Origin of the sequence: Vibrio sp. 16 (genome assembly GCF_963681195.1) — a bacterium.
Classification (GTDB): Bacteria; Pseudomonadota; Gammaproteobacteria; order Enterobacterales; family Vibrionaceae; genus Vibrio; species Vibrio sinaloensis_D.
This window is the reverse complement of the sequence record NZ_OY808997.1, coordinates 1,211,101-1,268,771: the sequence shown is the minus strand read 5'-3', so window position 1 is coordinate 1,268,771 and position 57,671 is coordinate 1,211,101. Positions and strand designations below refer to the sequence as shown.

Sequence of the window (57,671 nt, the reverse complement as noted above, 5' to 3'; positions counted from 1 at the left end):
AACTCTTTGAGTTCATCAGCTGCGGTTTGCTGGTGGCGTGCGTACCAGTCGTAACATACGGCTTGTGGTTCTTCGAGCAGGACGATTTTCTTTAAACCCGCCAGCTCAGCGGCTTCAAGCGTGAGTTTACGAGCGGTTTCATCGAACGACGCTGGAACGGTCACAACCACTTCTTGGTCTTCTAGCTTATTGCTAGGGTGACGGTAGTTCCATGCTTGACGAATGTGGTTGAGGTAGCTTGCGCTGGCAATAACGGGTGAGACTTTGTCCACGTCTTGCGCGCCAGCCCAAGGAAGAATGTCTGAGCTACGATCTACTGCTTGGTGCGATAGCCAGCTTTTAGCACTGGATACCTGACGTCCTTCCACCTTAGCGCCTAATTCACGAGCCCATTCACCCACGATCACATTACTAATGTCGCCGGAAACAGGTTCGTTTTCCCAAGGGAGTGTCAGGTCAGAAGGGGAGATTTGACCAACCGCTGGGTGATAGCGGAAAGAGGGCAGTAATGGTTTACGAACCACTTCACCCGGACCAATCAATTGGTCGATGTCGAATAGGGATACTTCGGATTGTTCAAGGTTGTCGGTGATTTCACAGTACGCCACCACAGTGTTTGTGGTGCCAAGGTCAATACCAACAAGAAAACGAGGAGATGCCATACAAACCTTCGTGTATTTAAAAACGGCACCCGATTGGATGCCGTTTGATTTCTATTTATTCTTCTTCGTTTGAGTCGCTTTTCGCGTCTTCGCGCACATCGAACTCAACATGCCATTTTTGACCGTTATCAGCGGCAATGGCTTCTAAGTAAAGCGTACCAAGTTCTGTCACGCGAGAGGCTAGGGTTACTGGAACCACTTCACCTTCACGACGACCTTCAGATACTGGCAGCGTTACTTGGATTTCTGGTAGCTCTTCAAGCTCTTCTGGTGCCCAGTAGTCTAGGTGAGTACCTGCTAGGTCATCACGACGAACGGTTGAGCCGAAGAATTGGAAGTTAACTGGCTGACCGATGATCAAACCAAACTCTTGGCTTGGTACGTCAACGCTTGAGCCTTCTTCCATACCAAATGGTGCCACACACAGTGCTTCCATTGGCGGCGCCATGCCCGGAATCGCTGGCATCGCACTTTCGATACCCACGTAGTAAGCCGAAGCAATACCACCACGGATACGAACGCCTTGACCACGACGTACAGAGCCGTAATAAGCCGCACCGCTAGCAACCGCAAGGTCGAGATCCACACCTGTTAGGCGTTTTGCCATTTCAGCATCTGCTTCAATTAGCCATTCGTTGATCGTGTCTTCTAGACGAGTTGCGAGAAGTTTCGATTTCAGAACACCACCGTTGAATAGGATTGCGGTTGGCTTGATGAAGCCAGCCGATTGCGCTGCATCCGCACCCGGCATGCCAGGCATGTTAGCGAATGGGTTGAAATCTTGGGCTGCTGCTTCTGCGCCATTTCCTGAAGCAGAAAGTGCATTGGCTTGTTTAGACAAGAACGCAGCAATGTGACGAGTAATACCCGCATCTTGCGCGTAAGGCAGACCCATTTGCGTTAGTGCACCACGGTTACGTTGAACAGGGTGGTCCGTAATCGCAACTTGAGGGAAGAAGCCGTCAACCAGTGTTTGTTGTACTTCTTCTTGAGTCAGTTCTGTTTTCAGCGTTGCGCCAAGCAGTTTAGAACCGCGGCTTGGCACCACGATTGGCACTGACTGAAGTTCGCTGTCGTTCAATAGCGCTTCTTTCGCGTCACGACATGCGTGCGTCATCGCCTGAACCTGCCATGGCTGTAGCTCTTTGCCTTCTTGCGCTAGCTTCATCTTCAAGCGGTACGCAAGTGCAAGATCCATGTTGTCACCGCCAAGTAGGATGTGTTCACCTACCGCGATACGGTTCAGAGTCAGGTTACCGTCGTCTTCAGTGACTTCAACCAAAGAAAGGTCGGTTGTACCACCACCGATATCGACCACAAGCACGATGTCACCAACTTCAACTTCGTCGCGCCATTTGTCGTCGCTGTTATCAATCCAGTTGTAAAGCGCAGCTTGTGGCTCTTCTAGAAGCGTTAGGTGCACAAAACCAACGTTGCGTGCTGCTTCCGCTGTTAGATCGCGAGCAGCAGGATCAAAAGAAGCAGGAACCGTAATAGTCACGTCTTGATCGGCAAGGTTGTGATTTGGATTGGTGTGATTCCAAACGTCTTTTAGATGCTCTAGGTAAAGCTCTGTCGCACGCAGAGGGGAGACTTTTTCTACTTCTTCTGGGCTACCTGCTGGCAGGAAAGCATCACGACGGTTCACACCAGCGTGGCAAAGCCAAGACTTCGCACTTGCAACAAGGCGAATTGGTGTTTTTGAACCTAGGTTACGTGCAATTGCACCAACCAGTGCTTTTGGCTCGCCAGACCACGGAAGAACGCGTGATTGCGGGTTCATTTCGTGCTCGTGCGGTTGGTAAAGGAAAGAGCCTAATTGGCTGCGAGTCTCTACCGTGCCTGGCGCAGTAAGTTGCGGGATAGGCATAACTTCAACGCGAGCATCTTCGTCGTGTGTATCAACAAAAGACATCACACAGTGTGTTGTACCTAAGTCGATACCAACACTGAATTTAGGCGTCTGTTGAGTTTCAACAGATGCTTCTTGAGAATGGTTTTCTTGGTTCATGTGTTCCATTACAGCTCAACCTCAGCTGGAGCGATCACAGATGCATCGTAGTTCTCAGCCAGTTTTGGCAACGTCATTGATGTTGCTTTCCAGCCTTTATGAACTAGCGTGCCGTTGAATGGCGCGCTGCCTGTTACGTTGCCAGTTAGGCGGATTTCTTGTGGGTTGAAGCCTTCTTCAACCGTAACGCGAGTTTCTTCGTCTTCGTTGCGAACGTGTGCTAGCGTCACGTAGTCGTTCAGTACTTTCTGACCGCCAGTGTGGATTACGCGAGCAGCTGCGCCTACTTCTTCATCAGAGAATGACGTTAGGTCTTCTTTTAGGAAGTCAATCAGACGAGCTTCTTGCTGCATGATAGAAAGCAGCTGCATTGCAGAGTCCGTTGATGCAGTTGCAAGTTTTGATTCAACTTCTACAACTCGTTCGACGACTTTCTCAACTTCCACTACTTTTTCTACTTCCACGATCTTCTCGACAGGTTTCTCAACCTCGACGATTTTCTCAACCGGTTTTTCTACTACTTTTTCGATCACCTTAGATTTGCGTGAAACCGCGATCAAAAGAAGCAAAACGCTCGAAGCAGCGAGGCCTGCGTGAAGCATATCGAACGTTTGAGGAATCATTTGTAAATCGAATGTCATGACATTTCTCTTTTGTTTAGTTTTAGGAGAGATTGGCTCAATCTCTGCTTTGGCTTATTGCCGAATTATTCTGATAAATTGGGGCGAATAGTAGCATATTCAATGCGGCGCGCTGCTAGAATTGAGCCTAAAACTGTGTTCATTGGATTTAATTGCGCTGTTTTTAATCACTTTCTTACCCATAAAACCTTGAATGGTGAAGCAGGCGCCATTTTTTCCGTCTAGGATTCAATAACACTTTATGTTGCTGATTGTATAAGGCTAAGATACCTAGGCACTCACGCCAGTTATGAACTCTCAGTTATTATGCTCTTAGGAACCCAAAAGAAGATTCTCTACCCGCTTATTGCGTTTTTAGCCACGACATTAATAACTTCGCTGGTCGTTTATTATTCCTATAAGTCGCAGCTTAAATACAGTAGTGCTTTGTTTAATAACCTCGCCCAGCAGCAAACGGAAAATTTGTCTCAAGTGCTGACGAGTGACCTTCATTTCATCGGAGCAGGCGCTAACTTTTTCCATGCCACCAAGCCTGAAAACTGGGGGCAATTTCACCTTTTTGCTGAGGAGTTGGTTTCTTCTTCGGATACATTAATTGGGTTGCAATGGATGCAGCGTGTCGAAAAACAAACACTGCCTGAATATCTCGATAAAGTCCGCCAGTCATACCCAGACTTTCAGCTGTATACCGTACCAAAAGATGGACCCAAAACGTCTGGCTACATCATGCCAAACGATGAAGACATTTACGTTGCGACAGATATTTATCCTCTTAGCGAGGCGAATTTAAAACTGCTTGGCTTTTATTCTTCGCGCCTGCGGTTCCAGCTTATCCTCGATGGTATTCGTGCAACGGGTGAGCCAAACGTTTCAGACAAAGTACGTTTGTTGCAAGATGGCCTAGATCGCACATTGGAGAAGACAGGTTTACTCGTCTACCATCCTGTTTTTGATGGAAACTCATCAGAGCGCTTGATTGGTGTGGTTGTTGGCGTGATTCGATCGACTCGGTACTTCGAAGGCTTAATCGAGCGGACGGCGTCAGGCCAGCAGATGTTGGTTAAAGTGACGGATTTGGGGTTTGACGCGGAAGATGATCCAATACTGTACGTCAGTGAAGGATGGGAAAGTGAAGCGGGGCTTCAAGTCAGCAAGAAAATTGCCTTGCCGAATCGAGAATGGATGATTGACTTTAAGTTGGCCAGTCGCGTAACCAACAACGATCGTATCGTTTTGCGCAGCATAGGCTTCGGTGGCTTGGTCATTGCTTGCTTGCTCGGCTACATCGTGTTTCTTCAGGTGAGAGAAAAGGAACACTTATCTATATTACTTGATGAGCGAACTGAAGAGCTGCAATTTTTGGTCAACCATGATTCGTTGACTGGGCTGCTCAATCGAAGAGCATTCAGTGAAAAGCTAGACGAGTTAACCAAGGGCGACGCCTGTTTTGCGTTGGCGGCATTTGATATCGATAAGTTCAAGACGCTCAATGATAGCTTTGGTCACGTGGCTGGGGACGAAATGCTGATTCATGTGGCAAACACCGTGGCGGAAAGTTTGCCTGAAGCCGATTTGCTTTATCGTATGGGCGGAGATGAATTCTGCATATTATCAAAGAACACAGATCCGACGGCTCTTTCTGAGCAGCTAAATGCGATAGGTCAACGGGTGGCTTCGTCATATCACCAATATGATGTTCATCAGATCCAGTGTTCGTTGAGTATTGGTGCTGCAGTAAGGACGACAGAGTCCGCAGAGGACATCCTCAAGAAAGCCGATACTCAACTTTATCGGAGTAAAAAAGCGGGGCGTAATCGTGTAACGGTTGCAGAATAACTAATCATTTAATCGGTCAAAGTTCGAATTGTGTGTGAATCTCATGTAGAATCGCGCCCTTTCAAATAGTTTCAAGTAAGGCAAGTGATGAACCATAACCGTATAGTTTGTTTCGATTTAGAGATGTGCTGTTGGAATGAAAACGGTGTCGGTACGACAGGTGAAATCATCGAGGTTGGGTTGGCGGAAATCGATCTTGTTAAAGGCGAGATTGTTAAACGCGCTCAATATTACGTGAAACCAGAGCAAGATGAAGTGTCTCTCTTCTGCGTAGAGCTGACGGGTATCACGCCAAGAAAAGTTGAAAAGCAGGGGCGTCCTTTAGAGGAAGTCCTTAAATCTGTCGTGAAAAATTTTGGTGGGTCGAACAAGATCTTTGCGTCTTGGGGGCGAGATGATGTTGTCTTAGCTAAAGAGTGTGAAGCCAAGGGCATTGAGATGCCGTTTAAAGAGTTTATCAACCTCGCTACGCTCTATCGCATTCAAAATCGCCTGAAAGACAAGCGGATTGGCCATAGAGCCGCCCAAGAATCAAAAGGCATAGAGTGGGAAGGGCGTCAGCATTCGGCCTACGTTGATGCCTACAACTTGGCGAAATTGGCGTTAACTATGCTTTAGAATGAACCATGCTTTAGAGAGCAAAAAGGGAGCGATATGCTCCCTTTTCTATTTAAGGCGGTTTGAGATATTTTACTGCTTGGCTTTTTTACACTTAGGGTAAATGTGGAGGTTGTACTGCGTCGCATACTGAGTCAGTAGTTGACGTTTTTCCAACTCCTCATCACTTTTTACCACATCGCTTATACCTTCAACGATTTTTACCCCACATAACTCAGCAGCTAACGCTCTTTCTTCGGTTTCGATACCAGGAAGAACGTTGCCGCGTCCAGGCATCTGATAAAGACGATAGTCATCAGCGTTTAGCGCACTTTGAGCATCAGCTTGTGCCTGATTTTCAGCGGCACAGCCACTTATGACAAAGAGTGCAAGGGGTAGAGCGATTTTGATCATTTGTTTCTCCTTACCCAAAATGCAGCCAGCATCAACAAGCCAAACCAGTTTAAGCTACCGCCGCCACCTCCACTTGAAGACGATGAAGTGCTGGTCGTGGTTTGTTCCGCTGCGACATTGATCGTCACCATAGCGGTAACGGTTTGAGACGCCTCGTCGGTGATCGTGTAGGTAAACGAATCCACACCGGAGAAGCCTTGCGCAGGTTGGTAGCTGATTGAGCTACCTGAGTTAAGAACTGTACCACTGCCAGAGTAGTTGATAGCACTGATGGTTAACTCTCCTTGGCCAGCATCGTTTGCCATTACATCGAGCACTGTCGCTGGGCTGTTATGGTTAAGATTATAGCTATCATTTTCCGCTGATATTGCAGCTGTGCTGGAGTTAACGGTAACGGTCAGCGTGCCTGTAGCCGTTTGGTTTGCGCTGTCCACAATGGTGTAAGTGATGGTTTCACTGCCAACAAAACTCGCATCAGGTTGGTAGTTGATCGCAGTATCTGTATGAGAAACCGTACCCGTACCATTGTAGGTTGTTGCTGTGATTTTAAGCGTGCCTTCACCTTTATCGTTTCCAAGGACATTGAACGATGTTTGCGCGCTACCTTGAGTGACTGCATAAGCATCATCGACCGCTTTCACTTCTTCAGGGATCGCTACCGAGAAACCACTTGATACAGCAAAGAAGATATTGTCACGACATTGGATCATCAAACGGGCATTACTGAACGTTTGAGCAGGGAAGTTGACTGACTGTGATCCATCATTCGGAGTGTTAGCAAGCAAGGTTTGATCGAAAGTCACCCCACCATCGGTTGACAAGAGAAGATCAACGGCGGAACAGTTTACAGGGGCTTGAGCTGTACCTGCAACGTCCCATTCCACATTTGAGCTGCCTACAATTGTCGCGCCTGATGACGGCGCTACTACGGCAAATGGGCCACTGTTGCCATCAACGGTTATCAAGGTATCATCATTTGCTACGCCGCCTTCACCATCTCGGACTGTCAGTCTGAAGTTTAAATCACGGCTGGTGGTTGCATACGTTTCACCTTTGGCCAGTGTGCCATCCACCACATCTTCCAACCTTGGTAAATAACGCTTCGGTTCCGTTGTTGGCATCCAAGAGCGAAATAGTGGACCACTACCAAAATCGGTAGTTAGGTTTGAGGTACCAGTACCCGAGTCCATCTGCTCCCATACATAAGTTAGGCTACCCGTGCCTGTCGCTGACCCAGTCAATACGATAGGGGTACGCGCCGGAACAATATAGTCATTACCTGCGTTGGCAGTGGGCACTTCCGTTGTCGAAGTGGTTGTGGTTCCACAGGTTTGAGTCGCGAGGTAGTCGTTGATTTCTTTGATACTCGCAGCATGGAAGTAGGCGTCTGAGTTAACTTGTATATTATCGTTACCACAGATACCTGCGTAAGCCATGATGGTGCTGCCACTTCCTGGCTCGAAGGCGGTTGGGTCGTTGCGGTTTGAGCCTTCACAATTCCACATATTGCCATTAAATGTGTGGTTTGCACCGAACTGGTGTCCCAGTTCATGGGCAACATAGTCGATGTAAAAGGCGTCGGTTGTTGGATCAGATCGACCTGTTACCCCTGCGCCTTTTGAAAAGTCATTACAGACTGCCCCTAACGCGGCCAAACCACCACCACCGGTGGTAAAAATATGACCAACATCGAACGCGGCACTGCCAAATTTGGTCGTCAGGTCGTCGTGGTTGCGATCGATGTCCTGGCCTGCATCTGAATCAGTAAATGGGTCCGTAGCAGCGTTGGTATAGATGTTGAAGTTCACTAGCTCAAGCTGCACTGCCAAGTCGGATTTGTAGACCTCATTGACTCGGTTGATGGCTGTTGTGATCGCAGCTCGAGTCAAAGTTTCTGTACCACCATGGTATTGCGAGTACTCGCCTGTCGCAGAGACAATCAGGCGGTAAGTGCGAGATTCAATGTTGGTGCGTTGTGCAACCCGACTTTGCACCGTTTCAGCTTGATTATTGTTTAGGTACTTTAAAACCTGATCCTGGAATGGGCTAGAAAGCTTATGGTTGTATGAGACATAGTGACCTGAACCGTCTGGCTTTGGCTCTACGTAAACATATTTGCCATCATGGCGAAACATGCCGTGGAACCCTTTCGGTGTGTAATCGAATCGACCTTGGATAGCAACATCACCAACAGCATGGCCAGTGTAGGTCTTTAGCTCTGGGAATTTCTCCTGCATATCAGGTGAAAGGATGGAGTCGTAGGTCAAAACGAAGTCAATCAACTCTTCATTAGGTAAAGGAACTTGCAGTGTTAAACCGCTCTTGGCTTGACCATGGACAAAGTGATTTTCTAACTTGGACGTATCAACAGCAAAGGTGGTTGATGATTTACTCTTTGTTGAACGCTCAGAATGGACAGGCTGCCAAAGATCGCTTGATAAGGCATCTGCACTGAATAGCAGCGATAGGGATAACGCGCCGACTAACTTGTTGTACTTCATTATTATTCTCTAATGCATCTATTACGTGAGTGAAATATTTGACGAAAGTAGTATAGATACAGTGAATATTCAACGGTTTACAAATCAACTCAGTGATTTATGGAGTCCAGTTCTAGTTTTCCCCAATTAATCTACCTATAGATTGGATGCTAACGTGCCACCTTTGCCTGCGTTTTGGTTGTTATTTACTCGTTTTCCCTATTTTAAGGTAATCAGTAGCTGCGATTAAGATTGGACTTTAGTGGCGGACAGTTTGGCGCGAATAAACTCACTATGGTCAACGTAAAGCAGTTCGGCCGTTTTGCGAATCACAGAGTCTTCAAGTGGATCAATGTCGCCATCGGCATTCGCGACCTGCCACATGGCTTTTATCAGCTCAAATCGAGTCTCTTGAGTTAGCTCTCTGAGTTGTGAGGTAAAGTCGTAAAGCGACGTTGATTGATTGCTTTGAGCTCGAGCGCGAGAAAGAAGCACTTGAGCGTTGGATTCCTCTAGACCTAACAGCCGAGACAAGAGCGTTAATTTTGCCGCTTCTTCCCGCTCGTCAAGCTCATGATCTGCACCAGCCACTTCACACAGTAAACATGCGATGGCGAGATTTGGATCGCTATGAGCATGGTTGCTAAGATCGTTTCCCTCTAGGAGCTGTTTAAACAGTTTGGTAATGGAGTTCAGCATATTGATGGCCTCAAATTATTCTCTATTGTTATAGATAGTGATAATCGGAGGCGATCACAAGTGGCTTGACAGAAACCTTACGTAGATTTGATATCTGGAAAGTCGACCTCTTCGCCATTACTCAGTAAAATAGAGATCCTTTTGGGCTTTCCGCTTGCGTCCAATTTCAGTTCACCAATCGCACTGGCATTGACTAACCTGCGTACGCCCGGCGTATTTGGATCGCGCTTGTAGATTTTGAGTCGCTTCCTTTTCGTTAGGAAGTTGAGCGGAGAGCGGGGTGAGTAAAGCAACCTATCGACATGGTCACAAATTGCCAACAGTGGCTCGGGGAAGAGATTCTTCAAGCCGCTGCACGTGATCTGGTAGATGTTTGGGCTACAACGGCGAAAACGTAGCTTGATGTCATAGGCAAAGGAGTAGTGCACATCACCCGATAAAATGACAAAATTGGTTGGAGTCTTGGTGTGCGTGAAAATGCTGATCAAGGTGTTCGCGCTACCCGGGTGCGCCATCCAGTTCTCGGCATCGATCAATAACGGCTGACCGAGCATGGTCATTCCTTTTTGTAGCGCTTCGATGAACTTGACACCAAACATTGGCGCAGCAGAAACAATGATTACCTTGTCTTGATGCATCAGCTCTTGTTGAAACTCAATTAACGCTTCCCAATCCATCAGGCCGGAAGGCTTGTTCATTCGAGATTCTGAGCGCCAACGACGCGTCCGCGTATCCAACACAACCACTTTAGGCGAGGTATGAATCGTGTAATGCCATTTCTCAAAGCTGTACAAGTATTGAATGAATTGGTCTTGATGCGAAGCAGAGGGTTCATCAAAATACTGATTTGCTAACTCCAGAAACTCTTGGTTGAAGTTGTCTGGCTCGTTGCCCCAACCCTGACATAGCCAGTAAGAAAGCAGGCCATTGCCGATGATTCGTTTGGCGAACGGATTCTCGTAAGCCGCTTTTTCCCAGCCTACGGTTAAGTTCCAATCATCTGTGACATCGTGGTCGTCGAAGATCATATAGGTGGGAATGTGCGCAAGAAGGCGTCTTACTTTAGGCAGCCCAGCGACAAACTCATCAATAATAGGCTTGTGGTTACGCCACTCTTGTTGCCATCTAGGCTCAAGTTTTTTGCCTGCGTGGGTGAACTTAGTGTCAAGCAGGCGATTAGTATTGATGTGCTGCCATAGCGTCGGCGACCACACCAACAAATACATGGCAAAAAATTCGGCAAAAGTGATTAAGTGGTTTTCGCACTCCCTTGAACTAAAGATGGGGGCGTGTCGCTTAGGGAATAATGTGGTCAACCAATGTCCATCATCAACGTAGTGAGGCAGCAACCTATCGCGCCCGTAGTAGTAATCAGGATGTTGGCGCAGAGCGTCGCAATTAGCGAGAGGTGCGTCTGAAAACGTTTCTTTTGGCAAACCAAGGAGGTCGATGACTTGATCGATAGCATCCAAGGTAGGCCCTGCAACATGGTCGGCGTAGATTTGATCGCCGCTCATCATAAGTAGGTCTGGTCGTTCACCAATCTCGAGATCAGATACCTTGTGGTCTGCTGCTACTAGAGAATCTGCACTCGGGTGATGAGGATTTCGACAAGAGCCATGCAGTACATAATTCGCTTTGTCGGAGATGACAATACTTGGGCGATGCTCGTTGGGGTAACACAGATCAGGCGCTAGCGTTTCTAAATCTCCGGCTTGGGTGACAAAGTCGTAGCTCAGGGCGGTATTGGCTGGGAAGTCGTGACGAAAGTCAGCAAGAGTTACATACGCATGCTCGCCAACTTTCACCGATTGACACTGCTCTAGGTCGAACTGGAAAACGTCATTATCGTCCAACCTGTGGTAAAGCTTGAATTGTCCTGTGAGACGCTCGCGAGTGACCAACCAAAATACCAACTGATTGTGGGTGGCTTTTCTAAGGATAGGTCCAGCGATGAGAAATGGAAGGCTACTTTGTATCATCTATCAATCATTTGGGTCGTTAGGAATGTCTGGATCTTCAAGTATTTCAATGACTTCAGAGCTTGAAAGCTCATGACCCATTAGAAATAGCGCAAGCATAGCGTCAGCTTTTGTTTTTGTGTCTGAGCTCTCGTCGAGGATTTGTTCGAAGCGGTGGCGAATCATGTCTATTTCATGTTCTACGAAACCACGTCCTTCTTCTTCGCCTTGCGATTCTTCTGGCGCGTTGTCGAACTCCATAAACAGTAAGTCACCATCTAACTGAGTACGGACTAATCGCTCAGGCAGCCACATTTCTCCGCACACGATGTCGGGGTCTTGGCCTTCAGGAAGAGATTCTAGCAATTTCTTTAACTTTGATGCTTTCACAATTTTTTGATTTAGGAGAACATATGTTCTTATTTTAACGACGAATCGCTAATAATCATAAGCATTAAGTGACTCAATAGGTCAATTATTGAGTCTTTAGGACATAAAAATGACAAATCAGTGGAAAATTTGCCGCACAGCAGTGGGGATTGGTGCTGCTTTTCTTTCGACTTCGCTCTTCGCTACAGAAACGCCTGCTATCGGTGAACAAGAATGGGGCATTGCTGCGATGTATCGAATCGCCTCTGTACCTTTTGATACCGACAGAAGTGATCAATCCGTCAGTACCTTTGTACCAATGATGTACTTTGATAATGAGTATATTTTTATTGATGGGCTAGAAGGTGGTGTGCACCTTTATGAAACTGACGATGAGCAATGGCAGGTTAACGCACTCACTCGTTTACGATTTGTCGATATTCCAAAGTACTTCCAAAACGCCAACGAAGGCGATTCAGCGGACTTTGGTTTGCAACTGCGCTACAAAGTGGATGACAACTGGCATTTTGACACTGAAGTGATGACAGACGATGAGTATCGTGTACATGGTAACCTTCGCATGTCCGGTGAGTTTGAATCAGGCGATTGGGAAATCAAACCAAGTGTGACATTGCGCTACAAAGAAGCCGAATTTAATAGTGTTTACTATGGATTTTCGGAGTTCACCAACGATCGTATTGGCGCTGGAGCTGACATCAACGTTGGGGTTGAAGCTCGTTACCACGTAGTGTCGAACCTATACTTGCTCGGTTCAACAAGTATCACTCGATTGGATGACAACGCCTATAATGCGCCGCTGGTGGAAGACCGCTATCAAGGTGAGCTGTTCGTTGGTTTTGGATTCTTTAACGACAAGACCAAAGCTCCAAAATCAGAGTTGAGCAATAAACGCTATTGGCGTGTTGCTCACGGCTGGGCGACACCATCAAATATCGGTGAAATTTTTGGCTTTGAAAGTGAGAAAGATGAGTACAACAACCAACTCACGTCGGTCTTTTATGGTCACCCTTTAACGGATGAACTGTTCGGATTCCCTATTGATATCTATTTGACACCTGGACTCGTGCACCACTGGTCTTCAGAGGTGCAAGGCGCAAGTACCGAATATGTTGCCGCGATTAAAGCGTACTACACTTTCAATTGGCCGACGCAGTGGCGATTTGGCGTAGCGGAAGGTTTGTCTTACATTGATAACGTTACCTACATCGAACAAGACGAGATGGATAGAAAGGGCTATACCGCAAGCCATTTACTCAACTACTTGGATTTCTCCTTTGATGTCAATGTCGGTGACTTGTTCAATGCCCCAGAGCTTAACAACATGTGGTTTGGTTACTCACTCCACCATCGTAGCGCAATCTTTGAAAAGGCCTCCCAGTTTGGTCGAATCAAAGGAGGCAGTAACTACAACACAGTTTACCTCCAGTTCGACTTCTAATCAGGTTCAAGTTTAAGTTAACGCCCACGCTAAAATGTCGTGGGCGTTTTTTTCTATCGTATAAACAGCTTGTGATACAATCCGCGCAGTTTTATGTAATGAAAAGAATAGGAAACGCTTTGACTTCGTCACAGCCTAAAAAATCTGTCGACAGCGAACAGAACTCTCAAGCGCCTCAAGCTCAGGTGAACAGCGCAGCGTCCTTACGCAAAGCACTCGGTGAGTGTATGTTGCGTGATCGCTTTCGCTTGAGCAAACGTATTTCTGGCGCAAGCAAAATTAAAAAAGAAGCGTCACGCAACGCCGTGTTTGACGAAATCGCGCTCGATATTGCTAAGTCCATGATGGAAGCTGAGCAGCGCGGCAATGCTCATCCAACAATCGAATACCCAGAAATCCTGCCAGTCAGCCAAAAACGCGACGACATTGCGAAAGCGATCGAAGAAAACCAAGTGGTCATCGTTGCGGGTGAAACCGGCTCAGGTAAAACCACTCAGCTACCAAAAATCTGTGCTGAACTTGGTCGCGGTAAATTCGGTCTGATTGGTCATACTCAACCTCGTCGTCTTGCGGCGCGTTCGGTTGCCAACCGTATTGCCGAAGAGATGGAAACCAAGCTTGGTGAGTTTGTTGGTTACAAGGTTCGATTCAACGATCAGATCTCTGAAAATACCCAAATCAAATTGATGACCGACGGTATCTTGCTGGCTGAAATTCAGCATGACCGCTTCTTGAATCAATACGACACCATCATTATCGATGAAGCGCACGAGCGCAGCCTTAACATCGATTTCATCTTGGGTTACTTGAAAGAGTTGCTGCCACGTCGTCCTGATCTAAAAGTGATCATCACGTCGGCAACCATCGATCCAGAGCGTTTTTCAAAACACTTCAACAACGCACCAATCATTGAGGTGTCAGGTCGAACTTACCCAGTAGAAACGCGTTACCGCCCACTGAGCGGCGATGACGATAACGATCGTGACCAACTTGAAGGTATTTTCGAAGCGGTAGACGAACTGTGCGACGAGGGCTTAGGTGACATCCTGATCTTCATGAACGGTGAGCGTGAAATTCGTGATACCGCGGATGCACTGTCTAGACGCAACCTTAAAAGCACGGAAATTGTGCCGCTTTACGCGCGTTTGTCGGCGGGTGAGCAGAACAAGATTTTCCAACCTCATGCTGGTCGTCGCATTGTACTGGCAACCAACGTAGCCGAAACCTCGTTGACGGTTCCGGGCATCAAGTACGTTATTGACCCGGGTACAGCGCGTATTAGCCGATACAGTTACCGTACCAAGGTTCAGCGTCTTCCAATCGAGCCAGTTTCTCAGGCGAGTGCGAACCAGCGTAAAGGTCGTTGTGGTCGTGTGGAAGAGGGTATCTGTATCCGTCTTTACTCAGAGGAAGATTTTGAGTCACGTCCGGAGTTTACTGATCCTGAGATCCTGCGTACCAACCTAGCATCTGTTATCTTGCAGATGACGGCACTTGGTTTGGGCGACATTCAAGCCTTCCCGTTTGTGGAAGCGCCTGACAAACGCAACATCCAAGACGGTGTGCGTCTTCTAGAAGAGTTAGGTGCAATCAATGCTGATGCTAAAGACCCGAAAAAACGTCTAACTAGCATTGGTCGTCAGCTTGCACGCCTTCCAATCGACCCACGTCTAGCTCGTATGGTATTGGAATCGCCAAAATATGGTGCGACTAAAGAGCTGATGATCATCGCTTCCGCACTCTCAATCCAAGATCCGCGAGAGCGTCCTTCAGACAAACAGCAATCTTCGGATGATAAACACAAGCGTTTCTTCCATGAAGAGTCAGACTTCCTGACGTTTGTGAACTTGTGGGATTACATCCAAAAGCAGCAAAAGAAATTGTCTGGGAACCAGTTCCGCAAGCAATGTAAACAAGATTACTTGAACTACTTGCGTGTACGTGAATGGCAAGACGTCTACTTCCAACTTCACCAGTCTATGCGTGAAATGGACTTCAAGCTCAATGACGAGCCAGCAAGTTATCAAGGTGTGCACTCTGCAATCCTTGTTGGCCTGCTTTCTCACATTGGTATGAAAGACCAAGAGAAAAATGACTACCAAGGGGCGCGCAACGCTCGCTTCCATATATTCCCTGCATCGGGTCTATTCAAGAAACAACCTAAGTGGATCATGTCTGCTGAGTTGGTGGAAACCTCTAAACTTTGGGGCCGTATCATCGCTAAGATTCAACCAGAGTGGATTGAACCGCTAGCGAAGCACCTAATTAAGCGCAGTTACAGCGAACCGCATTGGTCGAAGAAACGCGCCGCGGTCATGGCTTACGAAAAAGTAATGCTTTACGGCGTACCTATCGTACCGAAGCGTTTGGTGAACTATGGCAATATCGATTCGACCATCAGTCGTGAAATCTTCATCCGTAGTGCGCTGGTGGAAGGCGAGTGGGAAACCAAACACGCGTTCTTCAAGCAAAACCGTAAGCTTCTTCAAGAAGTGGAAGAGCTTGAACACAAATCTCGTCGCCGCGACATTTTGGTCGATGACGATGAGCTATTCGATTTCTACGACCAACGCGTTGGTACGGAAGTGGTTTCTGGTAAACACTTCGATACGTGGTGGAAGAAGGCATCGAAAGAGAACAAAGAACTGCTGAACTTTGAAAAAGAGATGCTGTTCAAGGGCGATGCAAGCCACGTTACCGATTTGGATTACCCGAACTTCTGGTATCAAAACAACCTGAAACTGAAGCTGAGCTATCAATTTGAACCGGGTGAAGATAGTGACGGTGTCACGGTACACTTACCACTGCCGATTCTGAACCAAGTTGAGCCTGCGGGCTTTGACTGGCAGATCCCAGGTCTGCGTCATGAACTTGTGGTGAGCTTGATCAAATCGCTGCCGAAGACAGTACGTAAGAACTTTGTTCCTGCGCCAAACTACGCCGATGCGTTCTTAGCTCGTGCAACACCAATGGAAGCGCCACTGCTTGACTCGTTGGAGAAAGAGCTTCGCCGAATGACGGGTGTAGAAGTTCTGCGCGAAGATTGGAATATGGATCAAATTCCGGAACACTTGAAGGTGACTTTCCGCGCCGTTGACCATAGAAGTCGCAAGCTGAAGGAAAACAAAGACCTTCACGAATTGAAAGAGAGCCTGAAAGATAAAGTTCAAGAAACCCTTTCAAAAGTTGCGGATGACGACATCGAGCAACAAGGTCTGCATACGTGGAGCTTCGGCGAACTGCCGAAGGTATACCAACAAAAACGCGGTGGTTACGACGTTAAAGCGTACCCAGCGATTGTGGATGCCAAAGATAGTGTTGAAATCAAACTGTACGAGACTGAATACGAACAGGTTACGGCAATGCAAGCGGGTCAGCGTCGTCTGATTTTGCTCAATGTGCCTTCGCCAATCAAATACCTGCACTCCAACTTGCCGAATAAATCGAAGTTGGGTCTATACTTTAATCCTTACGGCAAAGTACTTGATTTGATTGATGACTGTATCGCGTGTGGTGTCGATAAGCTGATCGAAGAGCAGGGCGGCTTGGTTTGGGAGCCAGAGAAGTTCGACGCGTTGAAAGAGCACGTACGAGCTGAGCTTGGTGATACGGTGGTGGAAATTGCACAGCAAGTGGAAACCATCCTGACGACGGCTTTCAATATCAATAAGAAGTTGAAAGGTAAGATCGATTTCACCATGGCGTTCGCATTGTCGGACATCAAAGCACAAATCGAAGGATTGATCTTCAAAGGTTTCGCGACAGAATGTGGTTGGAAGCGTCTTCCGGACATTCTGCGCTACATGCGCGCGATTGAGCGTCGTATGGAGAAGCTACCGATCGATCCGAACAAAGACCGTTTGCACATGCTGAAAGTGGAATCCGTGACGAGCGACTACAAAGAGCTGCTCAACAAAATTCCGAAAGGTATGGTGGTTCCTGAGAACGTTAAAGAGATCCGCTGGATGATCGAAGAGCTTCGGGTGAGCTTCTTTGCTCAACAATTGGGTACGCCATATCCAGTGTCTGACAAGCGAGTTAAGAATGCGATTGACGCGTGTTAGGTACGCAAATTGCATGATATTCGGTACAGGATAGTTTTTTGACGAACATGGGCAGCGGATTGCCGCTTGGTGCCACTGCCAAAGGACATGACAAGAAGGTTAATTATGAAAAAGACACTTTTAGCACTGGCGCTGATTGGCGCATCAGCAACAGCTTCTGCGGACTCTTGGATTTATGGTAGTGCAAGTGTCGGTCAGGCTGATGTCGGCGGGGAAACCGCTTCTTCTTACAACGTTCACGTAGGAACGGGCATTCTACCGTTTATTGGACTTGAGGCTGGCTATCAAACCTTCGGTGAGTTCACAAATGCACGTTACGATGGCAAAGACTTAGACCTAGAAGGCTCAGCACTTTATTTTGCAGCTAAACCAAGCATCGACTTCGGCCCGCTGCACGTTTACGCCAAAGCGGGTCTGCATTCGTACAAACTTGAAGACAGCAGTGCTGACTTTGAAGAAGACGAAATTGATATGATGTACGGCATTGGCGCGGAGTACTTTATGGCTGGTCCAATTTCTATCGGTGCAAGCTACAATGTATTTTCTTTAAAAGAAGATGATGTGAAGAACTTCTCGATCAACGCGACGTTCCACTTCTTATAATTGGGCATCTTTTTTAGAACGATACCCAGCAATCTTGCTGGGTATTTTTATTGGTATGTTATTTGTCTTGTTTGTGGGATTTATAAAATGAAAAAAACACTTTTAGCGCTTTTAGTTATGGGCGTATCCGCTTCTGCTTCTGCTGACTCTTGGCTTTATGCGGGTATCCAAGGCGGTAAATCTAACTTGGAAAGTGAAAGCTCAACAGCGTACGGTGTTCATGTTGGTACCGGTATTCTCCCTCTTATTGGTTTAGAAGCAGGCTACTTTAATCACGGCTCTATCGACCTTGAAGCTCGTAATATCAGCGGTAGTGCCGATTTCACGTCTTTTTATGCTGCGGCTAAACCAAGTATCGACTTTGGTCCACTTCATATCTACGCAAAAGGTGGCCTGAACACCTACAACGTAGAGTTTACAGGCGATTTGAGCTCTGTCTCGGATGATTCAGGTATCGGCTTAATGTACGGCTTTGGCGCAGAATACAACATCTTCCCAGGTCTGACAGTAGGCGCGAGTTACCAGTCGTTTGGCTTTGAAGTTGACGGCAGCGGTGAAAACGTTGATAGCTTTACCGTAAACGCAACCTTCCACTTCCTATAAGCGAAGAACCTCTCCAGAAAAGCGACCTTTGGTCGCTTTTTTTGTGCGTATTTGCAGGCAATGTCATATACATTTGTCTCATTTTTGTTTAATTTGAACGAATGTTCAAATTAAATCAAGAGGTAGAAGATGACTAAAGCGAAACTCTATTATGTTTATGATCCAATGTGTTCATGGTGCTGGGGGTACAAGCCCACGTGGAGAGCAGTCGAAGATGCACTGGAGGGTAAGGTTGATATTCAGTATTTGGTTGGGGGACTTGCCGCAGATTCTGATCAGCCAATGCCGCAAGAGATGCGACAGCAAATCGCTTCCTATTGGAAGAAAATTGAAACTTTATTAGGCACTGAGTTCAACTACGACTTCTGGACCAGCAACACACCTCGTCGCTCGACATATCCCTCATGTCGCGCCGCCATCGCTGCGCGAAAGCAAGGCAAAGAAAAAGAGATGGTGGACGGCATTCAGAAAGCCTATTACTTGCAGGCGCGAAACCCGAGTGATGACAGCGTTTTGTTTGATGTGGCTCGTGAGCTTGGATTGGCAATGCGTGAGTTTGAACATGACTACTATTCAAATCGGCTAGAAGAAGAGTTGCAAGATGAGCTAAGGTTTGCCCGTGGTATCGGTGGAAACCATTTCCCTTCGTTGTTTTTGCAAACGCAGGAAGGGCTTCTCGAACTGCCTATCGATTACCATTCCCCAGAATCGACGCTTAGTCAGATTCAAGCACTGATAAAATGAATAAAGCCACTCTAGCAAAGAGTGGCTTTGATACTTTTATTCAGAGATTATGCTTGTTGCTTTTGTAGCTCAGCTTCTTTCTCTTCGTCTTCAATCAAAGAATCAACAATGACTGCACACGCGGCGTCGCCTGTGATGTTAAGTGCAGTACGAATCATGTCGAAGATACGGTCTAGAGCGAACAGCAGTGGTAGGCCTTCGATTGGAATGCCCGCTGCAAGCAGTACCGCAACAACAAGGAAAGAAGGACCTGGAACACCCGCTTGGCCTACCGCACCTAGCGTAGAAGTAACGATAATCGCGATGTATGCGCCCATGCCTAGGTCAATGTTGAACAGTTGAGCAAAGAAGATAGCAACCAGGCCGTAGTAAATTGCGTTACCTGACATGTTGATTGTCGCGCCCAGTGGCAATACGAATGAAGCGGTAGAGTTCTTAACGCCTAGCTCATGCTCAACGGTGTCTAAAGTAACTGGTAGTGTTGCCATAGAAGAAGCGGTAGAGAGTGCAACAGCTTGTGGCTTCTTCATTGCTGTTAGGAACTTCTTCGCTGAGGTCTTAGTGAAGATATGAACCATAAGTGGGTAAGCAACAAAACCGAAGATTAGGATTGCAGCAACGTAGACAACGAATAGCTTGAATACCACCATTAGGGCACCAAACCCAAACGCACCAACGGCTTCCGTCATCAGACCGAATACACCAATAGGTGCGATGATCATCACTTTGTTGATAATTGTAACTGATTGAAAATTAAGCTGTTGATGGTCCCCGTAAAAGTTTAGATTGCTAAGGCTATGATTAATAAAGTTTCTTATGCTAAAGATTACTTGGGATTATTGGAGTGTAATATTTCTTAATTTAAGTATACGTCACTTATATACCTAAGTTGTTACTCTCTAGTTATATAAGTGACGTGTAATAATCTATTGTTTAAAATTATACAAACTCATCAACCAAAGATTCAAGTTCAATTGATGGAGTTCCTTGTTCAATATATTCAATAACACTTTTATAAGAATCATCTACTTTATATTGTTTCATTGATGGTTTTTTGGGGTCTTTATAATCTTTTATTACATCACTGTTAATTAACTTCTGTAAAAAACTAATTGTGGATAGTTTTTTTCTAACTTCTTCTTGTTTTCTTGGGTAAAAATTACCACGTTGATAAAATAGTCGAAAAACTTTCATCAAATCAGCTAACACATTCTCCTTATTATTAGATGCTTCTTCTTCTTTTTCATCAAGAAGGTGTGAGATTTGTGATGTATCGCTGTTAGCAAATAGATTTTTGGGTATTGTATATTTCACACCTTGTCGTGCATCAATTCCATTAAAGTTAGAATTATTAGACGTTGTATTATCATCAAAACTACATTCCCAAAAATATTCATAATTGTTAAAGGTACATGTATCTAAGTGCTTACCTTTAAAATCAAAAGTAGGTTTGTTAGTTGTTTCTCCAAAAATGTTTACGAGGGATAAACCTTTTATCTGACCTTTGTATGAAAATAACTTTTCAATAATTTCAGTTCTGGTTTGAATATTAGATTGAGTGCTTCTACCATCTTGTAATAGTTCTAATAGTAAACATACAATTGCTGATTTGAAGATCTCTTGTTGATTAAACTTCTCATACTCTTCAGTTTCGACTGACTCGATCAACTCAATGCAAAAAATAATTAGATCTTCATTTAATTCTAGTTTTGACGTAACAGATCTTGTAAAACTATTATCAAATTTAACATAACCATTAATTACTCTGAAAGTTTCAATGTCAAATTTTTCTATATCTTTTGATTTGAATAAATTATAAATTAAAAGTGACTTGAAATAAACATCAAAAACATCATATCTAAAATAAAAGCATTCATTGCTAAATTGAACTAATGGATGTCCCTTTATCTTTTCTATGATAGATTGTTCAAATTTGTTTGTTATATTTTTAATTTCATTTTTTATATCATATATACTGATCCCATTGCTTTTACTTGCCGCAAGTCTGATAAATAACTTTATTTGTTCATCAACATTTAAACTTTCTAGTTTAACTATTTCTCGCTGACAAACTTGTGCTATGAGTTGATCTGTATGATTGTCAGGTGTTAAGTACACACTTTCTAACTTTTTTGTGTTAGAGATATCTAGGTCTTGTGTATTAATTAAATAGCCAATCATATCTAAAAGAAACGGAATATACGTTTTTTCAGTTTCGCCTGAAGTATTCTGTTTCGACTCTACAGCTAGTTCGTCTGCCATTGTCATTGCTTTGGTAATCTTTCGTTTATCTGAATTTTTTATTTTTTTAGTAAAAAACTCATTCGCAAGACTTTCATTGAATGCTTTAAGTGTTATTTGAGGAAGCAGAATTCTTTCACTAACTTTTTTCCAAAAGTGGTCTCGACAAGTAATTAATATCTTTGTTTTATGTTGTTCAGATGAATACTCGTCAAAAATAGAGCTAATAAATTTCTCCACATCAAACTTATCACCTAATTTTGCAATAACCTCATCTATTCCATCTAAAACAACTAATAGGCTACCGTTATCTATAGATAGTTTAAGTAATTCTTTATCAAAACGGGAGCAATCAAATTCATCAACGTCCATTAGAGCAGAGTAAAAATCATAGACATCAGATATTTTATTTTCTCTGGTATAGTTCCTAGATAGCTCATGTATTATTTCTTTTGAATCTATGAAAAGTATACCTGGGTCATCTTCTTGATCATATATTTGATCTAAAAACTGTTTAGCTAGTGTAGTTTTACCGATACCTCCATGACCACTCACTACATATAATGGTTGATTGTCTTTAGAGTACCAATTGTTAAGTTCACCAATTGCAGATAAATCAAAATCATCTTCTTCATGATTATCATACAAAGCATCAATGTAAATTGGCAAGTTAAACTTCTCATATGGAAGCATACAGTCTTTATATAAATGTTCGTAACCAAATTCTTCAATGAAAAATATATGGGTTGTCCCGAATAGCTTAGAAAGATTTTTCTTTCTATTATTAATATCTTTTAAATTCGGCTTGTCTATTAATATAATAGAGCTTTCCAAGTTTTTAACTAATTTTTTGCTCTTAATTTCACCAAGAGTCTTTCCTTGATTAGCACTCTCGTGAATATAAATGAACTCTCGTACTCCAGAAAATCCATCTTGTAACCTGTATACTTCATATACAATACCTTCTTTCCAGTTTTTTACTTTAATTGGATATCTTTCACAAAGTGAAAAACTAGTGTTTTTATCCATATATATTTGGACTGTTTTTTCAATTGTTCGAATACTTTCCTCTATTTTTAATTCGCCTTCTTCTTTAGATATTCTAGGGAGTTGGCTTCTATATTTACTGAACTCTTCATTTAAACTAATTAGTTCATCGGGGTTTGCAATCCTTACTTCATCTGATTTTTGACCTTTTCGAACCAATACGGAGCCTTCATCTAAGTGACGGCTTTTAGTTTTTAACTCTGACTTAAGTTCAGTGATATATTTTGGAGGGTTAATTATAAATACTAGTAGGTTTTTACCATCAAAATCGATTAACTTAATTTCGAAGTCAAGGAGTGATGGCTTAGTTAACTTTTCAAGTCGCTGGCAAAGGTTTTTTTTGAAAATATTTAAATTTTTTAGCTGTTTTATGTTGTCGAGGGATATATTGTGTATTTCTTTATCTTCCTCAGAGAATCCAAAAATTAAATATCTTTTTTGTCCAGTATATCCTAGGTAAGCGTTAGACAAGGAGATTAAGTCTTTTTGAAATTCTCCCCATTTATCTGACATCTGATCTTTTGGAGTATTATCATCCCAATACCATTGTCTTTTAAACTCTAATATTGGTGATTCCTCTTTGGAAAGGAGAGGGGTAATTTGTTCTTTCATAATGAAACCTAGCTTAATCTGATAGGCACATAATATCATAACCTATAAATTTTCAATGCGATTAACCTAACGTTTGAGATAATAAAAAGCCACTCTAGCAAAGAGTGGCTTTGATACTTTTATTCAGAGATTATGCTTGTTGCTTTTGTAGCTCAGCTTCTTTCTCTTCGTCTTCAATCAAAGAATCAACAATGACTGCACACGCGGCGTCGCCCGTGATGTTAAGTGCAGTACGAATCATGTCGAAGATACGGTCTAGAGCGAACAGCAGTGGTAGGCCTTCGATTGGAATGCCCGCTGCAAGCAGCACCGCAACCACAAGGAAAGAAGGACCTGGAACACCCGCTTGACCTACCGCACCTAGCGTAGAAGTAACGATAATCGCGATGTATGCGCCCATGCCTAGGTCAATGTTGAACAGTTGAGCAAAGAAGATAGCAACTAGGCCGTAGTAAATTGCGTTACCTGACATGTTGATTGTCGCGCCCAGTGGCAATACGAATGAAGCGGTAGAGTTCTTAACGCCTAGCTCATGCTCAACGGTGTCTAAAGTAACTGGTAGTGTTGCCATAGAAGAAGCGGTAGAGAGTGCAACAGCTTGTGGCTTCTTCATTGCCGTTAGGAACTTCTTCGCTGAGGTCTTAGTGAAGATATGAACCATAAGTGGGTAAGCAACAAAACCGAAGATTAGGATCGCAGCAACGTAGACAACGAATAGCTTGAATACCACCATTAGGGCACCAAAACCAAACGTACCAACGGCTTCAGCCATTAGACCGAATACACCGATAGGTGCGATGATCATAACTTTGTTGATCATCCAAACCATCGCATCAACAATTGCGTTAACGCCATTGATGATCGGCTCGCGCTTTTCTTTTGCTTGCTTAGAGATAGCAATGCCAAAGAACATACAGAAAACCAGAATTTGTAGAATATTCGCTTCGTTCAGTGATTGGAAAACGTTGGTTGGGATCATACCAGTGATGGTCGCCCAGAAAGTAGGTAGTTCACCTTTCGCAGCGTATTCTGACGAGAACATGCCTTCAACGCCTGAAACGTCGATGCCCATGCCCGGTTTAAATACTTCACCCATGAATAGAGCAAGGGCGACAGCTAGCGCAGAAGTAAGGCCGAAGTAACCTAGCGTTACAACACCAACTTTACCAGCAGATTGACTATTTCCTAGACCTGCAGCACCTGAAATAAGTGCGACAGCAACAAGAGGGATAACCAGCATTTTGATTAGATTAATGAAGATCGCACCTAGTGGAGCGAACATGGTTGCGCTATCACCCATGAAGGCACCAACGGCAGTACCTACGATCATGGCAATGACTACTTGCACACCAATATTGCTTAGCAAACTCTTTTCTTTTAACACTTCCATAACCTCTGTGCTAATTAAAATTAAAAATCCAGAATTACCATCTGAGTGTAAACTCAAAAATGGTTAATAATTTCGTCTCGCTTTTTACACGTTATTTTTACAATTAGCAATATGTGACGGTACTGAGAGAGGCATTTAAAGACACTTTTATTGATAACTGACAATTTTTTACTCAATAGCAAACGTTTGCTTTGGCTTTAAAGAGGGGGTAGCTCAATGAAGTGTTATTTAAGTATTGTTGAGTTGAATGGTTCTGAAGAGTGTGGATTGTTAAAAAAAAGATCGATTTCATTATGATTTAAGAAACCGATCTCATAGATGTTTAGACGGCTAACACGTTACTTCTGTGTCGCAGCCTTCATGGAAGATACAAAATATGCGAGTTGTTGTAACATCTCGTCGGGTTTTTCTGTATAGGATTCAATGATTTTCACTACCGCCGAACCAGAAATTGCACCAGCGGCACCAGATTCTAGTGCTTGCTTCACCTGTGCTGGTTCTGAGATACCGAAGCCAAGCAGCGCTGGTGGCGCATCGAACTGGTTCAGCCTATCTAGCATGTGACCAACAGGCATGTTTGCCTTAGTCTCTGCGCCAGTAACCCCTGCACGAGAGAGTAGGTAAGTGTAACCACCACCTAGCTCTGATACTTGCTTGAGTGTTTCATCACTTGCTGTTGGTGGAGCAATAAAGATCGGATGAATACCAAACTTCTCTGCTGCTGCAACAAACTCGGCACTCTCATTGGTTGGTACGTCTGCAATCAACACAGAATCGATGCCCGCTTTTGCACAGCGCTTGTAGAAGTTTTCGATGCCACGTGAATACACAAGGTTTGCGTACATCAAAAGACCGATTGGAAGATCTGGGTACTTCCCTCGAATCTTACCAATTTGCTCGAAGCAGATATCTGGCGTAGCGCCTGAGTCTAATGCACGAATGTTAGCGCCTTGGATCGTTGGGCCATCGGCAAGTGGATCTGAGAATGGGATGCCAAGTTCTAGTGCATCGGCGCCAGACTCAACAAGCGTTTCCATGATTTTGTAAGATTGCTCTGCGTTTGGATCGCAAACCGTCACAAACGGCACAAATGCGCCTTGGTTTTTCTCGTTTAGGCGCGCAAACATCTTCTCATAACGGCTCATTAGATTGCTCCTTTTTCTTCCAAGATAGCGTGCACGGTGAAGATGTCTTTGTCACCACGACCTGATAGATTCACAACCAATAGTTGCTCTTTTTCTGGATTCTCACGAGCCATACGCAGCGCATGGGCAAGAGCGTGAGAAGATTCTAAAGCTGGGATAATGCCTTCACTACGAGCGAGCTCTTGGAACGCATCGAGTGCTTCGTCGTCTGTGACGTTATCGTATTCAGCGCGGCCAATTGCGTTTAGGTGTGCGTGTTGTGGACCAACTGAAGGGAAATCAAGGCCCGCAGAGACAGAGTAAGATTCTTCAACTTGGCCGTTAGGGTCTTGCATTAGTGGCGCTTTCATTCCAAAGAAGATGCCCGTTTTACCATGCTTAAGTGGTGCGCCGTGCTGGTCGGTATCGATGCCTTTGCCTGCTGGCTCAACACCAATTAAGCGGACGTTTTCTTCTTCGATGAAGTCAGCAAACATACCAATCGCGTTTGAGCCACCGCCCACACACGCGATAACCGCGTCAGGAAGGCGACCTTCACGCGCCAAAATTTGATTCTTCGTTTCTTCACCAATCATTCGTTGGAAATCGCGCACAATAGTTGGGAATGGATGAGGTCCTGCCGCGGTACCGAGTAGGTAGTGCGCGTCTTCATAGCTTGCTGACCAGTCACGCAGTGCTTCGTTACAAGCATCTTTGAGTGTTGCAGAGCCCGAGTGAACAGGAATGACTTCTGCGCCCATGAGCTTCATGCGGAATACGTTCGGACTTTGACGCTCAACGTCTTTTGCACCCATGTAAACGCGGCACTTAAGGCCAAGCAGTGCACACGCGAGTGCAGTGGCAACACCGTGCTGGCCTGCGCCTGTTTCAGCAATGATTTCGTTTTTACCCATGCGTTTCGCAAGCAGCGCTTGACCTAACACTTGGTTGGTCTTGTGCGCGCCACCGTGAAGCAAGTCTTCGCGTTTTAGGTACAGTTTGGTCTTGGTTCCTTTGGTGAGATTACGAGTAAGCGTTAACGCCGTTGGACGACCGGCATACTCTTGAAGAAGCGTCATAAATTCACTGCGAAACTCTGGATCTTCTTGCGCCTCGATAAACGCTTGCTCGAGCTGCTCAAGCGCAGGTACCAATATTTGTGGGACGTATTGTCCGCCGTATTCACCAAAGTAGGCGTCTAGTTTTGCCATCATGTCTTCCCTTTAATTCGTTTGAGTCGGCATTCCGACTCAAGAAATTTTGTTTGTGTTAGTAGTCTCTAATCGCGGCAAAGGTTTGCTGCAGCTTGTCTAGGTCTTTTTTACCTGGAGAGTGCTCTACGCCTGAGTTCAAATCTAAGCCTAAGCAGCCTTGCTGTGATGCTTTTTGTGCATTGAAAGGATTAATTCCACCTGCAAGCATCACCTTTTCTGGATTGGAAATGAGCGACCAATCAAAAACCAGTCCGGTGCCGCCCGTTTGCGATCCGACTTTAGTATCCAAGAGGTGACGATCAACGCCTTGCGCGATCAACTCTGGCACCTTGTCGGTAACACCGTACGCTTTCCAGACTTCTACGTGGTCAGGCAGTTGTGACTTGAGTGCGGTGACAAACGCTTGATCCTCTTGACCATGAAGTTGTACCGCTTTTAAACCTAACTCAGACACTCGCTGGCAAATAAAGTCTGCCTCGTGGTTTTGGAACACGCCGACATACTTGAGTGGCGCACCGCTCATGGTTAGCCGAGCCGTTTCCAAATCGACGTAGCGCTTTGATTGTTCGACGAAGATTAAGCCCCCAAAGATGGCGCCAGCTTGATATGCTTTTGCCGCGTCATCGGGATGAGTGAGGCCGCAGACTTTGTTTTCACCTAGTGTCACTTTGCGTACTGCGAGCTCGAGATTCTCTTCTGCCATCAGCGAACTGCCAATCAAGAAGCCATCAGCGTATTCGGCTAAATCTCGAACCTGTTGGTGCGTGTAAATGCCGGACTCTGAAATCACCGTCGCGTTTGGCGCCAGCTCGCGAATGGTTGGTGCCAGTTCTTTGGTACGGTTCAAATCAGTACTTAGGTCGCGCAGGTTGCGGTTATTGATGCCGATAACTCGAGCGCCTAGCTTAACCGCGCGATGAAGTTCTTCTTCATTGCTTACTTCGGTCAGGATGCCCATGTTTAGGCTGTGTGCCGCTTCCTCTAGCGCTTTGTACTCTTCGTCATTGAGGACAGACAGCATCAGTAATACGGCGTCTGCACTGTAATGACGCGCTAAGTACACTTGATAGGCATCCACCATAAAGTCTTTACACAGAACAGGCTGTTTTACTTGGCTACGTACCTGCGGCAGGAAATCAAAGTTTCCTTGGAAGTATTTCTCGTCTGTTAGGACTGAAATTGCGTCAGCGTGATTGTTATAAACTGACGCGATGTAATCTAAATCGAAATCATCACGAATCAAGCCTTTAGAAGGGGAGGCTTTTTTACATTCAGTGATAAACACCGTTTTCTCACCGCTGAGCGCATCGTAAAAGCTGCGGTCAGATGGCAGTAAGTCAGACTGAAATGTGCTCAGCGGTTGAGACACTTTACGGTCTGCGACCAACTGATACTTGTCGCGAACAATTTTCGCTAGGACTTCTGCCATTTCTGCTTCTTTCTTAGAAACGTGTTCAGACAGATTGTCAGCTTGCTGAGTGTTGAAGTCAGTCATCTTCTTCAGTTCCTTAAGCGTGTGCGGCAAGTTGTTGTACCAATTGGTACGCCTTACCTGAATTCATTGCCTCAATCGCTTGCTGCGTGTTGGCTTTTAAATCTTCGTGGCCGAATAGGCGCATCAACAGAGCAACGTTCACCGCCACTGCGCCCAATTGTGCGTCTGTCCCTTTACCCGTCAGGATGTTGGTGATGATCGCTTTGTTTTCTTCAGGATCGCCACCTTTAATCGCTTCTAGTGGGTGAGCTTCTAGACCGAAGTCTGCAGGCGTTAGTTTGTATTCTGTGATCTCACCGTCTTTGATTTCAGCAACGGTTGTTTCACCGTGAATCGCCACTTCGTCCAAACCGCTACCGTGTACCACTGCGGCGCGTTTCATGCCCATTTGTAGCATGGTTTCTGCGATAGGACGAACCAGTTCCTCGCTGTAAACGCCCATCAGTTCAATGTTTGGACGAGCAGGGTTAATCAGTGGGCCAAGAATGTTGAAAATGGTGCGCGTTTTCATGGTTTGACGCACAGGCATCGCGTGACGCACACCTCCGTGGTATTGCGGTGCAAATAGGAAAGCGACGCCGATATCGTCGACGGCTTTTCGCGTGTCTTCTGCACTCATCGCTAAATTGATGCCAAACGAGTCAAGAAGATCCGACGAACCCGATTTGCTTGAGACGCTACGGTTACCGTGTTTCGCGACTTTCAGACCACACGCTGCCGCAACAAACGCCGCAGTCGTCGAAATGTTAATGGTGTTGTGGCCATCTCCACCTGTTCCCACGATGTCTGCGAAATCGTAATCTGGGCGCGGAAATGGGTTGGCGTTGGCTAACAGCGCTTTCGCTGCGCCTGCGATCTCATCGGGTGTTTCGCCTTTTATTTTGAGTGCAGTCAGTGCCGATGCCATCAAAATCGGATCGAGCTCACCACGAATGATGATGTCGAACAGCTGTTGGCTCTCTTCTTGAGTCAGCGATTGTTGGTCATATAGTTTGTTAATAATCTGTTCCATGAATAATCTCCTTAATGCTGCTCGTTGTGTTGTTGAGCCCAATCAATCGCGTTAGCCAATAAGGTTGCGCCGTAGGTGGTCATTATTGACTCTGGGTGGAATTGGAAGCCACACACCTTGTCTTGCTCGTTGACCACAGACATCACCAAACCATCAACTTCTGCGGTAATGGTTAAGCTGTCAGGAACCATGGTTGCGACCAAGGAGTGGTATCGAGCAATGGCGAGCGGTGAAGGTAAATCAAGATAAGTTGGATGGTTTTGGTGTGCCATCATCGACACTTTGCCATGAATGATTTCACCTGCGCCTGCAACCGTACCACCGTATGCTTCAACAATGGCTTGGTGACCTAAGCAGATACCGATCATTGGCACTTTGCCTTTCAAGCGTTGGATAAGCTCTGGCATCGAGCCCGCTTCTGAAGGAGCGCCAGGACCTGGCGAGAGAAGAACCACAGCGTTGTCGAGCTTAGCTACTGCCGCTTCAATCGCTTCTGCTGCAATATGGTTTCGGTAGATGGTCACTTGGTGGCCTAGCGAACGGAATTGGTCAACGAGGTTGTAAGTGAAAGAATCAAAGTTATCGATGAATACAATGTTAGCCATGATCACTTACTCCTTGTCTTGGCGCGCTTGATGGGCGGTTTGAATGGCAGAGATAACCGCTTGAGCTTTACCACGTGTTTCGTCTGCTTCCGCTTGTGGATCGGAGTCAAATACCACGCCAGCACCGGCTTGAACTTGGGCGATGCCATTTTCGACATACGCAGAGCGAATCACAATACAGGTGTCGAGTGTGCCTTCGCCCGTTAAGTAACCCACAGCACCGCCGTAACTGCCACGGCGTGCGCCTTCCACATCACGAATTAACTGCATCGCGCGAATTTTAGGCGCGCCCGTCAATGTGCCCATGTTCATACAGGCTTGATAAGCGTGCAGGGCATCTAAGTCTTCACGTAGCTGGCCAACCACACGCGACACTAAGTGCATGACGTGACTGTAACGGTCGACTTTCAGTAGGTCAGCGACATGGCGAGTACCAGCTTGAGAGATACGCGCGACATCGTTACGTGCTAGGTCAACCAGCATCATGTGTTCAGCGTTTTCTTTTTTATCGCTGCGCAGTTCAAGCTCAATGCGGCTATCTAGGTCAAAATCGATCTCACCATTCGGGCGTTTACCGCGACGACGAGTCCCGGCAATTGGGTAGATTTCAATCTGGTTGGTGTCGGTTTCATACTTAAGCGCGCTTTCCGGTGAAGCGCCAAACAGAGTGAAAAGCTCGTCTTGCATGTAGAACATGTAAGGGCTTGGGTTACTCACTTTCAGCTCTTTGTATGCCGCCAGTGGAGAAGGGCAAGGTAGAGTAAAGCGGCGCGATGGAACCACTTGGAATACATCGCCTTTGACGACAAACTGCTTTAAATCACGCACGGTTTGGCAAAAATCTGCATCTGATACGCTTGGAACGGCTTCGACCGTGGTCAGTTGGTTGGCGCTCGGCAAGTGCTTTAACTGTGCGCACTCAGCTTGGATTTGCTCCACTCGCGCAGCCAGTGCCGCTTTTTGATCGCTGTTTGCGAACAAGGTTGCCTTTAAATCACACGTTTGACGCTGGTGATCGACGACCAATAAGGTTTCAGCAACGTAAAAGACGTAATCCGGGCATTGGTTAGTTTGCTCAGCATCACCGAGTGGCTCAAAGTTTGCGACGAGATCATAGGCAAACAGTCCGCCTAAGAATAGGGCATGCGGATGCTGATCGCTAAGGTCGAAACTATGCTGGATAAGGCGAAGAGCATCGAACGAAGAGGCTTCACGCAGTCTTGAATCTTCATCAAGGGTATCGCAAGGAGCGTCAAATTCTAGTGTGAGCACTTGGCCTTCAAAATGATGCGTAACGTTTGATTGAATGTTTTGCGCTAGGTGAGCGAGTAAGTGCATTCCGTTGTCGGTGAGTGCTGTCATGGTCACGGTATGACCAAAGCAGACAATACGAACGGCAGAGTCGACGATGAGCAGGCTTTTAAGGTCTTGTTTAGAGTCGATTTCAGCGGACTCTAACAGCAGGCTATCGGTTTTATTCTCACACAAGGTGTGGAACAAACGCGTTGGGTCCTGCGCGTAAGGAGCAGAGGCTTGAATAACTTCAAGGTTTCCTAGCTTTCTGATTTCAATGGCCTTGTTCACAAGACCTCCTTTTTATATAAAACTTTAAATCTTCCTGTCGTACATAGTGGCACAAAGCAAACGTTCACCCAATCGGGTTTTGGTTCAAATTGTCGATTGTTTAAGCACTTAGATGTGAGACAGACTACAAAACAAAAAGCCCGCTACTTGAGCGGGCTTGGGGTATTCCTTTCTAACTTTTTAGAAGTACACGCTAGCCCACCAAGAACTTGTCCAAGTGCGCCACCAAATAAGATTACCTGCATCCACAGAAGAGTTGTGGCTCTTTGAGAGCGCTGCAACTTTCAGTTTCTGGTCACGGGTAATTTCTTGTAACATAGTTGGCCTTAAATTCAGGTACTTCGTATTTGTGTACTAGTTAACTAGTGCAGAGGTAAAAAGTCAACTAAAAAAATAGAAATATGAGAATTGATTTACACAGCCATACCACTGCCTCTGACGGAAGACTGCCACCAAACGAACTGATTGATCGAGCGCTCAGTTTCAATCTTGAGGTAATAGCGATCACCGATCACGATACCGTCGATGGGTTAGCGCCTGCTCACGACTACATTAATGAAAACCAACTGCCGATTAAGCTTATTAATGGCATTGAGATTTCCACGGTGTGGCAAAATAAAGACATCCACATTGTTGGGCTGAATATTGATCCCAACTCGCCAGCGTTGCAGGCGTTGATTGCGCAGCAAAAAGCTCATCGAGAAGGGCGCGCGGAACTGATCGCACATCGCCTCAGCAAAGCAACTCGCGAAGGCGTGCTTGAAGAAGTCAAACAAATAGCGGGCGACGCGCCTATCACTCGAGCTCATTTCGCGAAATGGCTGGTTGAAAATGGCTACGCGAAAACGATGCAGCAAGTGTTTAAGAAGTATTTGACGCGCAACAATCCCGGTTATGTACCGCCGGCATGGTGCTCGATGAGTGAAGCTGTTGAGGCCATTCACGCTGCGGGTGGGCAAGCTGTCCTTGCCCATCCTGGCCGCTACGATTTAACGGCAAAATGGATAAAACGCCTGTTAGCGGCATTTGTTGAAGCCGGTGGTGACGCGATGGAAATCGCACAGCCACAACAAGGGCAACAAGAAAGACGCAACTTAGCTGATTATGCTATACAATACAAACTATTAGCTTCTCAAGGTAGCGACTTCCACTATCCGTCTCCGTGGATGGAGTTAGGGCGCAACTTATGGTTGCCATCAGGCGTCGAACCTGTATGGAAAGATTGGGGTATCGAGCCTTCAAGCGCAGAGTAATTTGCCCGGATTAAGTCGATATCAATTAACTATAGAGTCGAGAGACTCGATAATGAGGAATTACAATGAGCCAGTTTTTTTACGTTCATCCAGAAAACCCACAGGCTCGCTTGATCAATCAAGCTGTAGCAATCATTCGTAATGGCGGGGTAGTGGTTTACCCAACAGACTCAGGCTATGCATTGGGTTGCCAGCTAGAAAACAAACAGGCTTTGGAGCGTATCTGTCAGATCCGTCGTCTTGACGAGAAACACAACTTTACTCTGTTGTGTCGAGACTTGTCTGAGCTCTCGCTTTACGCGCGTGTTGATAACTCGGCGTTTCGTTTGCTGAAAAATAACACCCCAGGTCCTTACACGTTTATCTTTAAAGGGACGAAAGAAGTTCCTCGTCGCTTAATGAACTCAAAACGTAAGACGATCGGTATTCGTGTGCCAGATAACCAAATCGCACTTGATTTGCTCGAAGCGCTTGGTGAGCCGCTGATGTCGACCTCATTGATTTTGCCAGGTAACGACTATACAGAATCAGATCCAGAGGACATCCGTGACAAACTAGAGCACGCCGTCGATTGTATTTTGAATGGCGGCTACCTTGGTGAGCAACCAACCACGGTGGTTGACTTCAGTGATGATGACCCCGTCATCGCTCGACTGGGTTCGGGTGATCCAACGCCATTTGAGTAATCAAAAGTTCGTGATTTCCGACACACTTTTTGCGATAATGTGCGGCCGCGATTTCGGGTCGCACATTTTTATTCGACGTCTGCGAAGACGACACATAGGTAAATAAATGAACGAAAAATTACAGAAAGTATTAGCACGAGCAGGTCATGGATCACGTCGCGAGCTGGAAGCTTTGATTAAAGCGGGCCGTGTCAGTGTGAATGGCGTTGTCGCTAAACTTGGTGAGCGACTAGAAGATGAAAACGCCATTGTGCGTATTGATGGCCATACTGTGTCTGCAAAGGCTCAGGAAGAGGTTATCTGTCGTGTTCTTGCTTACTACAAGCCGGAAGGTGAACTGTGTACTCGTCATGACCCAGAAGGTCGTCGCACTGTATTTGACCGTCTACCAAAAATCCGCGGTTCGCGCTGGATTTCTGTTGGTCGTCTTGATGCTAACACATCAGGCCTGCTGCTATTCACAACCGATGGTGAGCTGGCAAACCGCCTAATGCACCCAAGCCGTCAGGTAGAACGTGAATATCTAGTACGTGTGTTCGGTGAAGTGACCGAGCAAAAAGTGAAAAACCTAGTTCGCGGTGTTGAGCTGGAAGATGGTATGGCACGTTTCGAAGACGTTGTGTACGCTGGTGGTGATGGTATGAACCACACCTTCTATGTCGCAATTAACGAAGGTCGTAACCGTGAAGTTCGTCGTCTTTGGGAATCTCAAGAGACAACGGTAAGCCGTCTTAAACGTGTTCGTTACGGTGATATCTACCTAGACAAGAAACTGCCACGCGGCGGTTGGATGGAGCTAGACCTTAAACAAGTAAACTACTTGCGTGAACTTGTTGAACTTCGCCCAGAAAAAGAAACGTTACTCGATGAAAACAAAGCGAACAGCTCTCGTAAACGTGAGCGCTCTCGTAGCCAAAAGATTCGTCGCGCCGTTAAGCGTCACGAAGAGCGAGTAAACAGCGGTGGTGGTCGTAGCAACAACCCATCGCGTCGTAAACCGCGTAAAGGTGCTGGAGAACAAGGTTCTCGCGCAAAACAAGGTAATAGCAAACCTCAACGCCAATCGCGTAAATAATTGAAAAAGCAGCCTTCTGGCTGCTTTTTTCGTTTTCACCTTCTGGTTTTTATCCGTTTTATCCACAGAGCCATTCTTTCTCCTAAGTACTTTGCAGTTGCAAGATCCGATGGGTGCACTTCACAATTAACCCCTTGGGCCACAACGCCTGCTTGGGTGCCAAGCCGATTGAGCCCCAGCTCACCTGTTCCTGTCGTCTTGTCTAGACCTAACCACAGCATGCCATGCTGACCAGCGAGAGTCTGGATGTATTGAAGGGTACTAGATTGGTCGCCATTCATCGCGCCCCCACTGGTAAAGCCCGCTGCTATTTTCCCCGACCATTTTTGCTCTACCCAAGTGTCACTACTGGCGTCAGCAAATGCTTTGAACTGAGCCGCGACGCCACCCATATAGGTTGGGGAGCCGAAAATTATCCCTTCGCAATCCACCAATTGCTGAAATAGTTCAGCATTACAAAATCGGCCTTCGACAATCTCTCTGCCTGCTATTCGATGAGAGATAACTTCAACTCCGCCATGGCTTTCAATCCCAGCGGCAATTGCTTTGGCCAGTTGGGCTGTGACGTCAGTTTGAGAAAAATAGATAATCGCAATCTTAGACAAATCATGTTCCTTTTTAGTCAAGTTAATTGAGTTGTAGAACAGGCTAAAACCTCAACCATACTTAAGGTCAACGAAATTTTTCATCTAATAGTAAAGCGTGGAATTCGGTGGGGCTGTGTTGACGCGATGGGTGAATATAAATTCATCTAGATTAACTAAATATTGTTAACATATTATTCTTATAAATATCAATATGGTGAAAGCAGTTTGGTTAAGTAATGGAACAAGTATCCCATCGAAATATTATTCTGCTTTTTTTATAAAATTCGGCGAAGCATTATCCGGATGAATGCTGCTAGTTAGCATTTATCTACTTAAAAAATAAGTAGTTAGTTAAGTTTTTCCTAATGATGGCTTAATTCTTTTATTAGGTTTTAATAATATATAAAACATAATTAACAGGATAATATAATGAATAACCAACGCGTAACCCTGAGTGCGGTAGCACTTACTTTAATTGGAGCCTTGGCTCCCGCTTACGCTGCAGACACCTTGAAAGCGTACACCTCGACCTTACTGGAACTTGACGACAGTGATGCGAGATCGAAGAAGATTCGCCTTATATATTCGCTAGAGAATGTTTGGAATAGCTCTTTGTTACCAGATGGAGCGAAAGAGGCCAAATTACTACTGAACGGTGGGTCGGGTTTTGACATGACCAATGTTCCGAATAAGGAACAAATTTATGGTTTTGCAACCGGAGGAGATTACCGTTATACCGTTCCAACGGCGTTCAAGCTTGCGTTGAGTTATGCCAACGGTGCCCCTTTACGCCATATGAGCCACGCGCCAGAAAATACCATTGCGACCGCTTCTGTGAGTGAATCCCTAGACTTTAATTTGGGTTTCACTGCCTCTCAATCGCCTTCTATTAATGCAGGGGTATCTTGGAGCAACCGTGTGACGTATGACCAACCAGAGTTTCAGACCGTTGCTGACTTCAACCAAACCAATGAAAGCATCAGTTGGTTAATTGAAAACCGAACTATTCGAAACCATACACCAGCAAAAGATTGGTTGTTGTATCGCTGGACAAGTTGTGGGATGGGAAATCTAGTTGACTACAACGAACTGCCAATCGTGATGCGTTCTGACTTCAAACCACAAGTTGGCGCGGTTTACCGCAAAGAAAACATCAATGACGGCCAAAATACGACGGACATCAAACTGGTTGCTGGCTGGAGAAAAACCAATTACTACTTCGGTCGTGATTGGTGCAGTTGGTATACCTCATACCAAAACAGCTGGAAGAAAAACCGAGACAGTAGCCACTGGACGCAAACAGACCGCACGGTGACGATTGCTTGGAACGATAACCTTTACCACTAACCTAAACTGCCATTACCCATGCCAATGCGTGCGGTAATGGCAACACCACTCTTGGATAGGATTCAATATATGACAAGAATAAATGTGATTGTCGGGGTATCGTTGGCTTTAGGTGCACTTTACCTTGGGCTCAACTTCATGGGAGATGAGCGTGTACAGAATCGACCGATTGAGTCGAGTTCTGATCGCTTGTCAGTGACTCAAGATGCTCAACAGCCACTTAAGTCAGAGCATGCAACGCCGAGTGCAAATCAGGAGCGTGCAAACGACGCGACTGACACGATAGTAGAAGAGGTTCCCCTACCAGAGACGGCGTGGTTGTCTGACCCCATCAATCAACTCAGCAACGATCTTTATGATTTTATTGAATCAGAGCAGGTACGCTACATCAATACTACCGATTACCCGTTTGATGAAGAAAAAGAGCGCCAATTGAATGCTGTGATACAAGCCGGTGAAATGATCATGTTTGATAACACAGACCCTGATTATTTGGATAGTTATGGCGTGAGTGAAGCGCAAGTGGTGTCTGAGTACTTTGGTACTGCGTCAAAGGGCGATGTGATTGTTGCGACAGCGGTTGTTTTACCAGAAGGTGGGATGCATTACTTGGTTTTGCCGTTACAGAGAAAGTCTGCCGACGATGATTCGACGCTGATTAGCGACGTTAAACAAGCCGTTACGTTACTCAAAGACCAAAAGTTTGATTTGGTTAAACCGAGATCAACAGAACCAGGTTCTAGTGATAGCGCGTCATAACGTCAAACAGCAGTGTGTTATTAGCTGTTCTCGTTGATTAAATCCAAATATTTCTTCTCAACGAAATCCTTCTCTTTGGTGATGTGTTTGAGCTGCCGTTTGACATTGGCCAACTCTTGCTTGAGTTGGTCAATGTCACCTACCGAAGCGAGCTTTTTCTTGTAGTTGTCAATGGTTGCCAGCAGTTGCTCTTTCTCTTGCAAATGTTGTTTGAAGCTATCGGGTGCACCACCAGATTCGCTAATTTGGATATATTCATGCTCAAGTTGGTCGAACTCTTTTTCTATTTGCGCTTTCTCTTGGCGTAGACTTTCGACGGTATCATGTTGTTTTGCTAGCTTGGATTTTGCTTTTCGTAAACCACGCACACTTCGGTCGAGATCGGTGCGAAGTTTGGTGATCAGTTGGTGAGATTTGCTCAGCTTCGACGTTAAAGCATCCACCGTTTCCTTGTCTTGCTCACTCAGCATGCGATCATTTTCTGCTTTAATCTGTGAAACCTGTGCTTCTAGCGCTTGTTGAATCTCAATGAGGTCATTGAGCGTTTGGCTGTTGTCATTGGTATAGTTCAGCGCTTTATCAACCGACTCTTGGCACAACGAATATGTGGAAGAGTCCATCGCTTTGTTTCCCGATACCTCCTTTGCGAAACGGCGAAACTCACGAAGAATTAACCAAAGGACAATGAACCAGGCCAGTAAAATAAGCAGACCGGCATCGACCGCGAGTGCAGTTAGGTTCTCTGGTGTTAGGGTCATAGCGTTACCTAGGTTGGTTGAGAGAATAGGGTAAGTTTAGTTGTCGATGAAAAATGTACCTATAATTGAATCAGTTGATAGAGTGAAAGGACGCACATGACGTGAAGATTTTGATCGTTGATGACAGCAAAGCGACGCTTGAAATTGTGCGCCGCGCTTTAGAGTCTTTTGGGTATCGAAAGCTATCGATCAAGAAAACACCGTGTGCGACCCAAGCGCTTGGACTTGTGGCAACGTGGCAACCAGAAATTGTGTTAACCGACTGGTACATGCCGGAGATGACGGGGTTGGACTTGATTGCTAAGGTCAAAAAGTGCGCGCCGAATGTCAAACTCGGTATGATCACCACGGTTGATGAACAGAGCCAAGTAGACCTTGCTCTATCAGCTGGCGCACAGTTTGTGCTCTCTAAGCCCTTTGAAGATGAACAATTGCATAGAGCCTTGCTTCCTTTGGTTCAGGGAGCAGAAGAAGATGAGTTGTTGATTGAGCCAGAAGCCGATGTGCAACCCGAGTTGGCGCTCCCAAAGTTGTCGCAGTTAGCCAAGTTATTGACCAAGGTGATCGGAGGAGAGGTCGGGATTCATACTATCCAACTGCAGCAATTTGATGAGAGTAAACTGCCTTGTCTGATGGCCGTGTATGAAGATTCGGAAACGCAGCGCTTAAAAGCGATAGCTCTGCTTGATCTTTACGCTATTTGCGTCTTTTCACAGGGAAACAAAACCGTGACTCAGGCCGATATCCAAACGGCGATCCACAACAAAGTGGTGTCTAAGCGAATACTCGACAGCTGTCATAAGGTCCTTGAGCAATCTTCCATCGCGTTCTTGGATTCCAACTCTCGAAAAAGCTTACGTTTGAAAAGTGTCAACTTCATCACCAAACCATTTGAAAAACTCAAACACCTCTATGAAAAAGATCCGGCCTCTCGGCTCGACTTTTCATGTCAAATCCCAGATATGGCTCAAGGCAAAGTGACGTTGATTGGCTTTTGAATTTGCGCAGCCAACACAAACTGAGTTAAGACAAGCTCAATAGTAGAAGTAAAAAAGCCGAAGTGTGGTGACTTCGGCTTTAGTTGTTTATAGCGTTTGGTTGAGTTGATAGTAACGACCTTTTTGCTGGATAAGCGCATCGTGACTGCCGTATTCGACAATCTCACCTTGCTCAATCAGGCAGATGGCATCCATCTTATCGAGATCAACGAGTCGGTGAGTAATGAACAGAACGGTTTTATCGACGAAATGCGACTCAAACAGCTGCATGATTTGCTGCTCTGTTTGCTTATCAAGACCTTCGGTTGGCTCATCAAGCAGTAAGATCGGTGCATTGTGTAACAGTGCCCGCGCAATACCTATTCGACGTTTTTCGCCCCCTGAAAGCTGACGTCCACCGTCACCTAGCCAAGTATCTAAGCCCGTTTCAGTAAGAAGTTTTTCTAGACCAACCTTAGCTAAAATAGCAGTTAACTCTGCATCGTCGCAATCTGGCGAAGCCATGAGCAGGTTGTCACGTAGAGACCCGTTTAGAATATCCACGCGCTGACTGACCACGCTGATTGCCTGACGAAGCTGGCTCTCACTCCACCGTTTAATTGGCTGTCCCGCGATGAGAATCTCGCCTTTTTGTACATCCCAATAACGGTTAAGCAACTGAAGCAGCGTTGACTTACCCGATCCCGTTTGGCCGACAACCGCGACACGTTGACGTGCAGGGATAGACAAATTGATATTGCTGACCACATCAACATCGCTATCAGGGTAGTGGAAAGTAATGCCTTTGTACTCGATAGAATACTCGTTAGAGTGTTCGATATCTTGCTGAGTAAACTGGACATCAGGTTCCGACAATGTGATGTCGTTGAGGCGTCGCGCCGAGGTGAGCGTTTGGCCAAGATGCTGGAAGGCACCCGCGATCGGCATCAGTAACTCTACACTTGCCATGGTGGCGAAAACGACAAGAGCGATCATAGGATCTGGGGTATTGCCAGCAACGCCGTCTGCCGCGAGCCAAAGCATCAGTACGACCGTCCAACCATTTGCTAACATCAGTAAGGCTTGAGCCAAGCCCGCAAAATGTGCGTTGAACAACTGATTTTTCAATAAACGTTGTTGAGCGTCTAAGATTGCCGTTCTGTAACGTTCTTGAGCGCCAAATAATGTCAGTTCGCTGTAGCCTTGTAACCAGTCAAGAGTAGCAATTCTTAGGTCAGCCTTGTTTTGTGTTAATTCTGAACCGTTACGTTTACCCAACTTATAGAACAGCACTGGCCATGTGAGTAGCAGCGTTAACAGAATCGCACCTAAAATTAACCCAAGATCACGATCAAACCAGCAAAGCAGCGCTGTAAGACCTGCAATACCGAACAGACCTACCACCATTGGGCTGACCAGTCTTAGATAGACGTGATCCATTGCGTCGATGTCTGCGACAAGGCGGTTGAGCAGATCGGCGTCTCGCAAGTTTGAAACTCGACCAGGAATCAGAGGAGCGAGTTTGGAGAAAAAGAACACGCGCAAGTCGGTGAGTAGTTTAAAGGTCGCGTTATGGCTAACAACGCGCTCACCCCAACGTCCTGCGGTTCTGCCCATTGCGAATCCGCGCACAAAGGCACCAGGCAACATGTAGTTGAAGGTTTCACGGGCAATGGTTAAGCCAGCAACGGCAGCGGCAGAGAGGAACCAGCCGGATAAGGTTAGCAAACCGATCGATGCGGCAATGGTTAGAAAGGCGAGGAGCATCCCTAGTGATAAACCAAACCAGTGTTTCTTATACAGTTTTAAGTAAGGGAGTAAATCACGCATCGAGATTCCCCTTATTTGCTTGGTCGAGTGCCTGATTGGCTTTTAACATCTGTTTGAATAGTCCATCTTGAGACGAAAGTTCATCAAATGATCCTGCTTGTGCGAGCTGGCCATTTTCCATCACTAGAATGTGTTCAACCCGCTTCAACGGCGTCAGCTGGTGGGTGACCATTAACGTTGTTTTGTCTGTAATCTGGCTTTCAAGGCCTTGCATTACTAGGCGCTCACTGCGCGCATCGAGGCTCGCGGTAGGTTCATCCAACAGCCAAAATTGTCCGTTTTGGATCATGGCGCGGGCAAGAGCGAGGCGCTGCGCTTGACCAACAGAAAGTCCACCAGAGCGGTCCGACACTTGATACTCTAAGCCATGTGTTTCGACAAATTCAGCGGCGTGCGACTCATTAAGCGCCTTGGCAATGATTGAATCCGAAACGTGGCTTTTGCCTAGAGTGATGTTGTCGCGAATAGAGCCATGCAGTAACAGTGGATTTTGCCCAACCCAACTGATTTTTTCACGCCAACTCGCGAGATCAAGCTCGGTTCGTTCTAGACCGTTGATAGAGAGAGACCCTTTATAGGGTAAAAATCCTAATATGGCATTGATTAAGCTCGTTTTACCTGCGCCACTAGGGCCGACAAGCGCGGTTGTTTGGCCGGCATTTAACTCAAAGCTGATTGGCCCGAGCAGTTTGACGCCTTCGGGAGAATAGACTTCGAGATCGCGGGCGCAGATGGTAACTGTTTCGTCGCCATCGAGTGTTTTATCGCCTGAACGAACGGTATCAACGTCGGTTTCCAAGAAGTCGACAATGCTTTCTGCCGCGCCAACGGCTTGCTGTTTCGCGTGGTAGAAAGTGCCTAGGTCGCGCAATGGTTGGTAAAACTCAGGAGCGAGGATCAATATAAAGAGTCCGGCAAACAGGGTCACCCCCGCGCCATAGTCGCCAAAGTTGAGTTCACCGATAAAAGCAAAACCAAAATAAACTGCGGTCAGTGCGATCGAAATAGAGGTAAAAAATTCGAGTACAGCTGAAGACAAAAAGGCGATTTTTAAGACGTCCATGGTGCGAGTTCGGAATACTTCAGAGGCACCACGCATCATTTCAGTTTCCGCTTTTGTTCTATCGAATAAGCGGATCGTCGTCATTGATTGCAGACGGTCGTAAAAATGACCCGACAATCGTTGCAGGGCCTTAAAGTTCTTGCGGTTGGCGTCCGCCGCTTTCATCCCTACAAGTGCCATGAACATAGGAACCAACGGCGCAGTGAGTAGGAAAATCAAGCCAGCAGCCCAGTTCACGGGGAAAACGACAATTAAAATGACAAAGGGTACAAGCACCGACAATGACATTTGCGGCAAGTAACGTGCAAAGAAGTCGTGCATGTCTTCGACTTGTTCAAGCAGCAAGGTTGCCCAAGCGCCAGCTGGTTTACCTTTTATGTAGGCAGGGCCAAGTTCTCTGAGCTTGTCTAAGATCACTTGACGAATGTACACGCGAATTTGTTCACCGCAACGATATCCGGCGACTTCTCGACCCCATGAACAGAGCGCGCGAACTGCGATAACGATCGCTAAGCCAACAAAATCGGGGAGTAAAGAAGATTTATCAACTTGTTCAATGATCAACGAATGTAGAATGTTGGCGAGCAAGGCCGCTTGAGCCAGCAGTAACACGCTTGAAAAGACGCCAAGGCCAACAGCGATCATCAGCCAGCGTTTTGCTAGCTTACTTTGCTGTTTGAGCCACTTGTTCAAGCCGCGCTGTTTCTTTTTATCCATTATGAAGGCTTAATGATAATTATTATTGCAATTAGAGCAGGGCATTATACAAAAGAAAGCCCCACGGGAATACCGCAGGGCTTTAAGGATTTGAGCTAAAAATGAAAAATATCTTTTAGCGACGGTTAATTATTGACTGTCTGCAAGGCCGTCTAAGTAACGCTCTGCATCAAGGGCTGCCATACACCCTGTTCCCGCCGATGTGATCGCTTGACGGTAGTTGTGATCCATCACGTCTCCCGCGGCGAAAATGCCAGGGATGCTCGTTTGGGTCGCGTTGCCTTCTAGGCCCGACTGGACAATGATGTAGCCATCTTTCATCTCTAGTTGGCCTTCGAAAATCGCAGTATTAGGCTGGTGACCAATTGCAATAAACGCCCCCATGACATCAATCTGTTCAACCGCGTCTGAGCGAGTGTCTTTAATGCGAACGCCAGTTACACCCATATCATCACCAACTACTTCTTCCAGTGTGCGATCGGTGTGCAAGATGATGTTGCCGTTTTCAACTTTATCCATCAGACGTTTAACGAGAATTTTCTCTGCTCGGAAACTATCACGACGGTGAATCAGATGAACTTCCGACGCGATATTCGATAGGTAGAGCGCTTCTTCAACGGCTGTGTTACCGCCACCTACAACTGCCACTTTTTGGTTACGGTAGAAGAATCCATCACACGTTGCACATGCTGAAACACCACGTCCTTTAAACGCTTCTTCAGACTCAAGGCCTAGGTATTTCGCCGAAGCGCCAGTCGAGATAATAAGCGCGTCACAGGTGTATTCACCGCTGTCTCCTTTCAGACGGAAAGGGCGCTGGCTGAAATCGACTTGATTAATGTGGTCAAACAAAATTTCGGTTTCGAAGCGCTCCGCGTGCTCTTTCATTCGATCCATCAGACCTGGACCGGTTAGTCCTTCTGGATCACCTGGCCAGTTTTCAACTTCAGTGGTAGTCGTCAATTGGCCGCCTTGCTGCATGCCTGTGACAAGCACCGGATTTAAATTTGCGCGAGCGGCATAAACCGCGGCTGTGTACCCAGCAGGACCCGAACCAAGAATTAGTAATTTACTGTGTTTTACGTCGCTCATTTGTGCTCCATAGCGGTGACGCTTATTAATTTTTAACGCTTTCGATTATATGGGGGTAAACCGCCAGTTCACAAGAGATAGAACTGTAATAAATGGTTATAGATTAGAACGCAAACGTTGCCGTTTTTGCGTTTGGGATAGGCGGTAAACCATTGAAATTAATTCGAAATGATTCCTTGTTAGTGAAGTCTTCTAGTTTTTTAGTTATGAATTGTTCAATATTGGTATCTATCACTAGTAAGTGATGCATTGGTGGTTATTTGTATTTAATTTGTAAAAATGTTGGATATAAAAACTGAAAATTCTTGATTTGACGGAATAACTACGCAAATAATGGTTGTGAACAAGATGTTAAGAACAAATTACTTTATGTACACTCATTAAGGAGATGATGATGTTACATACTCGCGAAACAACCCTACAACTCACCAAACTCAGCGACAATGCCATTGCTCAACTTGCCCCATCATTTACTAAGTTACCAAACACGGAGCATGCAGATGGTCAGTATCGATTACGTCGTTACTCCGTCGTTGAATTTCGAGATGGCAAAGTGATCGATCTAAATAAAAACGAGTTTATGCAAACTGATGAGATCAATCGCTTTCAAGGTAACGTTGTTCGCCAATTCGAACCTGTAGAACAAACCACATTAGCAAGCGAAGGAATGCGCGAAATCTGCGAAGTGTTCGTTCAGGCAAATGGCCTTGCCAATGGGCAGGAGATCGAAATTCACCAAATTCGTATCTCGGCGGTATACGATGAAACACAAGTTGCGCCAGAGGGTGTTCATCAGGATGGGTTTGATCACATCGCTTTGATTGGTATGGGGCGTCACAATATTGAAGGTGGCGATATCATGCTTTACAACAGTTTTAATGAAGCGCCATTTTTCCGTAAAACGCTACAAAGCGGAGAAGTTGCCATGTTGGCTGACAACAAGCTTTGGCACAACGCGACACCAATCCGCTCGGTTATTGAAGGCGAAGCGGGCCACATGGATGTATTTGTATTAACAGCGAAGGAAGCGGTGAATGAACTTCACTCCTAATTTAGTTAGGGCGCAGTTTAGCGCCTTACAGCAAACTCACGATGATCTTCCAGTCATCTTTTTGGATGGGCCGGGTGGCTCTCAAGTTCCTCTGTCAGTATTAGAGGCAATGAATGCCTACCTGGGTTTTTATAATTCCAACCTTGGGGGTCATTACTTTTCGAGCAAGCGTACCACTGAGCTGATGAAAGATGCCCGTGAACACGCCGCCGCACTCGTGAATGCAGAATCGGCTGACAACATCGTCTTTGGCGCCAACATGACATCACTCACTTTCCAACTTAGTCGCTCTATTAGTCGAGGTTGGCAGTTAGGTGATGAAGTTATCGTGACGGCGCTCGACCACTATTCGAATGTGTCGAGTTGGCAACAAGCGGCGGAAGACAAAGGCGCTATTGTTCATCAAGCAAGAGTTGTAGAAGATGACTGTACTCTAGATATCGAGCATCTGCTTTCATTAATCAATCAAAACACTAAGTTAGTTGCGCTGACCTATGCGTCTAATACCACGGGATCCATTGTCGATGTTAAGCGAGTGGTTGATGCCGCTCATCAAGTCGGAGCAATGGTTTATGTCGATGCGGTTCACTACGCGCCACATCATCTTGTGGATGTACAAAAGCTAGGATGTGATTTTCTCGCCTGCTCCGCCTACAAGTTTTTCGGACCGCATGTGGGCATTGCCTACGTTGCTCCGAAATGGCTTCAGACCTTGCAGCCGTATAAAGTTGAACCGGCAACGGATATTGGCCCAGGAAGATTCGAAACTGGGACACAGAGCTTTGAAGGGCTTGCCGGTGTGATTGCAGCGGTCAAATACTTGGCTCAATGGGGCTATGATGGTGACCCGTTACGAACACGTTTGGTGGATTCGTTTCAGCAGTTCAACCAACACGAATGTGCTCTGAGTGAGCGATTCTTGAAACGCTTGGATGAGCTTGAAGGCGTCACATTGTGGGGAAGAAAAGAAGCGGACAGTGCACTTCGCACGCCGACCTTTGCACTGACCTTTGATGGTATTTCTCCCGAGGAAGTGGCACGCAAACTCGGTGAACGCAATGTGTGTGTTTGGAATGGACACTTCTATGCATTGGGCTTGGTGAGGCAATTAGACTTGGAAAAATCGGGCGGTGTCGTCCGTATTGGCTTCATGCACTACAATACGCTCCAAGAAGTCGATTTCTTGTTTGATGAACTCAAAGCGATCCTCAACCCGTAACGATGAAAAAGACCTCCCAGTTGGAGGTCTTTTGTATGTCACTAAAAGCTAGCGGAATCCTAGCTACTGACTTCCACTTCGTAAGATGTGAATTTGCGAATGTTGATCACGCCAGTATCAAAGATCATGTACTGACCTTTAATTCCTTGAAGTACGCCTGTCACTTCTGGGTTCTTATCAAAGTTGTGAGAAGTGATTTTGGTTGGATGCTGCGTTACCGGATATTGGATAGATGTGGTCTCTGCATTGAGCACTTCAATTGCGTCATCACCAAATTGAGCACGAATTTGTGCGATTTTGTCTTCCACAAGCGGCAGCAACTGCGCGAACTTTTCTTCCAGCGCCATTGGTTCACCATCGCCTTTGAGCAGCGTGCGCCAATTGGTTTTGTCTGCAATATGCTTGGCGAGTTCTACTTCGATCAACCCTGAGATATGACGAGTTTTGACTTTAAAGATCGGCAAGCCTTGTGTGGCGCCTTGGTCAATCCAACGGGTAGGGATTTGAGTGTGGCGTGTAATACCGACTTTCAGACTCGACGTGTTCGAAAGGTAGACGAAATGGTCCACCATGCAATTTTCTTCACCCCACTGTGGCTCGCGACAAGTACCTTGATCGTAGTGACACGTCTCAGGCTTCATGATGCACATGTCGCAGCTAGCGAGCTTTTTCATGCAAACAAAGCAGTGCCCTTGAGAGTAACTTTTTTTGGTTTTCTTGCCGCAAGAGCAGCAGTAAATACTACCGGTATGCGTCAGAGTCAGGGTTTGACCGATGAATGGTGCTAGGTCGATTTCTTCATCTCCGACCGGAAGGCGATAGTGAACCTCGCCTTCGAGAGAAGCACGCATTTTATTTAGCGTACCTTTTGCTATTAAAGACATGACATTGCTCTTTTGTTTTGTGTTTTTAGCGGAGAATTATAGCAAAGCTGCGTTCAAAACGGTTTATCAACACCAAAAATAACACGGGTGCTAAATTTCTTTTGTTTAAATAGCGGGCAGACATGCGGGTTGTTTTAGGACTGACCTCAAGTTTTTATTGCATATGCATCAGTAAAAAAGAGATAAAATGGAACTAAAGTTGTAGTATTGTCAAAACGGCATTTTGTATCTTTAGTTGTAACTGCTAGGAATCCTCATTGAAGATCGTTCATAAAATCATTTTTTCTTTGGTGGTCGTTACGATACTCATCATGCAACTGTATTGGATGTATGGCAGTAGTCGTGTTTACACAATTTCCCCGGATGCTTATCAATTTCTCGCTACCAATGACCAAGTTGCAGGTGGACAGAGTCGTTCATCTATCCGAGTTGAGGACGGAAAAGCGATTCTCAGCTGCGAGTTGATCAAGTCAGCGAACTACGCTTGGCCCTATTGTGGCGTGTCTATTGGCCTTACCGACAAAATCTTTGAGGGTATGGACCTGACTCATTTTCATACGGTGAAAATGAACATTGACTTTGAGCAGATTGATCGCCCCGAAAGTCCAAGAATGCGTTTCTACCTCCGCAATTTTAACTCTGCCTATTCTCAACCTGACAACGAGTACACACAAAAGTACAACGGCCTCGAATATACGCCAGGCTCGGGTGGAGGCTCAATCGACATTCCAATTAAAAACCTACAGGTAATGACGTGGTGGTTGGTCGACAATAAAGTGCCAATTCAGCACTCTGCTCCTGAATTTAGCAATGTCACTAAAGTCGAGCTCGCGACGGGGTCGGGGCACAGTGAAGGTGAGTACCAAATGACAATACACAGTATTGAGTTTATTGGGTACTACGTGTCTGCTGAAGGTTTGATGTTTGGCTTGTTGCTGTTTTGGATTTCTCTCGCGTTGATTTACAGCGTGATGGAGATTCGCCGCAGTCATAAACTTATTTTGCATGCGCATTTTCGTCAAGACCACTTACGCAAACTCAACAAAGAACTGAAAGAGCAAAACATACACTTTGCTGAATTGGCGAATCGTGATGCGCTGACGGGCGCGATGAACCGCCACTCGATTCGTGATTGGTTAGATATTCATTACCCAGCGACAGGGCACGCTGGTAAGCGGTTGTCGGTTCTCTATCTTGATATCGACCATTTCAAGTCAGTTAATGATTTGTACGGACATGCGATGGGCGACGATGTGTTAAGAGAATTTACCATGGTTGCTTTAAGTGCGCTCAGTGCCAGTGACCGTTTGGTTCGCTGGGGCGGGGAAGAGTTTGTGGTGTTTTGCCCCGGAAGAGACAACCAAGACGCCGCTGAACTTGCCGAACGCATCCGTCATAAAGTGGAGTCACATATATGGATTCATGGCGACCCACTGACGACCAGTATTGGGGTTGCCTCTTTAGGTGACGAGCGAGTTAACGAAATGCTGACCCGCGCAGATGAAGCGCTCTACGTGGCTAAGCAGCAAGGGCGCAATCGAGTTGAGGTCAGTGAGTAGACAACGCGGCTGAGGTTGCTAGCGGCGAGAGTTCAACCTGAGGGTTTTCAGCTTGATGGATGGGCTCTTTAGGGCCGAGAAACTTGGGCTGAGTATTGGTGACGTAAACATCAAGAAAGGCTTTCGCACGAGCAAAGACTTCACGAATTCGTACCTTTAACCCTGAATGACGAGACGGCCCCGGTACCGCAAAACAATGAGCGTTGATGTTGTGCGAGTTGGCAATGAACAACGCACGTTCACAGTGAAACTTTTGCGAGATGATAAGAAAATCGTCGGTGTCAAAAATCTCTTTCGCACGGACAACCGAATCTAGCGTGCGAAATCCAGCATAATCAAGGAAGATTTTCTCCTCTGGAACTTCAGCTTTAAGCAGATCGCGTTTCATTGTCCATGGCTCATTGTACGAGCGATGGGCGTTATCCCCACTGAGCAGAAAATAGTCGACTTTCTCTTGTTGAAACAGCGTTATCGCCGCATCAATTCGATGGCTGTAATACTCATTCAGTACTTTGCCCAAGTATTTACTGGTGCCCAGAACAACCGCAACGTCAAAGTGTGGCAACGTTTGGTAATCAGTAAACAGTTGGTCTTTGGCTTGATGAGTGATCCAGCGGTCAGCTGCCAATAAGATTGCCGCCGATAAAACGCTGAGCATCAACAGGTACTTAGTTGCCTTTAGCCCTAGCGCTAAATAAGAGCGAGTATTCTGATGGCGATGAAAAGGTCGTCTCACTATATCTGTTTGTTCCGCTGTGCCCATGTCCCGATAATAATAAAACTGACGACCACTGTGCTAAACATGATTCCAGCATCAAGATTGGCGAGTGTCCGAGACAGGTAAGGTGTTGCTTTAACGATGATTAAGCCGTAACCAAAGGCGTTAATCAAGATGAAAACAACCGTTCTGAGGACAAAGTTATAGTTTCTTAATGCGCGCCTAACCACTCTGTTTATTTCGCCGCCAGCCATCACCAACAAACAAGCGATCAATGCAGTTGAAATCTCATTGAGGTAAGGGGTTAGATACGCGCCAGCAGGAGCAAGAAAATTGAATACATTCATAATGTAAACAGCCCCTGTTTTAGGGGCTGTATCGTAGCGTTAGAATGCCGTGCGCTTATAGCGGCGGTAAACAGGTTGCCAGAAGCTGCTGTCGATTGACTCTTCAAGAGCTTCATCCGTAATTTCAAGCGCAACGCCTTGCTCAATGGCTTTTTTGGCAACGGCGAATGCGATTTTCTTCGACACGGAATGGATCGCTTCAAGCGGTGGCAGCAATGCGCCTTGACCATTGATGGCCAATGGTGAGCAAGTTGCCAGTGCACGGCTTGATTCCATCAGCATTTCGTCAGTCACGCGTTTTGCTTGAACGGCAAGAACGCCAAGGCCGATCCCAGGGAAAATGTAGCTGTTGTTACACTGAGCAATTGGGTAGGTCTTGCCGTCAAGAACAACAGGATCGAATGGGCTGCCCGTTGCCACTAATGCTTCACCGTTGGTCCAGCGAATGATGTCATTTGGTGTCGCTTCAACGCGGCTTGTCGGGTTTGACAATGGGAAGACGATCGGGCGAGCACAGTGCTTGTGCATCTCTTTGATGACTTCTTCACTAAACAAGCCAGGAGCACCAGATACGCCAATCAATACGGTTGGCTTAGCATTGCGCATGACGTCAAGCAGTGAGTATCCGTTGCTCTCTGATTCCCAATCTGCGGTGTTGCTGTGTTTTTGCACCAGTCGCTGTTGGAAGTCGAGTAGATTAGGCATGCCTTCCTGCAATAAACCCCAACGATCAACCATGAATACTTGAGAGCGAGCTTGTGCGTCAGAAATGCCTTCCGATACCATTTGCGCGATAATAGCTTCCGCGATACCACAACCTGCTGAACCTGCACCCAAGAAGGTGACACGTTGCTCTGAAAGTTTGCTGCCTGCGGCTTGGCATGCTGCGAGTAGCGAACCAACGGTTACCGCAGCGGTACCTTGAATATCATCATTGAAGCAGCAGACGCGATCTTTGTAGCGCTCAAGAAGAGGCATTGCATTTTTCTGTGCAAAATCTTCAAATTGGATTAATGCATCTGGCCAGCGGCGTTGAACTGCTTGCATGAATTCTTCGACAAAAGCGTCGTATTCTGCTCCCGTAATACGCGGATGACGCCAGCCCATGTACATAGGATCAGCAAGGCGTTGCGGGTTGTTTGTACCTACATCGAGTACGATCGGGAGTGTGTAAGCTGGGCTGATACCACCACATGCGGTGTATAGCGCGAGCTTACCGATTGGAATACCCATACCACCGATACCTTGGTCGCCAAGGCCGAGAATACGCTCGCCGTCAGTCACCACGATCACTTTCACGTTGTGGTTGGATGCGTTGTTCAAGATGTCATCAATACGGTCTCGGTTTGCGTAGGAAACAAAAAGACCACGACCGCGACGGTAAATGTTAGAAAAGTTTTCACATGCCGCCCCAACGGTTGGGGTGTAGATGATTGGCATCATCTCGGAGATGTGGTTTTGAACTAATCGGTAAAATAGCGTTTCGTTGGTGTCTTGGATATTGCGCAGGTAGATGTGCTTATCCATATCATTTTCGAAGTTGCAGTACTGTTGATATGCGCGTTCAACTTGCTCTTGAATCGTTTCCGTATTTTCAGGCAACAGTCCTTCAAGATTAAAATATTTTCTCTCCTGTGCGGTAAATGCACTGCCTTTGTTGAGCAACGGAGTACTTAACAGTGCTGGACCAGCATAAGGAATGTATAAAGGGCGTTTATCGTTATTCATCACTTGCCTTAAGTAGGGTGTAGGGCCAATAGACCAATGGAAACAGGAACCCGAAAATGATAGGGATTCAAACCAGTGTTGTAAACTGATATTCCTGCAAACAAGGGTGGTTTCAAGATATACTTCACGGCCCTGCGGTTAACTTTAGACAAACAATGAACGACCTACCAATTAACGCCATAAAAACCACGTTTTTAGACCAGATTCAGTCACATGATTTGATCGTTGAAGCCGAAACAGGATCGGGAAAATCGACCTGCTTACCGCTTTGGGCTGCGCAAACTGGTCGGGTGTTGGTTGTCGAACCGAGGCGCATTGCGTGTACGTCACTTGCCCAATTTTTGGCTGAGCAAAAAAGTGAGCCTGTCGGTGAGTCCATCGGTTACGCAATCAAGCTTGAGAATCGATTCTGTGAGGCGAGTGAAATTGTCTTTGTCACTCCTGGGGTTGCGCTTCGCTGGTACGCAGAAAACCAATTGGCTGAATTTTCGACGATCATTGTTGATGAATTTCATGAACGACGTTGGGATACCGACTTGCTGGTGGCTTTGCTCAAAAAGAGGTCAACACATCGGCTAGTGATTACCTCTGCGACGATCGAAGGCAACAAACTCGCCAAATATGTTGGTGCCGAGCGTTTGTTCGCAGAAGGGCGAAATTTCGATGTCGCGATAGGGCATCGCGTGACCGATTCACGACAGCTTCCTGATAGTCGACATCTAGAACAAAGAGTCAAAGCCGAAGTTGAAGCATTGCTTGATATGGAAGGGGATATTTTGGTCTTTTTACCGGGGCGAAAAGAAATCACTCAGTGCCAAGCGGCTTTAAAGACGATAGAAAATATAATTGTCGCACCGCTTCATGCTTCTGTGACTGATGAGCAGCGCCAAGTCGCTCTGACGGTTCAGGCGACTAGAAAAGTTGTTTTAGCCACCAACGTTGCAGAAACTTCCCTGACTATCCCCAATATTGTTGCCGTGATTGATTCTGGGCTTGAACGACGGACAGAGCAACGTAACGGCCGCACAACCTTGAGCTTAAAACACATTTCCAAAGCCAGCGCCAAACAACGCGCAGGACGAGCAGGGCGAGTAATGGATGGCATTTGCATTCGTCTTTATGGAGAACATGCGGCGTTGTTGTCGGTGACTCCGCCCGAAATGCACAGGGAAACGCTTACCGAAGCGATGTTATGTGCCGCCGACTGCGGCTATCCACTGACTGCGCTTGAATTTCTCGAGCCGCTACCGCAAAAAGCACTCTATCAAGCGACCGGTGTGTTGACTTCGATGGGAGCAATCGATGAGCATGGTCTCGCGACGCCACACGGGCACAAAATTTCTCCATTACCGATAGACGCTCTATACGCCGATCTTGTCACGCGTATGCCAAGTAAAGCGTTGAAAGAGGCGATGGTCGACCTCACGGCAGTATTGGCAACGCCCGCAACTCTGTATCGAATGTCCTCAAATGAGGAATTGCTAGAAAAGCTGGATCAAGAGGAACCGGTCGGTTGTGACGGTGAACTAGCGATTCGTTTGGTGAGAGGCGAAACCCTAGCGGGAGTTACGGTAGAACCAGAGGTACTTAAAGAAGCTCAAGGCCTGGCAAGGCAGATGCGTGAAGCCTTTGAACTGCCGCAACTGTGCGTTGCTTCACGTTATGATCGCAATGCATTAGTGGAAGCGATTGTATCGCTGCATCCAGAGCTCTTGTTTGTGCGGCGAGAAAAACGCCAAGACGCGCTAGCAAACGGTGAGTTAGAAGTCTTGCTAGGACGACACTCTCGAATCAAATCACGCACCCAAGCAGCGATTATATTAGATACTCACAGCCTACCTGGGCGTGGTGTGAAGCAGACGCTAAACTTAGCGACCTTTGTGATGCCTGCAGAGCTAACTTTGGTTGAAAAGCTAGGAATGGGAGTGTGGCAGCAAGGTGAGGTGATTTATGATGATGGGAAAGCAATGCTGAACCTAGAGCTTCATTATGCGGGGCGCGTAGTCGCGCACAAACTGGAGCCCGCACAAGGAGAGTATGCAGTCAAACCGATATTAGAGCAGGTCAAGCGTGGTGAATTGCTGCCTGGTTTCGCCGAACAGCGAACTCGTCAAATTGAGCATTGGAAATTGTATGTCGAGTTAGGTTTGGCAGGTGAAGAGACAGACATTGATCAGCTCAACTTTGACAGTTGGTTTACCCAACAGCTTGATCTGCTAGAGCTCAGCGATGCCTCTGAGTTAGAAATTTTCGGTAGCGACGATTTTGTATTTGAGGGCGTTCCGTACTGGGAGTATGACGATTTCGCTCAAACTTACCCGTTTGAGTTGGCGTTGGGTGATTTGAATTTGACGGTCGAGTATCAGCCGAAAAAGAAACTGGTTTACCTAGTTTATAAAAATGGCTTGCGCAAAGGCGACCCTAAGCGTTGGGAGTTACCGAAATGGCAAGGGTGGCGAGTTCAATACAAGAAAGCCAGTCGCATTGTTGATGTTCGCTAAGTGAAATTATTTACAGGGTAAAATATTAAGCAACTGGATTCTTATATATTCAGGTTGTTCACATGTTGTTACAACGTTGGTTTTTATATAGCTTTTTCAAACGCTAAAGGGGTATAAAAGATGATTGTTTTATATCCTATTGCTATATCAAAGACCTTGATAGATATTAAGAACACTGTGTTGCCGTTATTACGGGGGATGATATGGAGCATCAAGGCAAGACAAGTGTTGTGTTTGACTATACTTCTTTTCTCGGAGCCTCATGCAGCAAGAGATGGACTTTCTTGGAAGCAATGAGCACGTTCGCACCAATTTTTAGCTTGGCGTGGAAAGATACGATTAAAGAAACGGTATCAGTAGAAGACCGCTTGTGGGAGCAAGCATTAAAGTCACTTTCAACCAGTCGAAGCGATGAAGTAAACATCGTGACTTTAGTTCAGCTTGCGAAGAGTGAAGGCATAAAAGAAATAAAACTCGTGATGCCTTACGAACTAGACAACGAACAAATAGAGAGAATGAGTAGCCGCGCACACGCAAATATTCAAAGACTCCAACAAGATGAATTTATGATCACCTTTTAAGGCCTCAATCGAGGCCTTTCTCTTTTCTTGGGTGTTTGTTTTCTGTATTGCAACACCCAATTTATTGCCTTGAGTCTCCATAAGTACCTAAATTAACGCTATATTGTAATTATAAATAGAGCATTTTCTTCTCTAAGTTTGGTCAATTAAATCGCAGAGGTCGACATGGATGTGACATCAATATGGCGAGTTTTCCCCTTCGTTTTTGCCTTTTCAACGGCAACCTTCGCCCAACAAACAGAACCTACTTCACCTATTGATTACGATTACGTCTACGCCGAGGCCAGTGCGGGTTCTCTCGATGAGTATATCGGTGTCAATAGTGATGTCTCCTCCTTCGCCATTGGTGGTTATTACTCACTCAATCAATCTTGGTTGTTAGCGCTGGACTACGAAGCGCGGTTTATTCACCCGGAAACAACTACCACGGAAATATATACCCTTCTTCCGGGTGTCGTTTACCGATACAACATGTTCGATTCTTTTGATTTGCTGGCAGGCGTTAAAATGGGGCTGCTGTGGGCGAATCAGACCAACAACGAGACGGACAAGTTTATTTCCAAAGATCATCGGTTTATGTTGGGCGGCAATCTGACTGCGCGATATCAGTTCAGTCCAAACTGGAGCGTTGAAGGGAGCATGGAAGTGCGGCGCAGTGATACGCTAGATGAAGAAGTTTACGTTTTGAGAACCGATTATGACCTAACGGAAAGAATCTCTCTTGGTGGGTTTTACAAACACCGTCACGAGAGCACGGCGACAACGAATGAGGGTGGCTTGTCGATGCGATTTTATTACTGAGCTTTGACCCACAAACAAAAAAGAGCCAGCAATTGCTGGCTCTTTTACGTCATTTGCTGTTAAAGAACAGCGGCAATACCTTTACACAGTGGCAGCATGTTTGACTTGGTCATGCCTGCAACGCTGATACGGCCAGAGCCAACAATGTAAACACCAAATTCATCTTTTAGTCGAGTGACTTGCTCTTTGCTTAGGCCTGAGAAAGAGAACATGCCGTTTTGACGTTCGATAAAGCTAAAATCAGCGTCGACGCCTTGCTCTTTCAGTGTTGCTACGAAAAGCTCGCGCATCTCTTGGATACGGTCACGCATTTCTGCAACTTCTGCTTCCCACTCTGCGCGTAGTTCAGCGTTATTCAGAATGTGAGTAACGACAGCACTACCGTGAGCTGGTGGGTTAGAGTAAATAGAACGGATGATGGCTTTAACTTGAGAAAACGCAGTTGTCGCAACTTCTTCTGATTCTGCTACCAGTGTGAATGCACCAACACGTTCGTTGTACAAACCGAAGTTTTTCGAGAACGAGCTCGCAACCAAGATCTCTTTATTGTGCTGTGCAAAAATACGTAGGCCTTGAGCATCTTCTTCAACGCCTTTAGCAAAGCCTTGATAAGCAAAGTCAAACAGTGGCAGAAGTTTCTTATCTGCGACCAGTTTAGCCAGTACTTCCCATTCTTCAGCCGTTGGATCAATACCTGTTGGGTTATGGCAGCAGCCGTGTAAAAGAACGATATCGCCTGCTGACGCCTTTTCTAGGTCAGCAACCATAGCGGCGAAATCTTTATCTTTTGTCTCTGCGTTGTAGTAGCTGTATTGAGCCGTCTCGATGCCAGCAGCGGTAAACACACCGTTGTGGTTAGCCCAAGTTGGATTACTGATCCAAATCTTAGCGTCACCCAGTTGGCGTTTAATAAACTCACCAGCAACACGCAGCGCGCCTGTGCCACCGGGAGCTTGTGCTGTTTTTGCAAGTTTGTGGGTAACGATGTCTGAATCCGCACCAAATAGAAGTTTTTGAACCGCTAGGCCGTACTCTGCCGTACCTTCAATGGTTAAATAAGACTTGGTTTTTTCTGTCTCGATCAAAGCCGCTTCTGCTTTCTTAACTGTCGCAAGAACGGGAGTCTCACCTTGCTCGTTTTTGTAAATACCAACGCCAAGGTTGATTTTCTCTGCACGAGCGTCTTTTTTAAACTCTTCAGTAAGGCCAAGAATAGGGTCTGCCGGAGCAGCAACTACTTTTTCAAACATATTGATCATCCGTGTTAGTCGAAGTGGGTATACCGCTATTTATACCTTTCTCCCTACTTGGGTACAACCGTTAATCAGAACAAAAGTAAACAAAATTTATATTTGAGGAGAAAGTTTAGTGAACAGAGTGTTTTCGCTACTTTCTGGCCAGAAGTAATGCGTTACTTTCATCAGTTGAATGGAAGTTTTGATGCGTTGCGCGCCAGCATGATACTGGCGCGTGATTGAACATTAGGAAGCTTGATTAAGCTCCAATTCGTTTTCTTTTCGTTCCATCTCTCGGTACTTGTCTGCGATGGCGACAAATTCATTTTCGATGGCTAGGAAAGCGTCAACAAGCTCTGGGTCAAAATGGCGACCTTTGCCTTCTAGGATGATCGACTTTGCTTTGTCGTGGCTAAAAGCTTTTTTATAAACGCGTTCAGAAATTAGCGCATCATAAACATCAGCCAGCGCCATTAAACGGCCAGAGAGCGGGATATCTTGACCTACCAATTGATTGGGATAGCCAGACCCATCCCACTTTTCATGGTGCGTGAGCGATATCTCTTTTGCTAATTGAAGGAAACTATTGCTCCCTAGCTGCTTTTCCGCCATCGACAGAGCTTTGGCCCCAATTTCAGGGTGGTCCTTCATGATTTCAAATTCTTCATCCGTCAACTTACCGGGCTTGAGCAAAATACTGTCTGGAATGCCTACTTTACCAACATCGTGAAGAGGGGCGGATTTATACAGCAGTTCGATGTAGCTTGGCGTCAAAAGCGCTTTATGGTGTTCAAATTGGCTCAGGTAGTTAGCCAGAGCGCGAATGTATTCTTGCGTTCGTAGAATATGGGCGCCCGTTTCGTTATCGCGGGATTCTGCAAGTGCCGATAAGCTCACAATGGCCACATCTCGCGTGGTTTTTACCTCTTCCTGACTTGATTCTAAGCTATCCAGCATTTCATTGGTGAGTGACGCCATTGAGCCAAGCTCATTGTGCTCGAAGATTGGCAAGCGAGTACCAATATTGCCTTTGGCGACGTCAATAAGAGAGCACTCCTGCGCAAGCAGGATTTTTTTCATTACTCTCGACCACAACACCATTATGGTGATCGCGTACCCACCTAGTACCAATGAAATAAAGATGAACTCTTTAATCACGCTGATCTTACCCGTTCCATCGAGCACTCGTTCAGGGTTGTGCTCTAGCCAAAAAATGTCTTTAACGGCGATCATGGTGAGCATGGTAGTTAAGGTGATGAGTAGCAGGCTCACCATCATAATCATCTGCTTGACTAACGATTGGCGTTCGCCGGTCAATTCGAACGCGTAAGCCTGTTGTCCTTTAAGTTGTTCTAGTTGAGTGAGTTTGGCGATTAGCTCCAAGATAAGTCCAGTAAAAAAACCGAACAGCGTCATGCCAAACAGCACCTTAAGAT

Annotated in this window: 47 protein-coding genes, 1 pseudogene and 1 other annotated feature (2 of these 49 only partly in view); of the genes and pseudogenes, 19 read left to right on the top strand and 29 right to left on the bottom strand. The window is 46.0% G+C overall.

Annotation, left to right across the window (positions count from 1 at the left end; genetic code table 11):
- The 3 genes in view from U9J37_RS05615 to U9J37_RS05605 are tightly spaced (at most 55 nt apart) and all read right to left on the bottom strand, a layout consistent with a single transcriptional unit that may run on beyond the window.
- Positions 1-662, bottom strand: the beginning of a protein-coding gene (locus U9J37_RS05615; protein ID WP_005474120.1) for an Hsp70 family protein. The gene continues 2,149 nt to the left of window position 1, outside the view; only the first 662 of its 2,811 coding nucleotides appear in the window; its start codon is at positions 660-662; its stop codon lies off the left edge, out of view.
- Between the two features lie 55 nt (positions 663-717).
- On the bottom strand, positions 718-2,682 hold the full coding sequence (locus U9J37_RS05610; protein ID WP_005474086.1) for an Hsp70 family protein: 1,965 nt from the start codon (positions 2,680-2,682) through the stop codon (positions 718-720).
- Positions 2,682-3,314, bottom strand: a complete 633-nt coding sequence (locus U9J37_RS05605) for a DUF2760 domain-containing protein (RefSeq protein WP_043887177.1) — start codon at positions 3,312-3,314, stop codon at positions 2,682-2,684. Before U9J37_RS05605 ends, U9J37_RS05610 begins: the two co-directional genes overlap by 1 nt.
- Before the next feature lie 306 nt (positions 3,315-3,620).
- Here U9J37_RS05605 and U9J37_RS05600 point away from each other — a divergent pair, with 306 nt between their 5' ends.
- Together U9J37_RS05600 and U9J37_RS05595 are read left to right on the top strand one after the other, a co-directional pair.
- Entirely contained in the window at positions 3,621-5,150 is a 1,530-nt protein-coding gene (locus U9J37_RS05600) for a sensor domain-containing diguanylate cyclase (protein WP_005474097.1), read from the top strand.
- 87 nt (positions 5,151-5,237) lie between these two features.
- On the top strand, positions 5,238-5,768 hold the full coding sequence (locus tag U9J37_RS05595; RefSeq protein WP_038134275.1) for a 3'-5' exonuclease: 531 nt from the start codon (positions 5,238-5,240) through the stop codon (positions 5,766-5,768).
- A gap of 72 nt (positions 5,769-5,840) precedes the next feature.
- Here the strand turns inward: U9J37_RS05595 and U9J37_RS05590 are convergent, their stop codons facing one another.
- The 5 genes from U9J37_RS05590 to U9J37_RS05570 all read right to left on the bottom strand — a co-directional run bounded on the left by U9J37_RS05590 (position 5,841) and on the right by U9J37_RS05570 (position 11,691).
- The gene (locus U9J37_RS05590) at positions 5,841-6,161 is read right to left on the bottom strand and encodes a hypothetical protein (RefSeq protein ID WP_043887176.1); all 321 of its coding nucleotides are present in this window, start codon (positions 6,159-6,161) and stop codon (positions 5,841-5,843) included.
- A complete protein-coding gene (locus tag U9J37_RS05585) occupies positions 6,158-8,662 on the bottom strand; it encodes a reprolysin-like metallopeptidase (protein ID WP_005474073.1) in 2,505 nt (834 codons plus the stop codon). The genes U9J37_RS05590 and U9J37_RS05585 overlap by 4 nt, the downstream gene beginning before the upstream one ends.
- 225 nt (positions 8,663-8,887) lie before the next feature.
- Positions 8,888-9,340: a tellurite resistance TerB family protein gene (locus U9J37_RS05580; RefSeq protein WP_005474051.1), complete on the bottom strand. Its 453-nt coding sequence runs from the start codon at positions 9,338-9,340 to the stop codon at positions 8,888-8,890.
- A 77-nt stretch (positions 9,341-9,417) separates the two neighbouring features.
- On the bottom strand, positions 9,418-11,322 hold the full coding sequence (locus tag U9J37_RS05575; RefSeq protein ID WP_005474116.1) for an alkaline phosphatase D family protein: 1,905 nt from the start codon (positions 11,320-11,322) through the stop codon (positions 9,418-9,420).
- A 3-nt stretch (positions 11,323-11,325) separates the two neighbouring features.
- Positions 11,326-11,691 carry a VC1380 family protein gene (locus U9J37_RS05570; protein ID WP_005474039.1) on the bottom strand — a complete coding sequence of 122 codons (366 nt, stop codon included), beginning with the start codon at positions 11,689-11,691 and terminating at the stop codon, positions 11,326-11,328.
- 109 nt (positions 11,692-11,800) lie between these two features.
- On the opposite strand from U9J37_RS05570, the gene U9J37_RS05565 reads away from it, so the two are divergent.
- The 5 genes from U9J37_RS05565 to U9J37_RS05545 all read left to right on the top strand — a co-directional run bounded on the left by U9J37_RS05565 (position 11,801) and on the right by U9J37_RS05545 (position 19,143).
- Positions 11,801-13,129, top strand: coding sequence for a MipA/OmpV family protein (locus U9J37_RS05565; protein WP_005474078.1), 1,329 nt, complete (start codon positions 11,801-11,803; stop codon positions 13,127-13,129).
- 227 nt (positions 13,130-13,356) lie between these two features.
- Positions 13,357-17,193: an ATP-dependent RNA helicase HrpA gene (gene hrpA / locus U9J37_RS05560; RefSeq protein WP_043887182.1), complete on the top strand. Its 3,837-nt coding sequence runs from the start codon at positions 13,357-13,359 to the stop codon at positions 17,191-17,193.
- Between the two features lie 105 nt (positions 17,194-17,298).
- On the top strand, positions 17,299-17,796 hold the full coding sequence (locus tag U9J37_RS05555) for a porin family protein (RefSeq protein ID WP_005474068.1): 498 nt from the start codon (positions 17,299-17,301) through the stop codon (positions 17,794-17,796).
- 87 nt (positions 17,797-17,883) lie between these two features.
- Positions 17,884-18,399, top strand: coding sequence for a porin family protein (locus U9J37_RS05550; RefSeq protein ID WP_038191080.1), 516 nt, complete (start codon positions 17,884-17,886; stop codon positions 18,397-18,399).
- Positions 18,400-18,528: 129 nt separating this feature from the next.
- Entirely contained in the window at positions 18,529-19,143 is a 615-nt protein-coding gene (locus U9J37_RS05545) for a DsbA family protein (protein ID WP_005474053.1), read from the top strand.
- A 47-nt stretch (positions 19,144-19,190) separates the two neighbouring features.
- On the opposite strand, the pseudogene U9J37_RS05540 reads toward U9J37_RS05545, so the two are convergent.
- From U9J37_RS05540 to U9J37_RS05495, 10 genes and pseudogenes are all read right to left on the bottom strand, one after another.
- Positions 19,191-19,886: pseudogene (locus tag U9J37_RS05540) on the bottom strand (dicarboxylate/amino acid:cation symporter); the annotation flags it as partial.
- A gap of 196 nt (positions 19,887-20,082) precedes the next feature.
- Positions 20,083-23,043, bottom strand: a complete 2,961-nt coding sequence (locus U9J37_RS05535) for a P-loop domain-containing protein (RefSeq protein WP_322413935.1) — start codon at positions 23,041-23,043, stop codon at positions 20,083-20,085.
- 130 nt (positions 23,044-23,173) lie between these two features.
- Positions 23,174-24,433: a dicarboxylate/amino acid:cation symporter gene (locus U9J37_RS05530; protein WP_038134286.1), complete on the bottom strand. Its 1,260-nt coding sequence runs from the start codon at positions 24,431-24,433 to the stop codon at positions 23,174-23,176.
- Positions 24,434-24,771: 338 nt separating this feature from the next.
- Positions 24,772-25,578 carry a tryptophan synthase subunit alpha gene (gene trpA / locus U9J37_RS05525; protein WP_005471917.1) on the bottom strand — a complete coding sequence of 269 codons (807 nt, stop codon included), beginning with the start codon at positions 25,576-25,578 and terminating at the stop codon, positions 24,772-24,774.
- Positions 25,578-26,768, bottom strand: coding sequence for a tryptophan synthase subunit beta (gene trpB / locus U9J37_RS05520; protein ID WP_043886893.1), 1,191 nt, complete (start codon positions 26,766-26,768; stop codon positions 25,578-25,580). The genes trpA and trpB overlap by 1 nt, the downstream gene beginning before the upstream one ends.
- 58 nt (positions 26,769-26,826) lie before the next feature.
- A complete protein-coding gene (gene trpCF / locus U9J37_RS05515) occupies positions 26,827-28,266 on the bottom strand; it encodes a bifunctional indole-3-glycerol-phosphate synthase TrpC/phosphoribosylanthranilate isomerase TrpF (protein ID WP_005472075.1) in 1,440 nt (479 codons plus the stop codon).
- Positions 28,267-28,279: 13 nt separating this feature from the next.
- On the bottom strand, positions 28,280-29,278 hold the full coding sequence (gene trpD / locus U9J37_RS05510) for an anthranilate phosphoribosyltransferase (protein ID WP_005471991.1): 999 nt from the start codon (positions 29,276-29,278) through the stop codon (positions 28,280-28,282).
- Positions 29,279-29,289: 11 nt separating this feature from the next.
- Positions 29,290-29,883 carry an aminodeoxychorismate/anthranilate synthase component II gene (locus U9J37_RS05505; RefSeq protein WP_005472013.1) on the bottom strand — a complete coding sequence of 198 codons (594 nt, stop codon included), beginning with the start codon at positions 29,881-29,883 and terminating at the stop codon, positions 29,290-29,292.
- A gap of 6 nt (positions 29,884-29,889) precedes the next feature.
- Positions 29,890-31,467: an anthranilate synthase component 1 gene (locus U9J37_RS05500; RefSeq protein ID WP_005472055.1), complete on the bottom strand. Its 1,578-nt coding sequence runs from the start codon at positions 31,465-31,467 to the stop codon at positions 29,890-29,892.
- Positions 31,468-31,597: 130 nt separating this feature from the next.
- Positions 31,598-31,701 (bottom strand) — a sequence feature (Trp leader region).
- Positions 31,648-31,785 (bottom strand): tryptophan operon leader peptide, encoded by a 138-nt coding sequence (locus U9J37_RS05495; RefSeq protein WP_005472031.1) that lies wholly within the window; start codon positions 31,783-31,785, stop codon positions 31,648-31,650. (Overlaps the previous feature by 54 nt.)
- Positions 31,786-31,868: 83 nt before the next feature.
- Between U9J37_RS05495 and rnm the strand changes: the two genes are divergently transcribed.
- The 3 genes from rnm (at position 31,869) to rluB (ending at position 34,481) form a co-directional block, all read left to right on the top strand.
- Positions 31,869-32,720 (top strand): RNase RNM, encoded by an 852-nt coding sequence (gene rnm, locus U9J37_RS05490; RefSeq protein ID WP_005472066.1) that lies wholly within the window; start codon positions 31,869-31,871, stop codon positions 32,718-32,720.
- Between the two features lie 65 nt (positions 32,721-32,785).
- Positions 32,786-33,406 carry an L-threonylcarbamoyladenylate synthase gene (locus U9J37_RS05485; protein ID WP_005471931.1) on the top strand — a complete coding sequence of 207 codons (621 nt, stop codon included), beginning with the start codon at positions 32,786-32,788 and terminating at the stop codon, positions 33,404-33,406.
- A gap of 106 nt (positions 33,407-33,512) precedes the next feature.
- A complete protein-coding gene (rluB, locus tag U9J37_RS05480) occupies positions 33,513-34,481 on the top strand; it encodes a 23S rRNA pseudouridine(2605) synthase RluB (RefSeq protein WP_005471913.1) in 969 nt (322 codons plus the stop codon).
- A 35-nt stretch (positions 34,482-34,516) separates the two neighbouring features.
- Here rluB and U9J37_RS05475 read toward each other — a convergent pair whose 3' ends face one another.
- On the bottom strand, positions 34,517-35,086 hold the full coding sequence (locus U9J37_RS05475; protein ID WP_005471894.1) for a flavodoxin family protein: 570 nt from the start codon (positions 35,084-35,086) through the stop codon (positions 34,517-34,519).
- A 411-nt stretch (positions 35,087-35,497) separates the two neighbouring features.
- On the opposite strand from U9J37_RS05475, the gene U9J37_RS05470 reads away from it, so the two are divergent.
- Positions 35,498-36,415: a leukocidin family pore-forming toxin gene (locus U9J37_RS05470; protein WP_039479665.1), complete on the top strand. Its 918-nt coding sequence runs from the start codon at positions 35,498-35,500 to the stop codon at positions 36,413-36,415.
- 69 nt (positions 36,416-36,484) lie between these two features.
- Complete coding sequence (locus U9J37_RS05465) at positions 36,485-37,174, top strand: hypothetical protein (RefSeq protein ID WP_043886891.1); 690 nt, start codon at positions 36,485-36,487, stop codon at positions 37,172-37,174.
- Between the two features lie 20 nt (positions 37,175-37,194).
- Here the strand turns inward: U9J37_RS05465 and U9J37_RS05460 are convergent, their stop codons facing one another.
- Positions 37,195-37,932: a GumC domain-containing protein gene (locus U9J37_RS05460; RefSeq protein WP_005471893.1), complete on the bottom strand. Its 738-nt coding sequence runs from the start codon at positions 37,930-37,932 to the stop codon at positions 37,195-37,197.
- Between the two features lie 101 nt (positions 37,933-38,033).
- On the opposite strand from U9J37_RS05460, the gene U9J37_RS05455 reads away from it, so the two are divergent.
- Complete coding sequence (locus U9J37_RS05455) at positions 38,034-38,930, top strand: response regulator (protein ID WP_005472002.1); 897 nt, start codon at positions 38,034-38,036, stop codon at positions 38,928-38,930.
- An 87-nt stretch (positions 38,931-39,017) separates the two neighbouring features.
- Here U9J37_RS05455 and cydC read toward each other — a convergent pair whose 3' ends face one another.
- The 3 genes from cydC to trxB all read right to left on the bottom strand — a co-directional run bounded on the left by cydC (position 39,018) and on the right by trxB (position 43,611).
- Positions 39,018-40,739: a heme ABC transporter ATP-binding protein/permease CydC gene (cydC, locus tag U9J37_RS05450; protein WP_005471967.1), complete on the bottom strand. Its 1,722-nt coding sequence runs from the start codon at positions 40,737-40,739 to the stop codon at positions 39,018-39,020.
- The gene (gene cydD, locus U9J37_RS05445; protein WP_005472156.1) at positions 40,732-42,519 is read right to left on the bottom strand and encodes a heme ABC transporter permease/ATP-binding protein CydD; all 1,788 of its coding nucleotides are present in this window, start codon (positions 42,517-42,519) and stop codon (positions 40,732-40,734) included. The genes cydC and cydD overlap by 8 nt, the downstream gene beginning before the upstream one ends.
- 129 nt (positions 42,520-42,648) lie before the next feature.
- Positions 42,649-43,611, bottom strand: coding sequence for a thioredoxin-disulfide reductase (gene trxB, locus U9J37_RS05440; protein WP_005471996.1), 963 nt, complete (start codon positions 43,609-43,611; stop codon positions 42,649-42,651).
- A gap of 391 nt (positions 43,612-44,002) precedes the next feature.
- Here trxB and U9J37_RS05435 point away from each other — a divergent pair, with 391 nt between their 5' ends.
- Together U9J37_RS05435 and U9J37_RS05430 are read left to right on the top strand one after the other, a co-directional pair.
- The gene (locus U9J37_RS05435) at positions 44,003-44,662 is read left to right on the top strand and encodes a 2OG-Fe dioxygenase family protein (protein WP_038134312.1); all 660 of its coding nucleotides are present in this window, start codon (positions 44,003-44,005) and stop codon (positions 44,660-44,662) included.
- Positions 44,646-45,881: a cysteine desulfurase-like protein gene (locus tag U9J37_RS05430; protein ID WP_005472111.1), complete on the top strand. Its 1,236-nt coding sequence runs from the start codon at positions 44,646-44,648 to the stop codon at positions 45,879-45,881. The genes U9J37_RS05435 and U9J37_RS05430 overlap by 17 nt, the downstream gene beginning before the upstream one ends.
- A 59-nt stretch (positions 45,882-45,940) precedes the next feature.
- Here U9J37_RS05430 and U9J37_RS05425 read toward each other — a convergent pair whose 3' ends face one another.
- A complete protein-coding gene (locus tag U9J37_RS05425; RefSeq protein WP_005472129.1) occupies positions 45,941-46,765 on the bottom strand; it encodes a DUF2797 domain-containing protein in 825 nt (274 codons plus the stop codon).
- Between the two features lie 257 nt (positions 46,766-47,022).
- Between U9J37_RS05425 and U9J37_RS05420 the strand changes: the two genes are divergently transcribed.
- The gene (locus tag U9J37_RS05420) at positions 47,023-48,324 is read left to right on the top strand and encodes a GGDEF domain-containing protein (protein ID WP_322413933.1); all 1,302 of its coding nucleotides are present in this window, start codon (positions 47,023-47,025) and stop codon (positions 48,322-48,324) included.
- Here U9J37_RS05420 and U9J37_RS05415 read toward each other — a convergent pair.
- Genes U9J37_RS05415 through U9J37_RS05405 form a run of 3 tightly spaced genes read right to left on the bottom strand, consistent with a single transcriptional unit; the run spans position 48,314 to position 51,117 of the window.
- Entirely contained in the window at positions 48,314-49,060 is a 747-nt protein-coding gene (locus tag U9J37_RS05415) for a SanA/YdcF family protein (protein WP_416200450.1), read from the bottom strand. The genes U9J37_RS05420 and U9J37_RS05415 overlap by 11 nt on opposite strands.
- Complete coding sequence (locus U9J37_RS05410) at positions 49,060-49,389, bottom strand: DUF3392 domain-containing protein (protein ID WP_005472107.1); 330 nt, start codon at positions 49,387-49,389, stop codon at positions 49,060-49,062. The genes U9J37_RS05415 and U9J37_RS05410 overlap by 1 nt, the downstream gene beginning before the upstream one ends.
- A 39-nt stretch (positions 49,390-49,428) precedes the next feature.
- On the bottom strand, positions 49,429-51,117 hold the full coding sequence (locus U9J37_RS05405; RefSeq protein WP_005471895.1) for an NAD-dependent malic enzyme: 1,689 nt from the start codon (positions 51,115-51,117) through the stop codon (positions 49,429-49,431).
- Positions 51,118-51,272: 155 nt separating this feature from the next.
- On the opposite strand from U9J37_RS05405, the gene U9J37_RS05400 reads away from it, so the two are divergent.
- The 3 genes from U9J37_RS05400 to U9J37_RS05390 all read left to right on the top strand — a co-directional run bounded on the left by U9J37_RS05400 (position 51,273) and on the right by U9J37_RS05390 (position 55,000).
- Entirely contained in the window at positions 51,273-53,618 is a 2,346-nt protein-coding gene (locus U9J37_RS05400; RefSeq protein WP_322413932.1) for a helicase-related protein, read from the top strand.
- Positions 53,619-53,821: 203 nt separating this feature from the next.
- On the top strand, positions 53,822-54,199 hold the full coding sequence (locus tag U9J37_RS05395) for a hypothetical protein (RefSeq protein ID WP_038134322.1): 378 nt from the start codon (positions 53,822-53,824) through the stop codon (positions 54,197-54,199).
- A gap of 165 nt (positions 54,200-54,364) precedes the next feature.
- Complete coding sequence (locus U9J37_RS05390; protein WP_005472065.1) at positions 54,365-55,000, top strand: outer membrane beta-barrel protein; 636 nt, start codon at positions 54,365-54,367, stop codon at positions 54,998-55,000.
- Between the two features lie 59 nt (positions 55,001-55,059).
- On the opposite strand, the gene U9J37_RS05385 is transcribed toward U9J37_RS05390, so the two are convergent.
- Both U9J37_RS05385 and U9J37_RS05380 read right to left on the bottom strand, forming a co-directional pair.
- A complete protein-coding gene (locus tag U9J37_RS05385; protein WP_043886887.1) occupies positions 55,060-56,250 on the bottom strand; it encodes an amino acid aminotransferase in 1,191 nt (396 codons plus the stop codon).
- Between the two features lie 231 nt (positions 56,251-56,481).
- A protein-coding gene (locus tag U9J37_RS05380) for an HD-GYP domain-containing protein (protein WP_039479646.1) crosses the window boundary here: on the bottom strand, positions 56,482-57,671 show its 3' portion. Its footprint extends 301 nt past the window's final position; 1,190 of the gene's 1,491 nt are visible here — the last part of the coding sequence; the start codon falls outside the window, past its right edge; its stop codon occupies positions 56,482-56,484.

Coding starts and splice junctions, on each gene's coding strand:
- U9J37_RS05610 (WP_005474086.1), bottom strand. CDS start 2,682: ATGGAACACATGAACCAAGAAAACCATTCTCAAGAAGCATCTGTTGAA.
- U9J37_RS05605 (WP_043887177.1), bottom strand. CDS start 3,314: ATGACATTCGATTTACAAATGATTCCTCAAACGTTCGATATGCTTCAC.
- U9J37_RS05600 (WP_005474097.1), top strand. CDS start 3,621: ATGCTCTTAGGAACCCAAAAGAAGATTCTCTACCCGCTTATTGCGTTT.
- U9J37_RS05595 (WP_038134275.1), top strand. CDS start 5,238: ATGAACCATAACCGTATAGTTTGTTTCGATTTAGAGATGTGCTGTTGG.
- U9J37_RS05590 (WP_043887176.1), bottom strand. CDS start 6,161: ATGATCAAAATCGCTCTACCCCTTGCACTCTTTGTCATAAGTGGCTGT.
- U9J37_RS05585 (WP_005474073.1), bottom strand. CDS start 8,662: ATGAAGTACAACAAGTTAGTCGGCGCGTTATCCCTATCGCTGCTATTC.
- U9J37_RS05580 (WP_005474051.1), bottom strand. CDS start 9,340: ATGCTGAACTCCATTACCAAACTGTTTAAACAGCTCCTAGAGGGAAAC.
- U9J37_RS05575 (WP_005474116.1), bottom strand. CDS start 11,322: ATGATACAAAGTAGCCTTCCATTTCTCATCGCTGGACCTATCCTTAGA.
- U9J37_RS05565 (WP_005474078.1), top strand. CDS start 11,801: ATGACAAATCAGTGGAAAATTTGCCGCACAGCAGTGGGGATTGGTGCT.
- hrpA (WP_043887182.1), top strand. CDS start 13,357: ATGTTGCGTGATCGCTTTCGCTTGAGCAAACGTATTTCTGGCGCAAGC.
- U9J37_RS05555 (WP_005474068.1), top strand. CDS start 17,299: ATGAAAAAGACACTTTTAGCACTGGCGCTGATTGGCGCATCAGCAACA.
- U9J37_RS05550 (WP_038191080.1), top strand. CDS start 17,884: ATGAAAAAAACACTTTTAGCGCTTTTAGTTATGGGCGTATCCGCTTCT.
- U9J37_RS05545 (WP_005474053.1), top strand. CDS start 18,529: ATGACTAAAGCGAAACTCTATTATGTTTATGATCCAATGTGTTCATGG.
- U9J37_RS05535 (WP_322413935.1), bottom strand. CDS start 23,043: ATGAAAGAACAAATTACCCCTCTCCTTTCCAAAGAGGAATCACCAATA.
- U9J37_RS05530 (WP_038134286.1), bottom strand. CDS start 24,433: ATGGAAGTGTTAAAAGAAAAGAGTTTGCTAAGCAATATTGGTGTGCAA.
- trpA (WP_005471917.1), bottom strand. CDS start 25,578: ATGAGCCGTTATGAGAAGATGTTTGCGCGCCTAAACGAGAAAAACCAA.
- trpB (WP_043886893.1), bottom strand. CDS start 26,768: ATGGCAAAACTAGACGCCTACTTTGGTGAATACGGCGGACAATACGTC.
- trpCF (WP_005472075.1), bottom strand. CDS start 28,266: ATGACTGACTTCAACACTCAGCAAGCTGACAATCTGTCTGAACACGTT.
- trpD (WP_005471991.1), bottom strand. CDS start 29,278: ATGGAACAGATTATTAACAAACTATATGACCAACAATCGCTGACTCAA.
- U9J37_RS05505 (WP_005472013.1), bottom strand. CDS start 29,883: ATGGCTAACATTGTATTCATCGATAACTTTGATTCTTTCACTTACAAC.
- U9J37_RS05495 (WP_005472031.1), bottom strand. CDS start 31,785: ATGTTACAAGAAATTACCCGTGACCAGAAACTGAAAGTTGCAGCGCTC.
- rnm (WP_005472066.1), top strand. CDS start 31,869: ATGAGAATTGATTTACACAGCCATACCACTGCCTCTGACGGAAGACTG.
- U9J37_RS05485 (WP_005471931.1), top strand. CDS start 32,786: ATGAGCCAGTTTTTTTACGTTCATCCAGAAAACCCACAGGCTCGCTTG.
- rluB (WP_005471913.1), top strand. CDS start 33,513: ATGAACGAAAAATTACAGAAAGTATTAGCACGAGCAGGTCATGGATCA.
- U9J37_RS05470 (WP_039479665.1), top strand. CDS start 35,498: ATGAATAACCAACGCGTAACCCTGAGTGCGGTAGCACTTACTTTAATT.
- U9J37_RS05465 (WP_043886891.1), top strand. CDS start 36,485: ATGACAAGAATAAATGTGATTGTCGGGGTATCGTTGGCTTTAGGTGCA.
- U9J37_RS05460 (WP_005471893.1), bottom strand. CDS start 37,932: ATGACCCTAACACCAGAGAACCTAACTGCACTCGCGGTCGATGCCGGT.
- cydC (WP_005471967.1), bottom strand. CDS start 40,739: ATGCGTGATTTACTCCCTTACTTAAAACTGTATAAGAAACACTGGTTT.
- cydD (WP_005472156.1), bottom strand. CDS start 42,519: ATGGATAAAAAGAAACAGCGCGGCTTGAACAAGTGGCTCAAACAGCAA.
- trxB (WP_005471996.1), bottom strand. CDS start 43,611: ATGAGCGACGTAAAACACAGTAAATTACTAATTCTTGGTTCGGGTCCT.
- U9J37_RS05435 (WP_038134312.1), top strand. CDS start 44,003: ATGATGTTACATACTCGCGAAACAACCCTACAACTCACCAAACTCAGC.
- U9J37_RS05430 (WP_005472111.1), top strand. CDS start 44,646: ATGAACTTCACTCCTAATTTAGTTAGGGCGCAGTTTAGCGCCTTACAG.
- U9J37_RS05425 (WP_005472129.1), bottom strand. CDS start 46,765: ATGTCTTTAATAGCAAAAGGTACGCTAAATAAAATGCGTGCTTCTCTC.
- U9J37_RS05410 (WP_005472107.1), bottom strand. CDS start 49,389: ATGAATGTATTCAATTTTCTTGCTCCTGCTGGCGCGTATCTAACCCCT.
- U9J37_RS05405 (WP_005471895.1), bottom strand. CDS start 51,117: ATGAATAACGATAAACGCCCTTTATACATTCCTTATGCTGGTCCAGCA.
- U9J37_RS05400 (WP_322413932.1), top strand. CDS start 51,273: ATGAACGACCTACCAATTAACGCCATAAAAACCACGTTTTTAGACCAG.
- U9J37_RS05395 (WP_038134322.1), top strand. CDS start 53,822: ATGGAGCATCAAGGCAAGACAAGTGTTGTGTTTGACTATACTTCTTTT.
- U9J37_RS05390 (WP_005472065.1), top strand. CDS start 54,365: ATGGATGTGACATCAATATGGCGAGTTTTCCCCTTCGTTTTTGCCTTT.
- U9J37_RS05385 (WP_043886887.1), bottom strand. CDS start 56,250: ATGTTTGAAAAAGTAGTTGCTGCTCCGGCAGACCCTATTCTTGGCCTT.